At 63.9% G+C, this 55,202-nt stretch carries 57 protein-coding genes (2 of these 57 running past the window's edge); 28 read left to right on the top strand and 29 right to left on the bottom strand.

Annotation, left to right across the window (positions count from 1 at the left end; translation table 11 throughout):
* Positions 1 to 1,176, top strand: partial view of a M48 family metallopeptidase gene (locus F3089_RS05925; RefSeq protein WP_151439904.1) — the 3' portion only. The gene continues 753 nt to the left of window position 1, outside the view; the window shows 1,176 of its 1,929 coding nt (coding positions 754-1,929); its start codon lies off the left edge, out of view; its stop codon occupies positions 1,174 to 1,176.
* Here the strand turns inward: F3089_RS05925 and F3089_RS05930 are convergent, their stop codons facing one another.
* A complete protein-coding gene (locus F3089_RS05930) occupies positions 1,177 to 2,421 on the bottom strand; it encodes an NAD(P)/FAD-dependent oxidoreductase (protein ID WP_151439905.1) in 1,245 nt (414 codons plus the stop codon).
* Between the two features lie 217 nt (positions 2,422 to 2,638).
* Between F3089_RS05930 and ubiU the strand changes: the two genes are divergently transcribed.
* The 3 genes from ubiU to ubiT are packed head-to-tail and all read left to right on the top strand — an operon-like array spanning position 2,639 to position 4,982.
* Positions 2,639 to 3,634 carry a ubiquinone anaerobic biosynthesis protein UbiU gene (ubiU, locus tag F3089_RS05935; protein WP_151439906.1) on the top strand — a complete coding sequence of 332 codons (996 nt, stop codon included), beginning with the start codon at positions 2,639 to 2,641 and terminating at the stop codon, positions 3,632 to 3,634.
* A gap of 2 nt (positions 3,635 to 3,636) precedes the next feature.
* Positions 3,637 to 4,530, top strand: a complete 894-nt coding sequence (locus F3089_RS05940) for a U32 family peptidase (RefSeq protein ID WP_151440043.1) — start codon at positions 3,637 to 3,639, stop codon at positions 4,528 to 4,530.
* A complete protein-coding gene (ubiT, locus tag F3089_RS05945; RefSeq protein ID WP_225741689.1) occupies positions 4,527 to 4,982 on the top strand; it encodes a ubiquinone anaerobic biosynthesis accessory factor UbiT in 456 nt (151 codons plus the stop codon). Before F3089_RS05940 ends, ubiT begins: the two co-directional genes overlap by 4 nt.
* On the opposite strand, the gene F3089_RS05950 is transcribed toward ubiT, so the two are convergent.
* The 3 genes from F3089_RS05950 to F3089_RS05960 are packed head-to-tail and all read right to left on the bottom strand — an operon-like array spanning position 4,954 to position 7,393.
* Positions 4,954 to 5,706 carry a co-chaperone DjlA gene (locus tag F3089_RS05950; protein WP_151439907.1) on the bottom strand — a complete coding sequence of 251 codons (753 nt, stop codon included), beginning with the start codon at positions 5,704 to 5,706 and terminating at the stop codon, positions 4,954 to 4,956. The two genes, ubiT and F3089_RS05950, sit on opposite strands and share 29 nt — an antisense overlap.
* Positions 5,703 to 6,389 carry an N-acetylmuramate alpha-1-phosphate uridylyltransferase MurU gene (murU, locus tag F3089_RS05955; RefSeq protein WP_151439908.1) on the bottom strand — a complete coding sequence of 229 codons (687 nt, stop codon included), beginning with the start codon at positions 6,387 to 6,389 and terminating at the stop codon, positions 5,703 to 5,705. The genes F3089_RS05950 and murU overlap by 4 nt, the downstream gene beginning before the upstream one ends.
* Positions 6,386 to 7,393 carry an aminoglycoside phosphotransferase family protein gene (locus F3089_RS05960; RefSeq protein ID WP_151439909.1) on the bottom strand — a complete coding sequence of 336 codons (1,008 nt, stop codon included), beginning with the start codon at positions 7,391 to 7,393 and terminating at the stop codon, positions 6,386 to 6,388. Before F3089_RS05960 ends, murU begins: the two co-directional genes overlap by 4 nt.
* Before the next feature lie 166 nt (positions 7,394 to 7,559).
* Between F3089_RS05960 and F3089_RS05965 the strand changes: the two genes are divergently transcribed.
* From F3089_RS05965 to F3089_RS06005, 9 genes are all read left to right on the top strand, one after another.
* Positions 7,560 to 9,959 (top strand): LPS-assembly protein LptD, encoded by a 2,400-nt coding sequence (locus tag F3089_RS05965; RefSeq protein WP_225741690.1) that lies wholly within the window; start codon positions 7,560 to 7,562, stop codon positions 9,957 to 9,959.
* Between the two features lie 22 nt (positions 9,960 to 9,981).
* A complete protein-coding gene (locus F3089_RS05970; RefSeq protein WP_151439910.1) occupies positions 9,982 to 11,307 on the top strand; it encodes a peptidylprolyl isomerase in 1,326 nt (441 codons plus the stop codon).
* A complete protein-coding gene (pdxA, locus tag F3089_RS05975) occupies positions 11,304 to 12,311 on the top strand; it encodes a 4-hydroxythreonine-4-phosphate dehydrogenase PdxA (protein WP_151439911.1) in 1,008 nt (335 codons plus the stop codon). Before F3089_RS05970 ends, pdxA begins: the two co-directional genes overlap by 4 nt.
* Positions 12,308 to 13,120 (top strand): 16S rRNA (adenine(1518)-N(6)/adenine(1519)-N(6))-dimethyltransferase RsmA, encoded by an 813-nt coding sequence (rsmA, locus tag F3089_RS05980; protein ID WP_151439912.1) that lies wholly within the window; start codon positions 12,308 to 12,310, stop codon positions 13,118 to 13,120. Before pdxA ends, rsmA begins: the two co-directional genes overlap by 4 nt.
* Positions 13,117 to 13,923 carry a symmetrical bis(5'-nucleosyl)-tetraphosphatase gene (locus F3089_RS05985; RefSeq protein WP_151439913.1) on the top strand — a complete coding sequence of 269 codons (807 nt, stop codon included), beginning with the start codon at positions 13,117 to 13,119 and terminating at the stop codon, positions 13,921 to 13,923. Before rsmA ends, F3089_RS05985 begins: the two co-directional genes overlap by 4 nt.
* A complete protein-coding gene (locus tag F3089_RS05990; RefSeq protein WP_225741691.1) occupies positions 13,907 to 14,311 on the top strand; it encodes a DUF423 domain-containing protein in 405 nt (134 codons plus the stop codon). The genes F3089_RS05985 and F3089_RS05990 overlap by 17 nt, the downstream gene beginning before the upstream one ends.
* 31 nt (positions 14,312 to 14,342) lie before the next feature.
* Positions 14,343 to 14,543 (top strand): sulfur carrier protein ThiS, encoded by a 201-nt coding sequence (gene thiS / locus F3089_RS05995; RefSeq protein ID WP_151439914.1) that lies wholly within the window; start codon positions 14,343 to 14,345, stop codon positions 14,541 to 14,543.
* Between the two features lie 64 nt (positions 14,544 to 14,607).
* Positions 14,608 to 15,405 carry a thiazole synthase gene (locus tag F3089_RS06000; RefSeq protein ID WP_151440047.1) on the top strand — a complete coding sequence of 266 codons (798 nt, stop codon included), beginning with the start codon at positions 14,608 to 14,610 and terminating at the stop codon, positions 15,403 to 15,405.
* Entirely contained in the window at positions 15,405 to 16,724 is a 1,320-nt protein-coding gene (locus tag F3089_RS06005; protein ID WP_151439915.1) for an NADH:flavin oxidoreductase/NADH oxidase family protein, read from the top strand. Before F3089_RS06000 ends, F3089_RS06005 begins: the two co-directional genes overlap by 1 nt.
* Before the next feature lies 1 nt (position 16,725).
* Here the strand turns inward: F3089_RS06005 and F3089_RS06010 are convergent, their stop codons facing one another.
* Positions 16,726 to 18,015, bottom strand: a complete 1,290-nt coding sequence (locus F3089_RS06010; protein ID WP_151439916.1) for a sensor domain-containing diguanylate cyclase — start codon at positions 18,013 to 18,015, stop codon at positions 16,726 to 16,728.
* Positions 18,016 to 18,290: 275 nt separating this feature from the next.
* Between F3089_RS06010 and F3089_RS06015 the strand changes: the two genes are divergently transcribed.
* Genes F3089_RS06015 through F3089_RS06030 form a run of 4 tightly spaced genes read left to right on the top strand, consistent with a single transcriptional unit; the run spans position 18,291 to position 22,663 of the window.
* On the top strand, positions 18,291 to 19,091 hold the full coding sequence (locus F3089_RS06015; RefSeq protein WP_151439917.1) for a hypothetical protein: 801 nt from the start codon (positions 18,291 to 18,293) through the stop codon (positions 19,089 to 19,091).
* A gap of 1 nt (position 19,092) precedes the next feature.
* Positions 19,093 to 20,127: a substrate-binding domain-containing protein gene (locus tag F3089_RS06020; RefSeq protein ID WP_151439918.1), complete on the top strand. Its 1,035-nt coding sequence runs from the start codon at positions 19,093 to 19,095 to the stop codon at positions 20,125 to 20,127.
* Positions 20,124 to 21,641, top strand: a complete 1,518-nt coding sequence (locus tag F3089_RS06025; protein WP_151439919.1) for an ABC transporter permease — start codon at positions 20,124 to 20,126, stop codon at positions 21,639 to 21,641. Before F3089_RS06020 ends, F3089_RS06025 begins: the two co-directional genes overlap by 4 nt.
* Positions 21,642 to 21,643: 2 nt before the next feature.
* Positions 21,644 to 22,663: an ABC transporter ATP-binding protein gene (locus F3089_RS06030; protein WP_151439920.1), complete on the top strand. Its 1,020-nt coding sequence runs from the start codon at positions 21,644 to 21,646 to the stop codon at positions 22,661 to 22,663.
* Between the two features lie 6 nt (positions 22,664 to 22,669).
* On the opposite strand, the gene F3089_RS06035 is transcribed toward F3089_RS06030, so the two are convergent.
* Positions 22,670 to 23,479, bottom strand: a complete 810-nt coding sequence (locus tag F3089_RS06035; protein WP_151439921.1) for an inositol monophosphatase family protein — start codon at positions 23,477 to 23,479, stop codon at positions 22,670 to 22,672.
* Between the two features lie 94 nt (positions 23,480 to 23,573).
* On the opposite strand from F3089_RS06035, the gene F3089_RS06040 reads away from it, so the two are divergent.
* Positions 23,574 to 24,074: a DnaJ domain-containing protein gene (locus tag F3089_RS06040; protein WP_192497283.1), complete on the top strand. Its 501-nt coding sequence runs from the start codon at positions 23,574 to 23,576 to the stop codon at positions 24,072 to 24,074.
* A gap of 19 nt (positions 24,075 to 24,093) precedes the next feature.
* Here the strand turns inward: F3089_RS06040 and F3089_RS06045 are convergent, their stop codons facing one another.
* Positions 24,094 to 24,837: a secretin N-terminal domain-containing protein gene (locus F3089_RS06045; RefSeq protein WP_151439923.1), complete on the bottom strand. Its 744-nt coding sequence runs from the start codon at positions 24,835 to 24,837 to the stop codon at positions 24,094 to 24,096.
* 103 nt (positions 24,838 to 24,940) lie between these two features.
* On the opposite strand from F3089_RS06045, the gene F3089_RS06050 reads away from it, so the two are divergent.
* Genes F3089_RS06050 through F3089_RS06060 form a run of 3 tightly spaced genes read left to right on the top strand, consistent with a single transcriptional unit; the run spans position 24,941 to position 27,797 of the window.
* Positions 24,941 to 26,065, top strand: a complete 1,125-nt coding sequence (locus F3089_RS06050) for an NAD(P) transhydrogenase subunit alpha (RefSeq protein WP_151439924.1) — start codon at positions 24,941 to 24,943, stop codon at positions 26,063 to 26,065.
* Between the two features lie 2 nt (positions 26,066 to 26,067).
* Complete coding sequence (locus F3089_RS06055; protein WP_077531660.1) at positions 26,068 to 26,373, top strand: NAD(P) transhydrogenase subunit alpha part 2; 306 nt, start codon at positions 26,068 to 26,070, stop codon at positions 26,371 to 26,373.
* 11 nt (positions 26,374 to 26,384) lie between these two features.
* Positions 26,385 to 27,797 carry an NAD(P)(+) transhydrogenase (Re/Si-specific) subunit beta gene (locus tag F3089_RS06060; protein ID WP_151439925.1) on the top strand — a complete coding sequence of 471 codons (1,413 nt, stop codon included), beginning with the start codon at positions 26,385 to 26,387 and terminating at the stop codon, positions 27,795 to 27,797.
* Between the two features lie 37 nt (positions 27,798 to 27,834).
* Here F3089_RS06060 and F3089_RS06065 read toward each other — a convergent pair whose 3' ends face one another.
* The 4 genes from F3089_RS06065 to F3089_RS06080 are packed head-to-tail and all read right to left on the bottom strand — an operon-like array spanning position 27,835 to position 32,293.
* Positions 27,835 to 28,485 carry a DsbA family oxidoreductase gene (locus F3089_RS06065; protein WP_151439926.1) on the bottom strand — a complete coding sequence of 217 codons (651 nt, stop codon included), beginning with the start codon at positions 28,483 to 28,485 and terminating at the stop codon, positions 27,835 to 27,837.
* A complete protein-coding gene (locus F3089_RS06070) occupies positions 28,482 to 29,834 on the bottom strand; it encodes a DsbA family protein (protein WP_151439927.1) in 1,353 nt (450 codons plus the stop codon). The genes F3089_RS06065 and F3089_RS06070 overlap by 4 nt, the downstream gene beginning before the upstream one ends.
* Positions 29,835 to 30,971: an NAD(P)/FAD-dependent oxidoreductase gene (locus tag F3089_RS06075; protein ID WP_151439928.1), complete on the bottom strand. Its 1,137-nt coding sequence runs from the start codon at positions 30,969 to 30,971 to the stop codon at positions 29,835 to 29,837.
* The gene (locus F3089_RS06080; protein ID WP_151439929.1) at positions 30,971 to 32,293 is read right to left on the bottom strand and encodes an SAM-dependent methyltransferase; all 1,323 of its coding nucleotides are present in this window, start codon (positions 32,291 to 32,293) and stop codon (positions 30,971 to 30,973) included. The genes F3089_RS06075 and F3089_RS06080 overlap by 1 nt, the downstream gene beginning before the upstream one ends.
* Before the next feature lie 172 nt (positions 32,294 to 32,465).
* Here F3089_RS06080 and F3089_RS06085 point away from each other — a divergent pair, with 172 nt between their 5' ends.
* The 5 genes from F3089_RS06085 (at position 32,466) to arsH (ending at position 35,505) form a co-directional block, all read left to right on the top strand.
* A complete protein-coding gene (locus F3089_RS06085; RefSeq protein WP_225741692.1) occupies positions 32,466 to 32,903 on the top strand; it encodes a PGPGW domain-containing protein in 438 nt (145 codons plus the stop codon).
* 76 nt (positions 32,904 to 32,979) lie between these two features.
* Entirely contained in the window at positions 32,980 to 33,318 is a 339-nt protein-coding gene (locus tag F3089_RS06090) for a metalloregulator ArsR/SmtB family transcription factor (protein ID WP_151439930.1), read from the top strand.
* Positions 33,319 to 33,327: 9 nt separating this feature from the next.
* Positions 33,328 to 33,753, top strand: a complete 426-nt coding sequence (locus tag F3089_RS06095) for an arsenate reductase ArsC (RefSeq protein WP_151439931.1) — start codon at positions 33,328 to 33,330, stop codon at positions 33,751 to 33,753.
* A gap of 35 nt (positions 33,754 to 33,788) precedes the next feature.
* Positions 33,789 to 34,823 carry an ACR3 family arsenite efflux transporter gene (gene arsB, locus F3089_RS06100; RefSeq protein WP_151440049.1) on the top strand — a complete coding sequence of 345 codons (1,035 nt, stop codon included), beginning with the start codon at positions 33,789 to 33,791 and terminating at the stop codon, positions 34,821 to 34,823.
* Between the two features lie 10 nt (positions 34,824 to 34,833).
* Positions 34,834 to 35,505 (top strand): arsenical resistance protein ArsH, encoded by a 672-nt coding sequence (gene arsH / locus F3089_RS06105; protein WP_151439932.1) that lies wholly within the window; start codon positions 34,834 to 34,836, stop codon positions 35,503 to 35,505.
* Here arsH and F3089_RS06110 read toward each other — a convergent pair whose 3' ends face one another.
* From F3089_RS06110 to F3089_RS06165, 12 genes are all read right to left on the bottom strand, one after another.
* Complete coding sequence (locus F3089_RS06110; protein WP_151440050.1) at positions 35,506 to 36,234, bottom strand: sulfite exporter TauE/SafE family protein; 729 nt, start codon at positions 36,232 to 36,234, stop codon at positions 35,506 to 35,508.
* Between the two features lie 27 nt (positions 36,235 to 36,261).
* Positions 36,262 to 36,822, bottom strand: coding sequence for a Yip1 family protein (locus tag F3089_RS06115; protein WP_095615740.1), 561 nt, complete (start codon positions 36,820 to 36,822; stop codon positions 36,262 to 36,264).
* Positions 36,823 to 36,932: 110 nt separating this feature from the next.
* Entirely contained in the window at positions 36,933 to 38,216 is a 1,284-nt protein-coding gene (purD, locus tag F3089_RS06120) for a phosphoribosylamine--glycine ligase (protein WP_151439933.1), read from the bottom strand.
* A gap of 7 nt (positions 38,217 to 38,223) precedes the next feature.
* Positions 38,224 to 39,810, bottom strand: coding sequence for a bifunctional phosphoribosylaminoimidazolecarboxamide formyltransferase/IMP cyclohydrolase (gene purH / locus F3089_RS06125; protein WP_151439934.1), 1,587 nt, complete (start codon positions 39,808 to 39,810; stop codon positions 38,224 to 38,226).
* Positions 39,811 to 39,825: 15 nt separating this feature from the next.
* Positions 39,826 to 40,119, bottom strand: coding sequence for a DNA-binding transcriptional regulator Fis (fis, locus tag F3089_RS06130; RefSeq protein ID WP_233128840.1), 294 nt, complete (start codon positions 40,117 to 40,119; stop codon positions 39,826 to 39,828).
* Positions 40,120 to 40,130: 11 nt separating this feature from the next.
* On the bottom strand, positions 40,131 to 41,120 hold the full coding sequence (dusB, locus tag F3089_RS06135; RefSeq protein ID WP_095616560.1) for a tRNA dihydrouridine synthase DusB: 990 nt from the start codon (positions 41,118 to 41,120) through the stop codon (positions 40,131 to 40,133).
* Positions 41,121 to 41,254: 134 nt separating this feature from the next.
* On the bottom strand, positions 41,255 to 42,367 hold the full coding sequence (locus F3089_RS06140) for a DUF3426 domain-containing protein (RefSeq protein WP_151439935.1): 1,113 nt from the start codon (positions 42,365 to 42,367) through the stop codon (positions 41,255 to 41,257).
* Between the two features lie 15 nt (positions 42,368 to 42,382).
* Positions 42,383 to 43,279 (bottom strand): 50S ribosomal protein L11 methyltransferase, encoded by an 897-nt coding sequence (prmA, locus tag F3089_RS06145; protein WP_151439936.1) that lies wholly within the window; start codon positions 43,277 to 43,279, stop codon positions 42,383 to 42,385.
* Positions 43,280 to 43,282: 3 nt separating this feature from the next.
* Entirely contained in the window at positions 43,283 to 44,626 is a 1,344-nt protein-coding gene (gene accC, locus F3089_RS06150) for an acetyl-CoA carboxylase biotin carboxylase subunit (protein WP_151439937.1), read from the bottom strand.
* A 17-nt stretch (positions 44,627 to 44,643) separates the two neighbouring features.
* Positions 44,644 to 45,114 (bottom strand): acetyl-CoA carboxylase biotin carboxyl carrier protein, encoded by a 471-nt coding sequence (gene accB, locus F3089_RS06155; RefSeq protein ID WP_151439938.1) that lies wholly within the window; start codon positions 45,112 to 45,114, stop codon positions 44,644 to 44,646.
* Between the two features lie 13 nt (positions 45,115 to 45,127).
* Positions 45,128 to 45,565, bottom strand: a complete 438-nt coding sequence (gene aroQ, locus F3089_RS06160) for a type II 3-dehydroquinate dehydratase (protein ID WP_151439939.1) — start codon at positions 45,563 to 45,565, stop codon at positions 45,128 to 45,130.
* 118 nt (positions 45,566 to 45,683) lie between these two features.
* Positions 45,684 to 47,300 (bottom strand): GGDEF domain-containing response regulator, encoded by a 1,617-nt coding sequence (locus F3089_RS06165; protein WP_151439940.1) that lies wholly within the window; start codon positions 47,298 to 47,300, stop codon positions 45,684 to 45,686.
* A 108-nt stretch (positions 47,301 to 47,408) separates the two neighbouring features.
* Between F3089_RS06165 and F3089_RS06170 the strand changes: the two genes are divergently transcribed.
* Positions 47,409 to 49,415, top strand: a complete 2,007-nt coding sequence (locus F3089_RS06170) for a bifunctional diguanylate cyclase/phosphodiesterase (RefSeq protein WP_151439941.1) — start codon at positions 47,409 to 47,411, stop codon at positions 49,413 to 49,415.
* Here F3089_RS06170 and ppa read toward each other — a convergent pair.
* On the bottom strand, positions 49,399 to 49,923 hold the full coding sequence (gene ppa, locus F3089_RS06175) for an inorganic diphosphatase (RefSeq protein WP_095615730.1): 525 nt from the start codon (positions 49,921 to 49,923) through the stop codon (positions 49,399 to 49,401). The genes F3089_RS06170 and ppa overlap by 17 nt on opposite strands.
* Before the next feature lie 171 nt (positions 49,924 to 50,094).
* Here ppa and F3089_RS06180 point away from each other — a divergent pair, with 171 nt between their 5' ends.
* Positions 50,095 to 51,243, top strand: coding sequence for an acyl-CoA dehydrogenase family protein (locus F3089_RS06180; protein ID WP_151439942.1), 1,149 nt, complete (start codon positions 50,095 to 50,097; stop codon positions 51,241 to 51,243).
* Here the strand turns inward: F3089_RS06180 and rpiA are convergent, their stop codons facing one another.
* The 5 genes in view from rpiA to F3089_RS06205 are tightly spaced (at most 60 nt apart) and all read right to left on the bottom strand, a layout consistent with a single transcriptional unit that may run on beyond the window.
* Entirely contained in the window at positions 51,244 to 51,915 is a 672-nt protein-coding gene (gene rpiA, locus F3089_RS06185; RefSeq protein WP_151439943.1) for a ribose-5-phosphate isomerase RpiA, read from the bottom strand.
* A 60-nt stretch (positions 51,916 to 51,975) separates the two neighbouring features.
* On the bottom strand, positions 51,976 to 52,473 hold the full coding sequence (locus F3089_RS06190) for a nitrous oxide reductase accessory protein NosL (RefSeq protein WP_151439944.1): 498 nt from the start codon (positions 52,471 to 52,473) through the stop codon (positions 51,976 to 51,978).
* Positions 52,474 to 52,488: 15 nt separating this feature from the next.
* Positions 52,489 to 53,319, bottom strand: a complete 831-nt coding sequence (locus tag F3089_RS06195; RefSeq protein ID WP_151439945.1) for an ABC transporter permease — start codon at positions 53,317 to 53,319, stop codon at positions 52,489 to 52,491.
* Positions 53,312 to 54,244 (bottom strand): ABC transporter ATP-binding protein, encoded by a 933-nt coding sequence (locus tag F3089_RS06200; RefSeq protein WP_151439946.1) that lies wholly within the window; start codon positions 54,242 to 54,244, stop codon positions 53,312 to 53,314. Before F3089_RS06200 ends, F3089_RS06195 begins: the two co-directional genes overlap by 8 nt.
* Positions 54,241 to 55,202 carry the 3' portion of a nitrous oxide reductase family maturation protein NosD gene (locus F3089_RS06205; RefSeq protein ID WP_225741693.1) on the bottom strand. Its footprint extends 328 nt past the window's final position, so 962 of the gene's 1,290 nt are visible here — the last part of the coding sequence; its start codon lies off the right edge, out of view; its stop codon occupies positions 54,241 to 54,243. The genes F3089_RS06200 and F3089_RS06205 overlap by 4 nt, the downstream gene beginning before the upstream one ends.

The raw sequence follows: 55,202 nt of genomic DNA on the forward strand, positions 1-55,202 counted from the left end.
CGCCAGCGCGAATACCTGGCGGATGCCGCCGCCGTGCAGTTCACCCGCAATCCTGAGGGCATCGGAGGGGCGCTGTACCGGATCGGCGTGGCTGCTTCCGGATCGCGGCTCAGAGCCACCAGTCATGCGGAAGACCTGAACCACCTGTGCTTCGGGGAAAGCGTCTCTCTGGCGCGCCTTCTGGCTTCCCATCCTCCGATTGAGGACCGGCTTAACGCCATCGATGAGACCCTGCTGGTGCGCATGAAATCCCGGGATCGCAAGGCTGCCCGGGAACAGGGTGAGGCGCCGCCCACGGCAGCCAACGAGGCAGCAGCGGCCATGGGGTTCTCGGGTGCGGGCGGTCTCGAGATCGGCAGTGGTGCCGCCCCGGTGGGGGCGCTCAGTGAGTCCGGGACCTGCCATGTCCGCTCACTGCTTGCCGCGCTGCCCGGCGGCCTGAACCAGCAGCTGCATGGGGCCGAGGGGGCAGTCCACCTGTGTCTGGCGCTGGCGCTGGAAGAGGCGGACCACGGCGCCCTGGATCAGTGGCTCCCGGAGCTGGAGCCGGTGGGTGCCGTAGCGATTGACCCACTCCTGGTGCGCCAGATGATCCAGACGCTGCGTGATCTGGGCCCGGCCTACAGGGTGCCGCTGGTCGAGCTGTCACTGCCGGCATTGCGGGAGCTGGAGACACCGGCGAAAGGCCAGTTACTGCGGGACATGGAACAGCTGATCCGCGAGGACCGTGGCGCCCGCCTGCACGACATCGCCATCCTGGGCTTCCTCAAACATCATCTCGGCAAAAGAGCGGGTCGCAACCGGAAGGTGGTCCACCGTCGCTACGGGGCGGTAATGCCGGACATCCGCCGGCTGTTGTGGCTGATGGCATCGGCGGGTACACGCGCCGATCCGGAGCCCCTGTACCGGGAGGCCATGGCGGGATTCGAAACGGAGGCCAGGCGGCCTTCCGGCGAGGGCACCAGCGCCCGCAAGCTGCTTCAGTCACTGGGGCGGCTGGACGGGCTGCCGGCGATGCTCAAGCCCGCCATCATTGATGCCTGTGTTCACTGCATCCAGGAAGACGGGCGTGTCAGCCCGCGTGAGTATGAGCTGCTGCGCATCATCGCCGATCAGCTGGACTGCCCCATGCCGCCGCTGCCACCCTCCGGCGAGAGCGGCCCGGAGCAGGGCTGATCAGCCTGCTTTCAGTGGCTTGTGGGCAATGTCGGGCTCCTTGCCCTTAAGCATCTGGTTCCAGTAGAACGGCGGAAGCAGGTGCTTCTTGACCACCCAGTAGAACCGGGATTCCTTGAAGGGGCTCAGGGGCAGCGTAGGGGTCACGACACCGTCGTACATGAACTCGGCCAGCATCACCTTGCCGTAGGCGGTGACCAGTGGGCACGAGGTGTAGCCGTCGTACTGGGCGTCCAGTGCCTGCCCGTCCAGGCGCGCCAGCAGATTGCGCACTGTGACCGGAGCCTGCTTGCGCACGGCTGCGGCGGTCTTGGAGGTGGGCAGGGAGCTGGCATCGCCCAGTGAGAAGACGTTGGGGTAGCGGGTGTGCTGTGTGGTGCCCTTGTCCACGTCCACCCAGCCGTCGGCATTGGCCAGCGGGCTCTGTTTCACGAAGTCGGGTGAGGTCTGATGCGGTGTCACGTGTAGCAGGTCGTAGGGCTGTTCCACCTCGGTGGTTTCCCCGTTGGCGTCCTTGGTGGCGAAGCGGGCCACCTTGCGCTCGGCATCAATGGCGACCAGGTCATGGCCCTGGTTGACGCCGATGCCGTAGCGGTCCATCACCTTCTGCAGGTGCGGCACGAAGTCCGGCACGCTGAACAGGGCGCCGGCGCCACTGTAGAACTGCAGGTTGCTTTCGGGGGCCAGGTCGTTCCGGCGCAGGTGATCCGCGGCCAGGTAGGCGATCTTCTGTGGCGCGCCGGCGCATTTCAGCGGGGGCGGCGGCTGGGTGAAGATAGCGTTGCCGCCCCGGAACTGGCGCAGGCATTCCCAGGTGTAGGGTGCCGTCTCCGGACTGTAGTTGCTGCACACGCCGTTGCTTCCCAGGGCTTCACGCAACCCTTCCACGCGATCCCAGTCCAGCTTGATGCCGGGGGCGACGACCAGGTGCTCATACTGCACCTGGCGGCCGTCCTCAAGTGTGAGCTGGTTGCTGTCCGGCTCGAACGTGGCCACGCCGGCGTGGATCCAGGTGGCCGTTTCCGGCAGTGTTTCCTTCTGGGCCCGCCGGGTGCTGTCCATGTCATAGGTGCCGCCGCCGACCAGCGTGAATGCCGGCTGGTAGTAGTGGACTTCCGAGGGTTCCACCACGGCCACATCCAGTTCAGGGCGCTGGCGGAGCAGGGAAGCGGCGACAGTGGTACCGGCAGTACCACCGCCGACGATCACCACCTGATGGCTGAGGGACTGGGAGGGAGTGTTCATGGGGCCTCTCATTCTGGTTCTGGTCAATGATGCTTTGTGATTGCTGCTTATAATAACGCCTTTTCTGAGATCATAAATTGATAAAAACAAAAACCGTAAGTTTGTTTTGGAATATACAAATCAGACAAGAGCATGGTGAGACCAGTTGACGGATTCGGTGGCGGTCATGTCCGGGTAGCGGGATCATACCCGTCGCCGTCAGCCACCGGAGGCTCCCATGGAACTCGTCTGCCCGGCGGGCAGCCTGCCCGCTCTCAAGGCGGCTGTTGATGCGGGAGCGGATGCCGTCTACATCGGCTTCCGCGACCACACCAACGCCCGCCAGTTCGCCGGCCTCAACTTCACCGAAAAGCGCATGCGCGAGGGGATGGAGTACGCCCGCCAACGTGGCACACGCGTTTTCTGTGCCCTCAACACTTACCCGCAGCCCGCGGGCTGGAAGCACTGGACGTCAACGCTGGACCGGGCGGCGGACCTGGGGTTTGATGCCCTGATCCTGGCGGATATGGGGCTGCTGGACCATGCGGCCCGTCACCATCCCGGGATTCCGCGCCATCTTTCCGTACAGGGCTCGGCCACCAGCCATGAAGCACTGCGGTTCTATCACCGGGAGTTCGGTATCAGCCGCGCCGTGCTCCCCAGGGTCCTGTCCATGGATCAGGTGCGGCAGGTGGCCGGGCATTCCCCGGTGGAACTGGAAGTGTTCGCTTTCGGCAGTCTCTGCATCATGGCCGAGGGGCGCTGTTATCTGTCTTCCTATCTGACCGACGAGTCCCCGAATACCTGTGGTGCCTGTTCACCCGCAAAGGCCGTGCGCTGGGAGGAGAAGGGCGATGATCTGGAGGCCCGGCTCAACGGGGTACTGATCGACCGTTTCGCCGGTGATGAGCAGGCGGGCTACCCGACCCTGTGCAAGGGGCGCTTTGAAGTGGAGGGGGCCGTCTACCACGCCATTGAGGAACCCACCAGTCTCAACACCATGGATCTGCTTCCGGAGCTGCACCGCCTTGGTGTTTCCGCCGTCAAGATCGAAGGGCGGCAGCGCAGCCCCGCCTACAGCGGTCAGGTGGCCGAAACCTGGCGGGCGGCGATCGACCGCGTGAAAGCGGATCCCGAGACCTTTGAACCCGCCCCGGAATGGCAGCGCACGCTGGGCGACCTGTCCGAGGGTGGGCAGACCACACTGGGCGCATGGACCCGGAGCTGGAAATGACGATGAAACTCTCACTGGGGCCGATTCTCTGGTACTGGCCCCGCCAGGATGTGCTCAACTTCTACGCCGAAGCGGCCGAATGGCCGGTGGAGACCATCTATCTCGGCGAGGTGGTGTGTTCCCGCCGCCGGGACATGAAGGTGGCGGACTGGATGGATCTGGCCCGCGATCTGCGCGACTGCGGCAAGGAGGTGGTGCTTTCGAGCCAGACGTTGATCGAATCCGAAGCGGACCTGCGCACCCTGCGCCGCATCCGGGACAACGGCGAATTCCTGGTCGAGGCCAACGATCAGAGTGCGCTGAACATGGTGATCGAGGCCGGCCTGCCGTTCGTCACTGGCCCCTCCATGAACGTCTACAATCCCGCAACACTGCGGGTTCTGCTGCGCCGGGGCCTGCAGCGCTGGTGCCTGCCAGTGGAACTGAGCCGCGATACGCTCGCCGACATGCAGACCACGCTGTATGAGCAGTCCCTGCATGCGCCGGTGGAAGTCTTCGCCTGGGGCTTTCTGCCACTGGCCTGGTCCTCACGCTGCTTCACCGCACGCTACTACGGCAAGCCCAAGGACCGCTGCGAGTTCGTCTGTCAGCAGCATCCGGACGGGTTGGCTCTCAGGTCCCGGGAGCATCAGGATGTTTTCCGGCTCAATGGCACCAGCACCCTGTCCGGCGCCCGCTATGACCTGATGCGGGAGCTGCCGGACATGCAGGGGCTGGGCGTGGACGCCGTGCGCTTGAGCCCGGAGCACGAAGGTATGGCGGAGGTCGTGGCACGTTTCGACCGGGCGCGTCAGGGAGACATGCCAGAGCGTCATCCGCTTCACCTGGCGGAGGCGCCCCCCTGTGACGGCTACTGGTATGGCCGGCCGGGCATGGACTGGAGTCAGACCCCATGAAGCAGACACTGGACCGAATGGCGCGCAGCCTGATTCCGCTGGTGGATGCCCGGCTGCCCTGGGGGCTCAAGCAGGGGCTGGTGGAAGTACCCCTGAATCACCTTTTTGCCGAAGCCCTGGTAGAGGGTGATTTCGAGGAGCTGGAAGGGCGTGTGCTGCGGCTCGAACTGGAAGACGCCACCACCGGGGTGACCCTGGGGTTCTGGGGTGGACGCCTGCGAATGGCGGACGCAGCGCCCGAGGCGACCATACGGGGCACCACGGAAGCCTTCCGGCGCCTGGCGGAGCGTCGGGAGGACCCGGACCGCCTGTTTTTCCAGCGTCAGCTGGTGATCGAGGGGGATACGGAGCTGGGGCTGGCGGTCAAGAACCTGCTGGATGCGCTGGAATGGCGCATTCCCCTTCTCAGCGGCCCTGCCGTGCTCAGCGCGCCTCCGGATGACGCCGGTTGATCAGATCCCAGGCCTTGTGGATCTCCTCCAATCGGGCCCGGGCCAGCTCCGGGTCCATGTCCGTGTGCTGGACGCGGTCCGGATGATAGAGGCTGCGCTGTTTGCGGTAAGCCTGGCGCAGGGTCTCCAGTGAATCCGAGGGTTTGCCACCAACCACCTGGCAGGCGCGGGCGAGACCGGTCAGGGGCGTTTCGCTGGTGCCTTCGCCCGGGGAAGTGATCCAGACCTTGCCCCGGTAGCTCTGAAGGATGCGGTTGCTGGCGGTGGCCGGCAGGCCGGTGGCGATGATGGCGGTGTGGCAGCGGGCAATGCGGGCGGCCGAATCCGGGCCGTCCTGGTAGCACAGGTGCGCCAGCGCCATGCTCAGGCGCAGCGCTGAATCCGGCCAGCGGCGCGTGAGCAGCCGGAACCACAGGGGCACCACCGGCTGGGTATCCTGCTTGCCGTTAGTGAAGCGCCGGATCAGCCGGCGGCGCTGACGGGGCCCTGCATTGAAATTGCGCATCAGGGACTCGCCGTAGCGGATGTCCAGCTCGGTCACCCGGCCGTCCGCCTTGGCCACATAGCCCATCAGCCGGAACAGTGTGCCGCGTGCCCATCGGGGCAGACCGGTGCGTTCCAGGAGCCGGGCGCCGTGATGGCCGCAGGACGCCAGCTCACGGAGCAGGTCGGAAAGGTTCTCCGGCAGTGCGTCCGTACTGTTGTGGCTGTGTTTCGCGCTCATGGGGCAGCACCACTCCCTGCCAGTGTGCGCGCCGTCTCGAGGCGCTCTGGGGTGCCAACATCCACCCAGTGACCGTCATGGCGGAGGCCGCTCACCCGCCCCTGCTGGCAGGCGGTGCGCAGAATGGGGCCAAGCCGGTCCTCTTCATCCGGTGCACTGTCGATCAGGCGTCGGTTCAGCCGGCTGATTCCGGCAAAGGTGAGCGATTCACCCTGGTCCCTGGTTATCCGGCCATTGGCCAGTGCGAAATCCCCGCCACTGTGGTGGGCCGGGTTCGGCACCAGGACCAGGTGGGCATCCAGATCTTCCCCCAGTGGCGTGGTGGCAAGCGCGGCCATGTCGAAATCCGTCCAGACATCCCCGTTGATGACCAGGAATTCATTGCCTGTTTCCGTGAGCATCGGCAGCGCCCGGCGTAATCCGCCCAGAGTCTCCAGCGGCTCCCCCTCCCGGGAGTATTCAATGCGGGCCCCCAGATGGGCGCCATCGCCGAGCTCGGCTTCAATCCGCTCGCCCAGCCAGGCGGTGTTGATGACGATATCGGGAACACCGGCCCGCACCAGGGCCTCGATGTGCCACTGGATCATCGGCCGACCGCCCACCGGCAACAGCGGCTTGGGGGTCTCCAGGGTCAGTGGCCGCAGGCGTTCGCCGCGCCCGGCTGCCAGGATCATGGCCTTCATGTGGCCCCCGCCATGGGTTCCACGGCCGGTGCCACGCGTTCCGCGAGCCAGTCCCCGAAGTGTTCGAGCGCCGGCTGACGCCGTGCGGCCGAGATGATGTAAGCCAGGGTGCGCGGGATGTCCGCCAGGTAGCGCGGCTTGCCATCGCGCTGGTCGAGCCGCGCGAAGATGCCGCTGGCCTTGAGGTGGCGCTGGATGCCCATGAGCTCGAACCACTGGCGGAAGGTGGCCTCGTCCGCCTGATGCAGGCCGGCCTCCCGCGCCTCCAGGCGGTAGGCCTCCAGCCACTGGTAGACCTTTTCGAGCGGCCAGGCGACGTAGCAGTCCCGCAGCAGTGAGGCAGCGTCATAGGTGATGGGGCCGGTGACCGCGTCCTGGAAGTCGATGATGCCGGGGCTGTTATTGTCCGTCACCAGCAGGTTCCGGGAGTGGTAGTCACGGTGGACCGTAACCCGGGGCTGGGCGAGGGCGGACTCGGTCAGGGTGGCGAAGGTGGTCGCCAGCATGGCCTGCTCCTGGCTGGAGAGCTTTAGGCCGAGCTTCTGTTCCAGAAGCCAGTCCGGGAAAAGCTGCATCTCCTGCTGCAGGCGCTCGCGGTCATAGGACGGCAGGGGATGGTCCGGCGGTGAGGACAGGCCCTGAAGGCGGACCAGCGCACTGAGGGCTTCGCCGTAAAGCCGGTCCGCGCTTGCCTCGCTGGTGAGTTCATCCAGGTAGAGCCGGTCGCCCAGATCCTCCAGCAGCAGGAACCCCTGCGCCTGATCCTCGGCCAGCAGTGCCGGCACATGCAGGCCGTGTTCGTGCCAGTGATGTGTCAGCGCCACAAAGGCCCCGCAGGATTCCTTCTCCGGCGGGGCATCCATCACGATCCGGGAGCCCTCCGGGGTCTGCACACGGAAATAGCGCCGGAAACTGGCATCGCCGGCCACCGGTTCCGGTGTCCGCGGCGCCGTTCCGAGGCACTGGTCCAGCCAGGCCAGCATGGCGTCGTAGCGTTGATCCATGGTTGCTCCCGTTAATGGGCGCCGCGCCAGGCAGCACCTTTCAGATGTGTTGTATTCTGCATTAACCCTCTGCCAGCTGGCCAGAGAGCGTTAACATGCTGCAGTGGCCCATGTAGACTGTGCCCCTGTTTCAGCCGCATGCCGGTGGACGCTCCGGAGAGGGTGAGTGGCAATACAGAAGTGGACAAACAACCGCGCCGGGCGACTCCGGATGCTGGCTGCCAGCATCACGCTCGCCTGTGTGTCCGCGCAGGCCCAGGAACCCCGCTCGGCCGCCGCCATCGATTGGGTGGAGTGGGAGCAGCTGCCCCCGGAACTGCAGGAAAAGGTGCCGGCCTACTGTGGCGGCGCCTATCGCCCTCCGGCACTTGAATCCAGCAGTGCCGATGACGCCCCTGTGGGAGAAGGTGACGGCAGGCCTGTCCATATCACCAGTCGAGAGGCCCGGTACCGTATGGACGAGACCCTGGACCTGAGCGGTGACGTGCGGGTACGCCAGGGCGAGCTCCGGGCACGCAGTGACCGTGCCCAGTACAACCAGAGCAGCGGCATGCTCAACCTCAGTGGCGGCGTGGTCAGCCGCGCCAACGGGGTGCTGCTGACCGGCAATGAAGCCGAGGCCAGCGATGAGGGCGGCAGCCTGACCCTCAATACTGCCCGCTTCCTGCTCCATGATGCCCATATGCGCGGCAGTGCCGGTCGTATCAAGCGCACCGGGGAAGAGGCCATGCGCATTGATCAGGCCGTCATGACCACCTGCCAGCCCGGCCGCAATGACTGGTCGCTGGCGGCGAGCGGGGTTGACCTGGATCAGGCAAGTGGCTTCGGCACCGCCCGCAATGTCCGGCTGCGGGTGAAGGATGTGCCGGTGATGTACGTGCCCTGGATACGGTTCCCGATCGATGATCGCCGTCATACCGGTTTCCTGTACCCAACGTTCGGCAGTTCCAATGCCGGCAGCGGGCTGTTCCTTGCCACGCCTTTCTACATGAATCTGGCGCCCCACTACGATGCGACCTATACCCCGCAGTATATCCATGGTCGGGGGTACTTCTCGGAGCTTGAGACCCGCTATCTGAGTCGCTTCGGGCAGACGGATGTACAGCTGGGCTTTATCGACAGTGACTCTGAATTCGAGTCGGAGAATCCTGGTATGGACGGCAAGCGCTGGGGCCTGGATGTCACCAGTGATGCCGACTTCGGTGGCGGCTGGCGGGGGGATCTGGATTACGCGGCGGTCTCAGACGACGACTATTCCAGTGACCTCAACCGGACCCTGGACATCCAGCAGAACACCCATCTGCGCCGGGATGGACGGCTCCGCTACAGTCAGCCCGGCGTGAGTTTTTCCGCGGCACTGCGTGGCTTCCAGACCATCGACCCCGCGATCCCGGAAGCCAGCCGCCCTTACAACCAGCTGCCAAGGCTGCAGCTGGATCTCAATGCCAGCAGTGGTAACTGGTATGTCGCCCAGGATACGGAGTACAACTACTTCTGGCGTGAAAATGGCGATCTTCAGGGTGACCAGGCGGCCATTGGCCACCGCCTGCGGACGCGCCCGGAAGTGGGGTGGGAGCTGCGGGGGCTGCCGGGATTCATCGGCACGTCGGTGATGCTGGACCATACCCAGTACGAGCTGGACGACATTGAACGGGATGAGCGCTTCAGTCGCAGCGTACCCTTTGCGGACGTGGATGCCGGGCTCTACTTCGACCGCTTCTTTGATGTGGGCGACAGCTTCTACAACCAGACGCTGGAGCCGCGGCTGTATTACGTGTACTCACCGGAGCGCGAGCAGGACGGTATCCCTGTCTTTGATACCCGGCTCAACTCCTTCAACTTCAACCAGCTCTTCGCCCGTGACCGTTTTGTGGGAGGGGACCGTGTGGGGGATAACAACCGCCTCACGACGGCGCTGACCTCGCGCGTGTATGATATGGACGCCGGAATCGAGCGGGCCCGCGTGAGCCTTGGCCAGATCCACCGTTTTGACGATGAAGAGGTGGCGCTCAATGGAGCTGGCACCACGGAGGAAAGGCGTTCCCCGTACGCCGGTGAGCTCGTGCTGCGGCCGCTGGAGACCATGGACCTTCGGGTCACGGGACAGTGGGACGCGGATGAACGTGAGACCGTTCGTGGGCGGAGCCAGTTCCGCTTCCATACCAGCGACTACCGCTATCTGTTCAACGCCGGCCACACCTATGATGCGGACACCGACCTGGAGCAGTCGGATGTGAGCACGGTGCTGGCGCTGGGCGAACAGACGAGCCTGATTGGCCGCTGGCTCTACGATATGGAGAATAGGGAGACAGCGGGCACACTGCTGGGACTTGAGTACAGCAGCTGCTGCTGGAACCTGCAGCTCGTGGCCCAGCGTTACCGTACCCGGGATGAGGGACTGGATACCCGGTTCCTGTTCCAGATCCAGCTGCTCGGGCTGGGTGGCAGTGGCGATGCCCAGGATACCGCCCGTGATGCCATTCCCGGCTTTGATCAGCGCACTGCCATCAGAGAGCGCCCAACGCCCGAACAGCTGCGGCGCCCGGCGCAGGAACGATGGCCCTGAACCCATTCAGACTGAGGTAAGCATGATTCCGAAACGACAGCGCCCTTCAAGCCTGCTGGCCCTGGTATTCCTGGCCTGCCTGCCCATGCTGGCGGCCGGAGCCGAACGCCAGCCGCTGGACCGCGTTGTGGCCGTGGTGGACGAGGGCGTGGTTCTGCAGTCCGAGCTCCAGGCACGGATCCAGCAGATCCGCTCACGGCTGAGCGCCCAGGGCACACGGCTGCCACCGGAATCCGTGCTGCGCCAGCGGGTTCTGGACCAGCTCATCCTGGAGGAGATCCAGATCCAGCGGGCTCGCCAGATGGGCATTCGCATTGGTGACTCAGAGCTCAACAGCGCCATGCGCAATGTGGCCCGGAACAACGGCTTCAACAGTCTCAACGCCTTCGAGCAGGCGCTGTCCAGCGAGGGGCTGAGTTTCCAGCAGGCGCGCGAGCAGATCCGCCGGGAGATGCTGGTCAGCCGCGTTCAGCAACAGCGCGTGGGCCGGCGCGTGCGTGTTACCGAAAGGGAGGTGGACAACTTCCTGAGTTCCGCGGAAGCGCGTGAACGTTCCGGGATTGAACACCTGCTCGGTCACATCCTGATTGAGGTGAACAACTTCAATAACGACGAAGCGGTCCAGGCGGCCCGGAGCAAGGCGGAGTCGATCCAGGAGCAGCTTGAGGACGGTGCCGACTTCCGCGAGCTGGCGGTTGCCGAATCTGACGGTCGTAACGCGCTGGAAGGCGGTGAGCTGGGGTGGCGTTCCGGTCAGGAGCTGCCGTCGCTGGTGGCCGGCGAGATCCCGCGCCTGGATGTGGGCGAGCCTTCGCCGGTGCTGCAGAGCAGCAGTGGCTTCCACGTGGTCACACCATTGGACCGCCGGGGGCAGGATACCAATGAAGTGGAACAGCGCAGGGTGAGCCATATTCTGGTCAATACCCAGGAGCGCTCTGACGCCGAGGCGGAGTCACTGATCCGCGAGATCGAGTCGCAACTGGAGAATGGAGCTGATTTCGCTGCGCTCGCCAAGGAGTATTCGGATGACCCCGGTACCGTCTCTGAGGGTGGTGAACTGGGTTGGGTCGGGCCCGGCGAAATGGTGCCGGCGTTCGAGGACACCATGATGGAGACCGGTGTTGGCGAGACCAGTAACCCGTTCCGCTCACGGTTCGGATGGCATATCCTCAAGGTTGAGGATAGGCGCGTGGCGGAGCAGAGCGATGAAATCCGGCGCAATGAAGCCCGCCAGGCGCTGCAGCAACGCCAGTACGAGCTGGAACTCCAGAACTGGCTGAGCCAGATCCGCGAGGAGGCCTACGTGGACGTCAAGACCGTGGTCAGTGGCATGGAGGGCACGCTTTGACCCGTCCGGTACGGCTGGCGGTAACAGCCGGTGAGCCTGCCGGCATCGGGCCGGATCTGTGTCTTACTCTGGCTGACCGTGAGCGGGAAACGGAACTGGTAGTGATCGCGGACGCTGACCTGATGCGTGAGCGGGCCAGGGTGCTTGAACTGGACGTGCGGATTGAGCCCTGGGAACCGGATCAGCCCATTCCGACCGGAGCCGGTGTGCTTCCGGTCTGGTCGGTGGCCTCTGTCGCGACGACCCGGGCCGGGAAGCTCGACCCGGAGAACGCGGGCTATGTGTTGCGGACCCTGGAAGCGGCTGTTGAGGCCTGCCAGCTCAGCATCGTGGATGGCATGGTCACCGCGCCGGTGCACAAGGGGGTGATCAATGAGGCCGGCATCCGCTTCAGTGGTCACACCGAGTTCCTTCAGGAGAAAACCGGCGCCAGTGGTGTCGTGATGATGCTGGCCACCGAAGGGCTGCGCGTGGCGCTGGCCACTACCCACCTGCCATTGCGTGACGTGCCGGATGCTATTACCAGCAGCCGCCTCAGCCGGGTGCTCCACATCCTTAATGACGACCTGCGAAAGCACTTCGGCATTGCCCAGCCGCGCATACTGGTCGCGGGTCTCAACCCGCACGCCGGGGAAGGCGGGCATCTCGGCCGCGAAGAGATGGATGTGATCGAACCGCTTCTGGAACGGCTGAACAGCGAGGGTATGAACCTGATTGGTCCGTTGCCGGCGGATACCCTGTTCACGCCCTACAACCTGGAAGAGGCGGATGCCGTCCTGGCCATGTACCACGACCAGGGGCTGCCGGTGCTCAAGCACAAGGGGTTTGGCCGGGCGGTGAACATCAGCCTGGGCCTGCCGATCATCCGCACCTCCGTGGATCACGGTACGGCCCTGGACCTTGCGGCTACTGGCCAGGCCGACGCGGGCAGCCTGCATGAGGCCATCCAGACGGCGGCCCACATGGTACGCCAACGCGAGCGGACACGGCAGGAGCGCGCATGAGCCGGCCGTTGGGACACCAGGCGCGCAAGCGCTTTGGCCAGAACTTTCTGCACGACGCGGGGGTGATCGACCGCATCGTGGGCGCCATCAACCCGACGCCCGAGGATAACCTCGTCGAGATTGGTCCGGGCATGGGCGCACTCAGCGAGCCGCTGCTGGAGGCCTGCCCGTCCCTTCAGATGATCGAACTGGACCGGGACCTGATCCCCGGCCTGCGGGCCCAGTTCTTCCGCTATCCGGAGCTGGTCATCCACGAAGGCGACGCCCTGCGGTTTGACTACCGTGCCATCGCCGGCAAGGGGCCGATCCGGGCAGTGGGCAACCTCCCCTACAACATCGCCACGCCGCTGATCTTCCATCTGTTCGAATTCAGCGACGTGATCCGCGACATGCACTTCATGCTCCAGAAGGAGGTCGTGGAGCGCATGGCCGCGGCGCCGGGGGAAAGCCAGTGGGGAAGGCTGGCGATCATGACCCAGTACCGCTGCCGGGTGCAGCCGTTGTTCACGGTCGGTTCGGGTGCCTTCAGCCCAGCGCCCAAAGTGGAGTCCGCCATTGTGCGGCTGGTGCCCCACGGGACTATCGACAACCCGGCCCATGACCCGGAGCTGCTGGCGAAAGTCGTACGGACGGCCTTCAATGCCCGCCGCAAGACGCTGCGCAAGGCGCTGGCACCGTTGTTCGGGGATGGAGACTGGCCACGGCTGGGCATCGACCCTACGCTCCGGCCCCAGAACCTGACGCTGGCGGATTACGTGATGCTGGCCAATGATCTGTACGCACAGGCATCCAACGGGAGTACGGAATGAGTGAGTACGCCATCGGCGACATTCACGGCTGCCATGACAGCCTGAGGGCCCTGATGGACCGCATCGGCTTCAGCCCGGACCGGGACCGGCTCTGGTTTGTGGGTGACATCATCAACCGGGGGCCCAAGTCCCTGGAATCCCTGCGGCTGGTGAGGGACCTTGGTGACAATGCCCTGGTGACCCTGGGCAACCATGACATGCACTTCCTGGCGGTGGCGCTGGGCGGGCATGAGCCCCGGCCCAAGGATACGCTTCAGGCGATCCTGGAGGCTCCGGACCGCAATGAGCTGATCGATTGGATGCTGCAGCAGAACTTTGCCATCCCGGATGAGGCGCGCGGCCTGCTGATGGTGCACGCCGGTATTCCGCACCTGTGGACGGCGGAGCAGGCGGTGGGGTACAGCCGTGAACTGGAAGCAGTGCTCCAGAGTGACCAGGCGCCGCGCTACTTCCGTGAAATGTACGGCAACCGGCCCGAACGCTGGGATGCCGCCCTTGAAGGGATGGACCGCTCGCGGGTGATCACCAACTACTTCACACGCATGCGGTTTCTCGCTGAGGACGGCACCCTGGATCTGGCGACGAAAGAGGGGGTTGGCGCGGCGCCCGATGGTTTTGCGCCCTGGTTCCAGTACCCGCGGCCGGATTCGGTGGAACTGATTTTCGGGCACTGGGCCGCCCTGGAGGGTCGAACCAATACGCAGGGTATCCATGGGCTGGATACAGGCTGCGTCTATAACGGCCAGCTCACCGCAATGAATCTGGATACAAAGGAGATGACGCGTGTTGAACCCTGCGACTGAAGCCGGCTTCCCGGCAGGGACCTGGCTGAGCGTGGCCGCGATCCTGGGCGGACTGGCCGTGGCGGCGGGCGCCTTCGGGGCGCATGCGCTGGAAGGCAGGCTGTCGGAGCATTACATGAACGTCTTCCAGACGGCGGTGCAGTACCAGATGTTCCACGCCCTGGCCCTGCTGGGCGTGGCGCTTATCGGTCTCGTCCGGCCGGATGCCTCCTGGCTGGTACCGGCGGCCTGGGCCTTTCTGGTGGGCATCCTGCTGTTCAGTGGCAGCCTGTACACACTGGTTCTCAGTGGTGTGAAAGTGCTGGGGGCCATTACGCCGATCGGCGGTGTCGCGTTCCTGGTGGGATGGGTCTGTCTGGTGGTGACTGGATTGCGGCTGGGGGCTTGAAGCTGATGGGCTCAACCATCAGTTTAAGAGTATGAACATTATCCTGAACGGCGAAAACACCGAAGTCGGCGAAACCGCCAGTATCCAGGCCCTGATCGAGCGCCTGGAGCTGACCGGCCGTCGTATTGCCGTGGAGGTCAACGAGGAGATCGTGCCCCGCAGTGAGCATGAGTCACACCAGCTTGCGCCCGGAGACCAGGTCGAGATCGTGCACGCCATAGGCGGCGGCTGACCCCGTAGGAGCGGCCATGGCCGCGATCCTGCCCCCTGATCCCATGATCCAGACGAGAGACACCATGACCAACGAATCCCCGCAGGACACCCCCCTCACCATAGACGGCACCACCTACAGCTCCCGCCTGCTGGTGGGTACCGGTAAATACGGCAGCTGGGAGCAGGCGCGGGATGCCATTGAGGCCAGTGGGTCGCAGATGGTGACCATGGCGGTCCGCCGCACCAACCTGGGCCAGAACCCGGATGAGCCGAGTCTTCTCGATATTGTCTCGCCGGAGAAGTATACGCTGCTGCCGAACACGGCGGGTTGTTACTCGGCGAGGGACGCGGTGCGCACCTGTAAGCTGGCGCGCGAGCTTCTGGATGGGCACAGCTTGGTGAAGCTGGAGGTTCTGGGTGATGAGAAGACCCTGTACCCGGACGTCACCGAGACCCTGAAAGCGGCGGAACAGCTGATTGATGATGGCTTCCGGGTCATGGTCTATACCAACGACGATCCCCTGATTGCCCTCAAGCTCGAGCGCATGGGGTGCATAGCTGTGATGCCATTGGGTGCCCCCATCGGATCCGGGCTGGGCATCCAGAACCGCTACAACATCCGCACCATCGTGGAGAACGCCAGTGTGCCCATCCTGGTGGATGCCGGCGTGGGCACGGCCTCGGATGCCAGTCTGGCGATGGAGCTGGGCTGCGACGGCGTGCTGATGAACACCGCCATCGCGGAAGCAAAAGACCCGGTGCGGATGGCGGGCGCCATGCGCAAGGCGATTGAGGCAGGGCGCGATGCCTACATGGCCGGGCGCATGCCGAAGCGGGCCTACGCCAGCGCCTCATCGCCGCTGGACGGGACCTTTTTCTGATGACGGCTTCCCCGGGGCTGGATACACCGCTGCCGCTGCCCTGCGGCTCTGTACTGCCCAATCGTCTTGCCAAAGCCGCCATGACCGAAGGCGTGGCGGATCAACACCTGCATGCCACGGAACGCCATCAACGGCTCTACGGGCGCTGGTCGGACGGTGGTGCAGGCCTGCTGATCACCGGTAACGTAATGATCGACCGGCGGGTTCTGGAGCGCCCGGGCAATGTGGCGATTGACCCGGTGCCGGCCGAGGGCGAGCCGGCCGGGATGGAGGCGCTGCGCGCCTGGGCGCGGGAGGGCACACGCAACGGCAACCACCTCTGGATGCAGATCTCGCACGCAGGGCGCCAGTCACCGCGTTACGTGACCAGTGAGCCGGTTGGCCCTTCTGAGGTGCAGCTGGAGTTGATGGGCAACTACGCGCGGCCGCGGGCACTGACCGATCCGGAGATCCTCGATTTCATCGAACGCTTCGGGAGCGTGGCGCGGACCGCAAAGGCGGCGGGCTTTACCGGCGTCCAGATCCATGGGGCGCACGGGTATCTGCTCTCCTCGTTCCTTTCCCCGGTGACCAACCAGCGCGCGGACCGTTGGGGCGGCTCGCTTGAAAGCCGGGCACGGTTCCTTCTGGAAGCAGTTCGCTCGGCCCGCGAGGCGGTGGGGCCGGACTTTCCGGTGGCCGTGAAGCTGAACTCGGACGACTTCCGCAAAGGCGGGTTCAACCACGAGGAGTGCCTGCGGGTGGTGCAGTGGCTCAATGATGAAGGCATCGACCTTCTGGAGATCTCCGGCGGCACTTACGAGCAGCCGCGCCTTCTGGGCCACAGTGGCGATGCCGACACGGCGAGCGAGCCGGGCGCGGTCCGGGCCAGTACCCGTGCGCGGGAGGCCTACTTCCTGGAGTATGCTGAGGCGATCCGTAAGGTCTGTCGGTGTCCGCTGATGGTCACTGGCGGCTTCCGTACCCGCAGCCTGATGGAAGAAGCCCTGGCCAGTGGCGAGCTGGACGTGATCGGGCTCGGGCGGCCCCTTTGCACGGACCCGGATACCCCGAAAGAGCTGATCGGGAAGCGGATTGACCAGGCCGTGAACCACGAGGCCCGCCTGCGCCTGGCCAACACCGGCTGGTTCTCCCCGGCAAGCCCGCTGATGCCCCTGAAGATGATCAACGTCCTCGGCGCCCAGGCCTGGTACTACCAGCAGATCTTCCATCTGGCGGACGGCGAACCGGTGGACCTGAACCTGAGCGTGCTCGGGGCCTTTGCGCGTTACTTCGGGGACGAGCTGAGTACGGCGTTTTGGCTCAGGCGTAGCGGATGACCTATACGACCTGGTCCCGGCCGTTATCCTTGGCCTCGTAAAGATGCCTGTCGGCTTCCTGGATCATCGCCTCAACGCTCGGGGATGCCTTGCTATAGGTGCTGACACCAATACTCAGAGTCAGGTGAATAGGGCCGGCCTGGGTGTGGATTGGCTCGTGGGCGATCAGGCTGCGCAGCCGCTCCGCCATCTGGCGTCCGGAGTCATTGCCTGTCTCGGGTAACAGCACCGAGAATTCCTCGCCGCCGATCCGGGCGGCCGTGTCCGATTTGCGCAGCATGCCCTGGCAGCGTTCGGCAAACGCTTGGATGACTTCATCCCCGGTGCTGTGGCCGTACTGGTCATTGATCCGCTTGAAATGGTCCATGTCGATCATCAGCAGGCTCAGCGGCCGCCCGTGGCGTATGGCCCGTTCCACTTCCTTCTCCGCCTGCTCGAGGAAGTGCCGGCGGTTGGGGAGGGTGCTCAGTTCATCATGGGTGGCGAGGTACCGCAGCTGTTCCTCAAGCCGGCACCGCTCGTTGATTTCGGCCTCCAGGTCGAGGCGGATCTGCTTACTCTGGGTGATATCCGTCTGGATCGAGTTAAAGCCATACAGCTTGCCGTCTGAATCGAATTCAGGCTGGCAGGAGATGCGCAGCCAGTAGTGGGCGCCGCCTTTTGTGTAATTCAGAACCTCGCAGGAAAAGCCCTGCTGGCGGGCCACGCAGTCGCGCATGTAGGCAATGGTTTGTGGATCCGTTTCCGGGCCCTGTAGGAGGTCACCGGGCTCGTGGCCCCGCGCCTCCTCCAGGCTGTAACCGCTGAGGGTTTCAAAGGCGCTGTTGGCCCAGTTGATGCGGCCGTTACTGTCCGTCATCAGTATGAGTTCCTGGGTGTTTTCCAGTACCCAGGCCAGCCGCTGGTTGTGCATCCGCTGTTGCTGGTTCTCCGTGATGTCACGGAATATCCCGAACAGATACCTTGTATTGGAAGCCGGGCTGCTCTTGAGTTCACCCAGCGTCTCCACCCAGCGGACGTCTCCATCCACGCGGACGATGCGCGCATCGAAAGACAGCGGCTTGCCCGTCTCGATGGTTTCGTTGATCAATGCCTCAACACGATCACGATCGTTCGGGTGGTAGAAACTGAGAGCATTGTCCACGGTAGGGGGAATCGCGTTGGGCGACATCCCGTGCAGGAGGAACACTTCTTCAGACCAGAAGAGCGTGTTGTCATTGAGCCTTATATACCAGTGCCCGGATTGGGCCACCTTATGGCTCAGTCTCAGAATATCTTCGTTCTGCAGCAACGTATCTCTGATCGTTTCAGGTTGGTGTCTGCGCGAGATCCCTTCACATTCATTGTTCAGTCTAGCAGTTTCATCTTCAGAGGCAGCCCGTTGAGCTATTCGCGGTTGTCGTGGGCCACCCGAGCAATAGTGTGGATAGGGTTTGTCATGCTTGCTTTTGCTGGGTGAGTCTTGTCTGAGCTTACCACATGCCCGGGTGGCAGGCCGCGATGCCTTTACTGTTGAGGTGAGAATCGTTATTGTTTGCGAAATTGGTTGGGATAGAGGGAAACGTGATGCGTAAGCGTTTTACGGCAGTTACCGGAGCACTGGCACTGGCCGTGTCTGTTGGCTTCGCCTCCACCAGTGCCTTGGCCAGTGGTGAGATTGGTGAGCATGTCCAGAACCTCAAGAGCAATCTAGGCACCTATGAACAGGATGTTGGTCGGTTCACCGACCGCCTTGACACCATGGCGGCAGCCTATGCCGAGAACGGCCCGGACGCCGTGGAAACGGATCAGCTCATTGAGCTCTGGGAAGAGGTAAAGCTGCACGCGGCGGTGGAGGTGACCTATGTGCCGGTCTATGCCTCCATCTGGCAGGGCATCTATGGCTTCAAGGAAGCTGTGGACAATGACAGCGGCATTGAGCGTGTCCGCGCGGAGAAGGCAGCTCTGGAAGCCGCGCTGTGGCAGGGTCTGGGCGCCGTGAAGATGGCTTCAAAGCATCAGGCATCCGGTGGTTCCAATAAGGGTCAGGAGGCTGATTCCGCGGGAGGTGACCCGGTTGACCGGATCATCACCAACCTGGAGAAGGTCACCGTGGAGCACGCTGAAGGTGAGACCGAAGAGGCCACTGAGCTGGTGCATGACACCTACATGGAGATCTTCGAGGGTATTGAGGGGGCACTGATCGAGCAGGACGCGGAACTGGTTGAGTCGCTGGAGAAGGACTTCAACGTGACGCTGCCCCAGCAGTTGGAGAAAGGCGCGCCTGTCTCTGAGGTGACCGCTCAGGTTGATGCCATGAAAGAGAAGCTCAGCCGGGCACAGGAGCTGCTTCAGAAAGCCGAAGAGAGTCAGGGCGATGTGTTCTGATGTGACCCGAAGGGATGTGGTGCGCGCTCTGGGCGCGCTCGGTATTATGGGCGCTCTTCCTCTGCCCGGCCTGGCAGCCGGCAGGGGCGGGGCGCCCTTTTCCGTTGAGTCGCTGCCAGCGCTTGAGGGGGAGCTGACGCTCTATCTGGGGCGTGGCGAAGGCGGCCTCTATGAGGATGTCATCAATGCCATCCGGGATCGCAACCCGGGGCTCTCTCTGCAGGTGCGCCGCGGCCCCACGGTGGCGCTGGCAAACACCATTGTGGCAGAGGCGGAAGCCGGGGTGCGGCAGGCGGATCTGTTCTGGGCTGTGGATTCCGGATCCCTGGGGCTGGTCAGTGATGCCGGCCTTGCCCAGCCCGTTCCCGAGGCACTTGGTGCCGGGCTCAGAGAGGGGTTCCGCTACGATAACTGGGTGCCTGTCTCCGGTCGGATCAGAACACTGCCCTTCAACAGTGATCGTCTGAGCCTGGAGCAGATTCCCGAAGACATCATGGCTCTGCCGGAAACGGACCTCAGCGTTGGCTGGGCACCCGCCTATGGCTCGTTCCAGTCCTTCATCACCGCCATGCGGCTGCTCGAGGGCGAAAAAGCCACGCGCGAGTGGCTCCTGGGCATGAAAGCCCGGGCCCGCCAGTACGCGGGTGAGTTCGGTGTCGTTATGGGTGTTTCCCGGGGGGAAGTGGATCTGGGGCTGGCCAACCACTACTACACGCTTCGACTGCTGTCCGGCCAGCCGGACGCCCCGGTCGCCCTGGCCATGACCCGTGATGACGCCGGTTCACTGCTGAATGCCTCCGGCGCCATGGCACTGTCGGAACGCCCCGTGGCCATGGACTTCATCCGCTATCTGCTGACCACCGAGGTCCAGTCCTATCTGGCGCGTGAGGCGTATGAGATTCCGATGGTCAGTGGTGTGGAACTGCCCGAGGGGCTGCCGTCGGAGGATCGCATCCAGCCGCCCGAGCTTGAGCTGACCCGCCTTGCGGACATGCGTCCGACGCTGGACCTGATGCGTGATGCCGGAGTGTTATGAGGCCTTGGCCGGTCTCCTATGTGCTGGCCGCACCCGTTGCCATACTGGCGGTGCTGCCGTTGCTGGTCCTGCTGGACCTGGGTGTCGGGGCGGACACCCTGTGGGACCCCCACTGGCTGGACGTTCTGGGGCAGTCACTGGCGCTGGCCGGGCTGACGGTTGTCGGGTCGCTCTTTCTTGGTGTGCCTCTGGCGGTCATGACCGCCTATGTCAGGCTTCCCCTGCGTGGTCTATGGTTGCCTCTTCTGGCGGCACCACTGGCGATGCCGAGCTACATCGGTGCCTTCACGTTCTATGCGGCCTTCGGGCCCGGGGGCGAGATTGAGCAGCTGACAGGCGTTCCGACACCGGAACTCCGCGGTCTTACCGGAGCGGCCGTCGTGATGTCGCTCTACACCTTCCCCTTTGTACTGCTGACCACCCGGGCGTCCCTGCGGGGGCTGGATGCCAGCGTCCTGGATGCGGCGCGTACGCTGGGGCTGTCGCTGCCGCAGGCCCTGTGGCGGGCGGTTCTGCCCCGGGTGCGCCGGGGCATCGCGGCGGGCGCGCTGCTGGCGGCGCTCTACACGCTCTCGGATTTCGGTACGCCGGCCATCATGGGCGTGGACACGTTCACCCGTGTGATCTTTGTTGAATACAATGCCTTTGGTCTCAGCCAGGCCGCGATGCTCTCATTGCACCTGCTGGTGATTGTGGGTCTGATCCTGTTTCTGGAAAGCCGCTTCGGAACAGAGCAGGAACGACCCGGCCGCACGCTGGTTGTGACCCCCGGTACCCTCTCCGGAGCTGGTATGATGGGACTGGCGGTGCTGGTCTTTGCTCTGGCTGTGGGGCTGCCTCTGGCACTTTTCGGTATCTGGATCGCGCGTGATGGTCTGGCCGGCTTTGACCCCATGACGGCGGTCAACTCGGCCTGGGCAGCCTCCCTGGCGGCACTCGGCGCGGTTCTGCTGGCGCTGCCGGTCGCGTATGCGGCGCTTGCAGGGCCTGCGGGCCGCGTCATGGACAGGCTGACCTACTTCGGTTTCGGGGTGCCTGGCATCGTCATGGGTACGGCTCTGGTCCATCTCGGGCTCAGGGTGCCGGTGCTTTACCAGACCCTGTTCCTCCTGGTGCTGGCCTACATGTTGCGGTTCCTGCCGTTGGCGGTGGGCGCGGTGCGCTCCACGGCGGAGCGGGTGGACGACAACATGACCCACGCCGCCCGCCTTCTGGGGGCCTCCCGCTGGGAAGCGTTCCGCCGCGTGAGCCTGCCGCTGACGCTGCGGGGTGTGGTTGCCGGAGGGGCGCTGGTATTTCTGGAGGCGATGCGCGAGTTGCCCGCAACACTGATGCTGCGCCCGACTGGGTTCGACACCCTGGCCACGGAGCTCTGGCGCGTCTATGAGGCTGGGTACTTCGGCCGTGCCGGCGTTCCGGGCCTGCTTCTGGTGGTGATCTCAGGGGTGGCGCTGGTGTTGATGGTCAGTGGTGAGCGGGGCCTGAAAGCGGGCCTTGCAGAGAATAAGGGGTAATCATGCTGGATGTTCGCAACCTGAGCCTTGCCTACGGCCAGACACCCGTACTGGCGGATCTGTCTTTCAGTCTGGGCGCGGACGAGATCCTGATGCTCGTGGGGCCGACCGGCTGTGGCAAGACCACGGTGCTGCGTACACTCGCTGGGCTGGTGCGCCCGGATGCCGGGGAGATCGTGCTCGGGGATCAGCGGATTACACCAAAGCGGGACGTGCCGCCGGAGAAACGGCGGGTCGGGATGGTATTCCAGGACTTCGCGCTGTTTCCCCACCTCAGCGTCATCGACAATGTCGCCTTCCGTCTCAGCGATCGCGGGCCCGCCCATGAGTGGCTGGAGCGGCTTGGGCTCACAGCGCTGGCCGATGCCATGCCGGAGCGCCTTTCCGGCGGGCAGAAACAGCGTGTCGCCCTGGCCCGGGCACTGGCCCACAAGCCCCAGCTGATGCTTCTGGATGAGCCGCTGTCCAATCTGGACGCCGCCCTCAAGGACACTCTTCGGTGGGATATCCGTACGGCCCTCAAGGAGGCCGGAGTGCCGGCGCTCTGGGTGACCCATGATCAGGAGGAGGCACTTTCGGTTGGGGACCGCCTGGGGGTTCTCAATAACGGCCGCCTGGAACAGCTCGATACCCCGGAGCAGTGCTTCAGCCAGCCAACAAGCCGGTTCGCCGCCCAGTTCCTGGGAGAGGCGGCTTTCGTGCGTGGGCACCGGGACGGGCCTGTGGTGGCGACGCCGCTTGGCAGCGCCACCGCCATCACCCAGGGCGCCAGTGGTGAGAAAGTAGACCTGATGGTACGCCCTGATGATCTGACGGTGGTGCCCTCACGGGACGGTAACGGCGTGGTTGAGTGGCGCCGGTATGAGGGCGAGACACGGCTTTACGCCATCCGCGTCTGCGATGGCGAGGCCCTGCGGGTGCGGACCAACCATGAGCTGGATCTGGCTGTGGGCGCGCCGGTGCATCTGCGGATCAGTTCTGAGCACCCTCTCGCCGCGTTCACGCCGGAACCAGCGGCCTGATGCCGTTCAGTCTGGCTCCGGAAGCAGGGGCTTGAGGCTGGCGTGGATGCCGGGTGCGGTGATGATGATATCCCGCCCCCACAGATCCTCTGGATAGCCCTCCGGTACTTCCGAGAAGTGACCACAGGTGGCGCCGGCTTCCAGCGCGATCAGCCGGGCTGCGGCGAAGTCCCAGGGGCTGACGCTCTCGTAGTAACCATCCAGCCGGCCACAGGCCACCCAGCAGATGTCCACGGCTGCGGAGCCGATGCGCCGGATGTCACGGCACTCGGTGAGCACCCTTTCCAGGCGCCGGATCAGGGTCGGAATCTCATCCTTACCGTAGGGGAAACCGGTGGCGATCAGGCTCTGGCGCAGGTTGGTGGCGCCGGAGACCTCAATCGGCATGCGGTTGAGCAACGCCCCCTGACCATGGGTTGCCATGAAGGTTTCCTGCTGGAAGGGGCAGTGGACCACGCCGGTCCGGACCCGCCCCTTTTCGGCGTAGGCGATGGACACCGCCACCTGGCCATGGCCGTAGGCGTAGTTCACCGTTCCGTCGATGGGGTCAACGATCCACAGCGGTGTATCAAGGTTCTCCGCCTGTGTCAGGTCGGGCATGGCTTCCTCGGAGAGGATGCGGTGACCGGGGTAGGCGTTACGAATGCGCTGAGCGATGAACTCGTCCGCCTTGATGTCCGCCTGGGTCACCAGTTCGGTGGCATCCTTATAATTGTGCTCCATGCTGCCCTGACGGCGCTCCTGGATGATGAGCTCACCGGCCTGGATGGCTGTTTTCTCGGCGAATTCGGTAATGGCGGTCAGGTCGTCATGCATTGAGGTGCGGCCCCTCTGGTAGGATATGGCGGATCGGGTCGGTCTGCCGCGTAGTGTACTCCGGCCCCCGGTATGGCCACAAAACGGAAACCCTATGCATCTGATTCTAGGCCTTGTTCTTACCGTCCTGCTCTTCCTGCTGCTGCGCCAGTGGGCGCGCCTGGATCCGGCGGAAAAGCGCAAGGGGCTGTTCTGGGGCGTAGCCGTGGCGGTGGGCGCGCTCTGTACACTGCTGGTGGTCACCGGGCGGCTGCATGTGATCGGAGGGCTGCTGGCGGCGCTCGTGCCCTTTGCGCATCGCGGCTGGCGCGCCTTCCAGCTCTGGCTTCTGTGGCGCCGTATCCGTAGTGCCGGGGGCGGCGCGGATAGCGGGCAGGAGTATGACAGTGGCCAGCAGGCGCCGCCCAGCTCGGGCCGTATGGATCCGGAGCAGGCACGGGATGTTCTCAATCTGCCCGTGGATGCCGGCCGGGATGAGATCGTGAAGGCGCACCGGCGGCTGATCCAGAAGGTGCATCCGGACCACGGTGGCAGTGATGAGCTGGCTGCAAGGGTGAATGAGGCCAAGGAGGTGCTGCTGAAGACTCTGCGGTAAAGCGGGTTTCCGGCGGTACTCAGCGGGCCGGAAGTACGTTCACCTTTACTTCCCAGAGTCGGCTGCCTTTTGACTGTGTACTGTAGACCCGGCTGCCCTTCTGATCCCGGATACTCCGGCGCTCCTCACCCAGCTCCACCCATTCGCCGGGGTTTACCCGGCGGATGGTCACCACACCGGCCGTTTTGTAATCCGGCTGGCCCGGTACGGGCTCGTTGCGGATGGCGGTGATGTGCAGCTCCACCTGGTTCTCGCTGAGCACCGTGGGGCGGACAAGGAAGCCGCTGGTCATGTCCACTTCCTCAAGAATCACCATCGGGTTCCTGCCACCACGCGCCGCCACGGGCAGCCGCGCGATACGACCGGACGAGATCTGTGCGATCTGCTGGTCCTGGACCACCAGTGAGCGCGTCGAGTCCTTCCGGGTACTGTAGAGGCGGCTGCTGCCACGGTTGTCGTCCTCACCCGATGCCATCTTCCGGTGGCGCAGGGAGAGGCGTACCTGGCGTACGGGCTGGTCGATCTGCTTGAGCAGGGTCTTGATCTCGGCGAGCTTTTCGGGCTCAGCGCGCACCATCAGGGTCTGTCCGTCCGGCGAGAGTTTTATGTCATCCCCGTAGAGGTTGCGGAGCTGGGGGACTACCGTCTGAGCCCGCCGGTTCTCCAGTTCAAACACATGGCTTTCCGGAGCGGCGAATGCGGCCGGTATGGCCAGCAGCAGTGACAGACAGGCCAGAATAAGGTTGCGGTTGACTGGTTTCATGATATTCCATGGAATGCCATCTATGCTCAGGGTATCGCACCGGCAACAGGTGCGCGACCGTTTCACGCTCAGGATAGCATCCTGCTAACGAGGGAGTGCCGTTATGACGGTGACCATCACTGCGCCCCGGGAGACACGGGCCAACGAGAAGCGGGTGGCCGTGGTACCCGCGGTGGCGCCCAAGCTGGAAAAGCTGGGGACTGAGATCCGTATCCAGAAGGGGGCTGGTGAAGCGGCCCGGATTCCGGACGAGGCCTATGAGGATGCCGGCATCCATGTAGGGAAGCTGGAGCTGGGCAAGGCGGATATCGTGCTCAGCGTTCAGGCCCCCAGCCCGTCCGAGATCCGGAAGATGAAAAAGGGCAGTATCCTTCTGTCCTTTGTCTACGCGCACCGGGATCCCAAGGTCGTGGAAGCACTGGTGGAGCAGGAGGTTACCTGTTTTGCCATGGATCGGGTGCCGCGCATCACGCGCGCTCAGGCCATGGACGCGCTCTCCACCCAGGCCGCCCTGGCGGGCTATTACGGCGGGCTTCTGGCGGCAACCAACCTGCATCGTATCCTGCCCATGATGACCACGGCGGTGGGGTCCATCCGTCCGGCCAAGGTGTTGGTCATCGGTGCCGGTGTCGCAGGGTTGCAGGCCATTGCTACCGCGCGGCGCCTGGGAGCCATGGTGGAAGGCTATGACGTGCGCAGCGAGGCCGCGGAGCAGGTGGAATCGCTGGGCGGGAAGTTCGTGGACACCGGCGTCTCCGCGACTGGCGAGGGCGGTTATGCCCGGGAACTGACCGATGAGGAGAAAGCCCGGGCGGCGGAAGTGGTGACACGCCATGTCCAGAACGCGGATGCGGTGATCACCACCGCGAATATACCGGGGCAGGAAAGCCCGAAGGTGCTCAGTGAGGAACAGATCCGGGGTATGAAACCAGGCGCCGTGATCGTGGATCTGGCGGCCGACGGTGGCGGTAACACGCCGCTGACGCAGCCGGGCGAGACGGTGGAGGAGGGCAGCGTGACCATTGTGGCCCCACTGAATGTGCCCAGTCTGCTGGCCGAGCACGCGTCTGAACTCTACGCCAAGAACCTGCTCAACTTCCTGGGGCTGATCGTCGCTGATGGCGAGATCCAGCTCAACTGGGAAGACGAGGTCATTGCCCGCTCGTGCCTGACGCACGCGGGCGAAATCCGGGACGAAGTGGCGGCTGAAGCCGTCAGGGGGGACTGATCATGGATGCCACCACGGCCATTACCGGTTTTGTTGCGCTCTACATCTTCATGCTGGCGGCCTTTACCGGCTACGAGATCATCGGCCGTGTGCCGGCGATCCTGCATACGCCGCTGATGTCCGGCTCCAACTTCGTGCACGGCATCGTGGTGGTGGGCGCCATCTGGGCACTGCTCAATGCCGCCACACCACTGGAGCAGACGATCGGTTTCATCGGTGTGCTTCTGGGCGCGGGTAATGCGGCCGGCGGTTATGTGGTGACCGACCGCATGCTCGACATGTTCAAATCCAGTGACCGGCAGGACTGAGGGGCACAATCATGGTGAGTTTCCTGATCGCAGCGGCTTTCTTTGTCGCAACCCTGCTGTTCATCTACGGGCTCAAGCGCATGGCGAGCCCCGTGACCGCACCCTCCGGTATCCGTGTTGCGGGCTGGGGCATGGTGATCGCGGTCGCGGCCGCCTTCCTGTATGCCTTCGACGTACGCCCGGCGGCTTCGGAGCACCTTGGTACCAATTTCCTGCTGGCCCTGGTCGCATTGGGGATCGGTGTGGCCTGGGCCTGGCGCAGTGGCAAGCGCGTCGAGATGACGGGGATGCCGCAGATGGTGGCGCTCTACAACGGCATGGGCGGTGGTGCCGCGGCGGCCATCGCGGCCGTGGAGCTGTATTCCGGTAATGCCCAGCACTACGGTTTCGTGGTGACGGTTCTGGCGCTGGTTGGCGGTCTGATCGGCGCGGTGGCCCTCTCGGGTTCGGTCGTCGCCTGGGCCAAGCTGGATGGCCGGCTCGACAGGACCCTGCGTTTCAGCACCCAGCAATTGGTTAATGGTGGGCTGCTGGCGCTGGCCGCGCTGTTTGCGCTCTATGTCCTGATCGTCGGTGCCGGTGGCGTGCCCACCACCGGCATCACGCTCTTTTTCATTGCCGCCCTGGTGCTGGGGGTGCTGCTGACCACGCCCATCGGCGGCGCGGACATGCCGGTGGTCATTTCGCTCTACAATGCCTTCACCGGCCTGGCCGTGGCGTTTGAGGGCTTCGTGCTCCAGAACCCGGCGATGATCATTGCCGGTACCGTGGTGGGGTCCGCCGGCACGCTGCTGACGTTCCTGATGGCGAAGGCCATGAACCGCTCGGTGAGCAACGTCATCTTCTCGAACTTCGGTGAGGAAGACGATGGCTCCGGCGGTATCGAGGGTTCCATGAAATCGGTGGATGCATCGGATGCCGCCATCTCCATGTACTACGGCTCGAAGGTGATCATCGTGCCCGGCTATGGCCTGGCGGTGGCGCAGGCCCAGCACAAGCTTTACGAGTTCGTGAAACTGCTGCAGAAGCAGGGTGTCGAGGTGGCCTTCGCCATCCACCCGGTGGCCGGACGCATGCCGGGGCACATGAACGTGCTGCTGGCAGAGGCCGGCATTCCCTATGACATCATCCATGACCTGGAGGACATCAACGAGGAGTTCGCGCTGTCGGATGCGGCCCTGGTGATCGGCGCCAATGACGTGGTGAACCCCGCGGCGCGCACCAACGAGTCCAGCCCCATCTATGGCATGCCCATCCTGAACGTGGACTATGCCCAGCAAGCCTTCGTGGTCAAGCGCGGTCAGGGCAGGGGGTACAGCGGCGTCGAGAACGAGCTCTTCTTCGCGGACAACACCCACATGGTCTATGGCGATGCCCAGAAGGTCATGGTGGAGATGATTGAGGCGGTGAAGTCTCTGGGGTAGCGCCGGAAGCGATGCCCGCCACGGGCATCGCACCCTGTCACGCGGCAGTGCCGGCCTGGATGTCCCGGAAAGCCTGCACCAGGTAGTCCGGCTCCTGGGCACCGGAGATCAGGTACTGCTGGTTGATGACGTAGGCCGGGACGGCGGAGATGCCGGCTTTCTGGTAATAGGCCTCTTCCTTCCGGACTGCTTCCGCGAAGTCGCCCTCATCCAGGACCCGGCGCGCCTCGCCCGTATCCAGGCCGATGGCGGCCACGCATTCCAGCAGTACCCCATCGTCTGAAATATCGGCCGCGCGCCCGAAATAGGCCTCAAAGAAGGCCTTTTTCATCTCGGTCTGGCGGTTCTGTTCGCTGGCCCACATGACCAGCCGGTGTGCGTTGAAGGTATTCCGGGTGTAGCGCTCCTGCATGCGCTCGAAATTCAGGCCGAGTTCATGGGCAATGGCCGTCATGTCGTTCTGGGCCTTCTCCATTTCTTCGGGGCTGCGGCCGTACTTGCGGCTCAGGGCCTGCAGGATGGGTTCGCCGTCGGTGTCCTTGTCCGGGTTGAGTTCAAACGGATGCCAGCTCACCGTGAAATTGCATTCGCCGGCAAGCTGGTCCATCGCCTGCTCCAGACGGGCATAGCCAATGGCGCACCAGGGGCAGGCAATGTCGGAGACGATGTCGATATGCAGGGTTGTCATGGGGAAACGGCCTGGTTCTGGGATGACTGCTGCCCTGATTCTGGGGATCGCTCGGGATGGGTACAATCCCCGCCACGCATGGTTTCCTGGATCAGCCACAGCCGGTCCTGGCCCCAGGCCGTAACGTTGCCGAAGCGGAACCCGGGCACGCCCCAGAGACCGATCCGGTAGAGTTCCTGGCGGTTGGCTTCCACTTCGTCACGCCAGTCTTCGCTGTCCAGCCACTGGCGGGCTTCGGTCCAGTCCAGGCCGGCATCCTCAACAATGCGCCGGAGGCCCCTGTCGGTCTCGGAGCGGATACCCCGGGCGTTCACCGCGCGCGCAAAAGTCATCATCCAGGTAACCTCCAGCCCCTGTTCCCGGGCATAGGGGAAAAGCGCATAGCAGCGTTCAACCCCGGCACCCAGCGGATCGGCGACGAAGCCATACGGGATACCGAGTTTTTCGGCTTCCCGTTTGGTGTCCCTGAAGATGTACCACTTCTTGGCCGGTGGCACCGCCTGGCCGCGCATGAGCATGGGCAGAACGGGCCGGATCTGCAGGGGGCAACCGAAATAGTCCGCCAGCTGTTTGGCCCGTTCAAGCCCCAGGTAGGAATAGGGGCTGCGCATGGAGAAGAAGATCTCAAGGGGTGTGGTCACTGGCGTGGCCGGTTTCGGCTTTCGGCAGAGGTCCGCCCAGGTGCGCACGAAACGGGCGCTCTCATTGGCATGGCGGGCATACCCCTTGGCAATCAGGCGCCGTTCCAGGTGGTCGAGCCGGTCCAGCCCCCAGAACCACTCACCCTCGTAGTGCAGCATGGCGCCCAGGTAATGGCCTGCTTGCTGAAGGTGCTGCTCATTGCGGGCGATGGCAGCACGGGCCTGTTCGGATTCCTCCGGCGTGGGCGTCGGCAGTGGTGGGTCGCCGTGCCATAGCCCGCGCAGGGCCGCGAGCGCTTCATCCAGGAAGTCCGGGTCCTTTTCGGCTCGGGTCATACGGCAGGCTGCTGCGTGAACGGCCTCTTCCGTCAACGCGGGAGCGGTCTCCGGGAAGTCCAGCCGGTACAGGCGGGCGAGGTCGCGGGCATCGGCCACGGCCCAGGACTGCCAGAGGTCGCGCTCGGGGAACATGTCATCCTGCAGCGCCTCGACTGTGAAAACGCGGTAGTTCAGACCGAAGCGCTCCGCCAGAGAGGGCAGGACCTGCAGCAGCACGTAGCCGTGTGGATCCCTCGGGTTGAGATACACATCGACCTGGCGTTCCTGTCCCTTACGTCGAGCCTGCCTTGCCTGCAGGCCGCGCCGGAGGTTGTGTACGAGCGGACTGCTGACAAAACGGGCCGCATAGGGCATCAATGCGGATTTCATTCAGGAGGCGGTCTCCAGCGCCGGGACATGTTCGTGCAGGAACCAGCGTTCGGTCACCACCCGGCGCGTGAACCAGTGCGTTTTCATGAGCGCCGGGGCGATGCGCAGTTTGGCCCAGTCCGGAAGGTCCAGGCCGCCGCCCTCGTGCTCCACCTCGCGGGTGCCGAAACGCTCGCGCAGGCGGTCGGCGTAGGGCTGGAGGCTGGCAGCCCGGTAATCCGGTGCTTGCTGAATGACGTCCGCCGCCAGGAAGGCGGACTCCACGGCCGGCCGGATGCCTTCGCCGCTCTGGGTGTAAGCGAGGCCGGCGGAATCGCCGATCAGGAGGATACCGTCATCGATCAGTGGTCTCTCCGCGTGGTCGTAGAGCAGGTAGGCATGGCCCTTGAACTTCCCGGGCAGGTCCTCCGGGATACGTTCCTCGGCCTGCATCCTGGCAACGAAGTCATTGAGGTGCTGCTTGAGGTCATCCGGGTCCTCACGCCCCAGGCCTATGTTGAGGAAGTTGTCCTTGCGGAAGACCCAGGCGTAGCCCATCAGGTCCCGACAGAACCAGAGTTCCGGGGTATCCTCGCGGACCCGGCAGTGCCGGGCCTGCTCCGGCGTCATCTCGAACTCTACTTCCTTGGCGGTCACCGAGGTTTCGTGGCTGCCGGGGCCTTCCCCGATTGTGGCCGCCACCGGGCAGAAGTGACCACCGGCGCCAATGACCAGCGGCGCCTGGTACTCGCCGTTCAGGCACCATTCGCCGTCGTCGGTGCGTTCCAGGGACTTGAATTTGACGCCCTCGGCCCGATCGCTGCCGCTGCGCTCGAGCAGGTAGTGGTCGAACTCACAGCGGCGGATGCCGTAGCTGACGGGCTCGCTGCCATGGTCATTCTCCACCGCCTTCTGCCCCATCATGCCGATGCGGAAGCGATGGATGGGCTGCATGATGTTCTCCCGCCGGTAGTCATCTGGGTTGATGGCCAGGAGCTCCAGCACGGCGGGCGTGACCCAGCCCGCGCAGGTCTTATCCCGGGGGAAGGTCTGCTTGTCGACCACCAGGGTATGGTAGCCCCGCTGTGTCAGGGTCTGTGCCATGGTGGAGCCGGCCGGCCCACCACCAACGATCAGTGCATCATAGCGCTGTACCATCAGTAACTGTCCTCCGGCGGCACGTTGGAGCTGGTGTAGAGGTGTTTACGGTTACGTGGCACATTGTTGTTCTCGGGGTGCGCCAGCACCATCTGGAACAGCTGGAGTGCGTTCGCCCGGAACGAGGCGATCGAGCCGGCCAGGTAGAGGCGCCAGGCCCGGACGAAGTTCTCACCGTACATCTCGCGCACGGTGTCGATGTTGGCCTCAAAGCGGGCGAGCCAGTCCTCCAGGGTTTCGGCGTAGTGCAGCCGCAGGTTCTCCACATCCAGCACCGAGAAGGGACCGGCCTCGCCGATACTGGTGAATTCGGTGATGCTGGGTGGATAGGCGCCGGGGAAGATCCGCTTCTCGATCCAGGCGTTGGTGCGCATCGGGTAGTTGCGCCCGATGGAATGAACCAGCGCCAGGCCCTCGGTCTTCATGTGCCGGCGGATGACCGCGGCCAGGTCCGGATAGTAGTCGGTTCCCACATGCTCGAGCATGCCCACGGAAACGAATCGGTCGTACAGGCCGGAGATGTTGCGGTAATCGTCCAGCACGTACTCCACCTGGTTTTCCAGGCCTTCCTCCTTCGCTTTTTCGCGCGCGAAGGTCACCTGTTCCTCGGAAATGTTGAACGCGCGCACCTTCACGCCGTAGTGCTTCGCCATGTAGCGGGCGAGTCCGCCCCAGCCACAGCCGGCTTCCACCACGGTCTCGCCGGGCTTGAGCTGCAGCTTGCGGCAGACCAGCTCAAGCTTGGCGAGCTGGGCCTGTTCCAGGGTGATGTCCGGTTCCTCGTAGTAGGCGCAGGTGTACTGCATCTGGGCCCGGTCCAGCCATAGCTGGTAGAAATCGTTGCCCATGTCGTAATGGTGGTGGATGTTGTCCCGGGCCGCCTTGAGGCTGGTCGAGCGCGGCGCCTGGTCGCGCCAGAGCATGCGCAGGAACAGCGGCAGCTTCTCGTAGGCCTGGTCCAGTGAGCGGTAGAGATCCGTGAGAAGATCCGGCATGTGGCCGTCCATCTCCAGCCGCCCTTCGCTGTAGAGGTCGCCGAAGGCCAGGTTCGGGTTGGTCATCAGTTCATACAGCGCGGAACGGTCCGCCACCCGCAGGCGGTAACATGGGCTCTGCCCGGAAGGCGTGATCTCCTGGGTTCCCCATAGATCCAGGGTCAGGGGCGGATTGCCGGCCACCGACAGGAATTTCTCCGCCATCCAGCGCTCGGCGCCGGTGGCTGTGCTGTTCGGCTCAATGAGTGACTGGGTCAGGCCCAGCGGTGAAAAGCGGTCACTTCGGAATGACCGTGCCGTTTCCCTTTGAGGGGTTTTCTGTTCCATAGGTGCCCTCCAGCATCCGGTTGTTATCTCCCCATACGGTATCGAGTATAGGAAGTGATCAGTTCATGCGGCAACTGCAGGATGTGATGGGGGCCACGTTGGCGTTCTCCAAGGGCCTTCGCAGTGGCCGCGGAACGCGCTAGCCTTGGCGCTGGTTTTCCGGGAGCAACCGATGGAAGCACTGTTTGCAATGCTGGTCCGCTGGTTTGAGCGCCATGAAACCTTCCTGTGGGCCCTTGGGGGCGTTTCCCTCCTGATGTTTGTGGCCACGCTGGTGGCGGTGCCGTTCGTCATCGCCCGGATTCCGTCGGACTATTTCACCCGGCCGCGGCGCCGGCGCTATCTCCTCCAGGGCCGCTATCCGCTGCTGGGGCTGCTGGCACTCATCCTCAAGAACCTTCTGGGCCTGATCCTTCTGCTTGCGGGGATCGCGATGCTGGTGCTGCCGGGGCAGGGCCTTCTGACCATCCTCATCTCGCTGACGCTTCTCAATTTCCCGGGCAAATACCGCCTGGAGCGCTGGGTGGTTGAGCGCCCGGCGGTGTTCCGGTCCATCAACTGGATCCGGCGGCGCTGGGGAGTGCCCGAGCTCGAGTTTCCGTCGCTGTAGATCCCGGGCGTGCGGATCTTTTCATTGCGCCTTATTCCGTGTAGAGTTGCGATTGTACATATATGGATATGCAGATATGGTTACGCCGGAGCAGTTCTTTCGAGCGCTTTCAGACACCACCCGGTTGAACAGCCTGTTGCTCCTTGAGCAGGAAGGGCGGCTCTGTGTCTGCGAGCTGGTTGCGGCCCTTGAGCTTTCACAGCCGCGTATCTCGCGCCACCTCTCCCAGCTCCGGGATCAGGGCATTGTGCAGGATGAGCGCCGTGGGCAGTGGGTGCATTACCGTCTGGCCACGGACCTTCCGGACTGGGCTCGCCAGGTCCTGCGCGCGGCGCTGGAGGCGCGGGATCTGGGTGAGCTCAGTGCCCGCCTTTCATGCATGACCCAACGTCCTTCCCTGGATGCGGCCCAATGAGGTTTGGTGATGAATGTGTTGTTCGTGTGTACCGGTAACTCCTGCCGCTCCCAGATGGCCGAGGGGGTCCTGCGGCATCTGGCCGGGGATCGCGTGAGCGTGGATTCCGCCGGTCTGGAAGCCCATGGCCAGAACCCGAGGGCCATCAAGGTGATGGATGAGGCTGGCGTGGATATCCGTGATCAGGCGTCCACCCTCCTGACGGATGCGCACCTGGAATGGGCGGATCTGGTGGTGACGGTCTGCGGTGATGCCGATGAGTCCTGCCCGATACTGCCCCCAGGGACGATCAAGCGCCATTGGGGACTGCCGGACCCGGCAAAAGCCCTGGGGTCGGAGGACAGGATCATGCAGCAGTTCCGTAACGTTCGGGATGATATAAGGGCGCGGGTTGAATGCCTGATTCGCGATGACGTTGATGGAGGCCAGGCGTGAGTACCACTGAGGATACCCCGAACATCAAGGAGGGCATGGGTCTGTTCGAGCGTTACCTGTCGGTCTGGGTGGCGCTTGCGATTGTGATTGGTATTGCACTGGGGCAGTTCGCGCCCGTGGTGCCTGATGTGCTGTCGCGTTTTGAATACGCGCAGGTGTCGATTCCGGTAGCGGTCCTGATCTGGGCCATGATCTTCCCGATGATGGTGCAGGTGGATTTCGCCTCCATCGCGGGCGTGCGTCGCCAGCCCAGGGGGTTGGTGATTACCACGGCGGTGAACTGGCTGATCAAGCCCTTCACCATGTTCGCCATTGCCTGGTTCTTCCTGCTGGTGGTGTTCGCGCCCTTCATTGCCGAGGATATGGCACGCCAGTACCTGGCCGGGGCCATCCTGTTGGGGGCCGCCCCCTGCACGGCCATGGTGTTCGTCTGGAGTTACCTGACCCGTGGCGATGCGGCCTATACGCTGGTTCAGGTATCGCTTAACGACATCATTATGCTGTTCGCCTTCGCCCCCATCGTGATGGTGCTTCTGGGGCTGTCCAACATCATGGTGCCCTGGGACACCATTGCGCTTTCGGTCTTCCTCTACATCGTGATTCCGCTGACGGCCGGCTATGCCACGCGTCGTTATGTCATTGCCAGGAAGGGGAGTGATTACTTCGAGAACGTCTTCATGAAGCGTCTGGGCCCCGTGACACCCGTTGGCCTGATCCTGACGCTGGTGCTGTTGTTTGCCTTCCAGGGCGAGGTGATCCTCCAGAACCCGGTGCACATTGCGCTGATCGCAGTGCCGCTCATTCTTCAGACCTTCCTGATCTTCGTGATTGCCTACGGCTGGGCCAGGGCCTGGAAAGTCCCGCATAGCGTGGCGGCGCCGGGGGCCATGATCGGGGCCAGCAACTTCTTTGAGCTGGCCGTGGCCGCGGCCATTTCGCTCTTCGGGCTGCAGTCCGGTGCGGCACTGGCCACGGTGGTCGGCGTGCTGGTCGAGGTGCCACTGATGCTGGGGCTGGTCTGGATTGCGAACCATACCCGTCATTATTTTCCGGGAACCAGCCAGGGCTGAGGTGTATCGAATGGTGGATCTACCCAACGTGAACCGGACCTTTCTGGATCATCCGGATCTTGAGAAACTCAACAGCCCCGGAAGCGCTCATCCGCCACGGGTCCTGCTGCTCTACGGCTCGCTCCGGGAGCGTTCCTACAGCCGCTTCCTGGCCGAGGAGGCGCAGCGCCTTCTGCATGAGTTCGGCGCCGAGACCCGAATGTTCAATCCCTCGGGTCTGCCGCTGCCGGACGATGCGGAGGCGGATCACCCCAAGGTGCAGGAACTTCGGGAGCTTTCCCAGTGGTCCGAGGCGCACGTCTGGGTCAGCCCGGAGCGTCATGGCAACATGACCGGGATCATGAAGACCCAGATCGACTGGCTGCCGCTTTCGGTCGGCGGCGTGCGGCCCACCCAGGGACGGACCCTGGCGGTGATGCAGGTCTCCGGCGGTTCCCAGTCGTTCAACGCGGTGAACAACCTGCGTATCCTCGGGCGCTGGATGCGCATGATCACCATCCCCAACCAGTCCTCCGTGCCCAAGGCCTACCAGGAATTCGATGAGGCGGGCCGGATGCTGCCGTCACCGCTCTACGACCGGGTAGTGGACGTGATGGAGGAGCTGGTGAAGTTCACCCTGCTGCTGCGTGATCGCTCGGAGTATCTGGTCAGCCGTTATTCGGAGCGTAAGGCGGAAGACTGATCAGTTGAGGAAGAACACCGCTGTCATGATCGCGCCCGTGACGATGACTACGGCGCGTATGGTCGCCTCCGGCAGCTTCCGGGCTACCCTTGCGACCACATAGCCGCCCGCCACCGCCGAGATCATCATGACCAGGGCCTTGATCCAGATAATGGCCCCGCCGATGGCATAGAGTGCCACGGCGATAGCGGTAAGTACGGCGGAGATGAGGTTCTTGAGGCCCTGCATCCGGTTGAGACCGGTGTGGCCGAGCAGCCCGAAAGTGGCCAGAAGCACGATTCCGAGGCCGCCATTGAAGTAGCCGCCGTAGATACAGACCGCCAGAAGTGCTGTGATCTGGACGCCAGGGCGGGACTCGCCTCCGCTGGTATTCAGGTTACGCAGCAGGCGTGGCCCGAGGGCGAACAGCAGGGTGGCGGCCAGCAGCAGCCAGGGGACGATATCGCTGAAGACCGCATCCGGTGTGATCAGTAGAAGGCCGGCTCCGAGGCTGCCACCGATCAGGCTGGTGCCCAGGACTGCTGCCATGGAGAGTTGCTCCGGTGCCTTCAGATCCTCGCGGAACCCCCAGGTGCTGGCCATGTAGCCGGGGAGCAGCGCCATGGTCCCGGAGGCGTTGGCGGCTACCGGCGGTACGCCGGCCCAGACCAACGCCGGGAAGGTGAAGAAGCTGCCGCCCCCGGCTACGGCATTGAGGCCGCCCCCCAGAAAGGCTGCCGCCACCAGCATTGTCCAGGTGAGCAGGGGCTCCACGCTTTACAGACCCCAGATGATTGCCAGCAGCAGACCCCAGGCCAGCACGCTTGCCGCCATAACCGTGTAGGTGATCGACATGGCCTCCACGTCCGCTCCAATCCGGCAGAGGTGGCTTATCCCCCGGAAAACGATGGCGCAGCTCCATATCAGTCCGATCAGGGCGATGCTTGTTATGACCGTCAGGCTCGGAACGAAGAGCGCAAACGCGGAAAGCCACATGGGAACGGGCGCAACGGCGGCCACCAGGTAGGCACTGTGGGCACTGATGTGGGCGCTGCGGGTATTGCCCACTTCATGGATCAGCCAGCCCATGACGGCGAACGTCAGCAGTTCCGCGAGGAAAAGGATGATGGTGATGTAGCCCCATTCGCGCCCGGCGAAGGCGTCGCCGAAGGCTTCCGGATAACCTGTGCCCGCCTGATAGAGCATGATCGGTGGAATCAGCGCCAGAGGCAGGACGGGGAACAGGATAAGCGCCAGAACAGAGGGCGGATGATCGCGCAGCCTGGCCCATGCGCCGCTGGATGGAAGGATCAGCCGGAACAGCATTAACGGCGACATGATGGGTCTCCTTTTCCTCTCATGTCTTGCATAGTTGGCCTGGAAACCAGGGGTGTCAAGGAGTCTCGCTGTCAGACAGCCGATACGCCCCTGGTCTGCGGAGTGCCGAATCAGTCCCGGTTGAGCGCGCGGAAGCCGATATCCCGCCGGCAGTAGGCGTCGTCCCACCGGATGCGATCAACGCCCGCATAGGCCGCCTTCTGGGCCTGCTCGACCGTTCCGCCCAGCGCGGTTACGCACAGGACCCGGCCGCCGGCGGTGGTCACACGACCATCAGCCTCCTGCTGGGTGCCGGCGTGGAAAACCTTGAGGCCGTCGCCGTCCAGGTCATCCAGGCCGGTGATGGCATCGCCCTTACGGTATTTGGCGGGGTAGCCGCCGGCGGCCATCACCACGCCCAGGGCGGGGCGCTCATCCCAGTCGCACTGCTGCCGGCCCAGTCCACCCTGGGTGGCGGCGAGGCAGAGTTGGACGAGGTCCGAGCGCAGCCGCATCAGCAGCGGCTGGGTTTCCGGGTCGCCCAGCCGGCAGTTGAACTCGATGACCTTGGGGGAGCCGTTGGGGGTGATCATGAGCCCGGCGTACAGGAAGCCTGTGTAGGGGTGGCCCTCGTCCGCCATGCCGGCAACCGTGGGCTCGATGACTTCCCGCATGATGCGTTCGTGGACCTCCTCCGTAACCACGGGGGCAGGGGAATAGGCGCCCATGCCACCGGTGTTGGCGCCGGTGTCGCCATCGCCCACCCGTTTGTGGTCCTGGCTGCTGGCCAGTGGCAGGATGTTGGAGCCATCCACCATGGCGATGAAGCTGGCTTCCTCGCCGGCCAGGCATTCCTCGATGACCACGCGGTGGCCGGCATCGCCGAAGGTGTTGCCGGCGAGCATGTCGCGCACGGCATCTTCCCCCTCGGCCAGGGTCTCCGCCACGATCACGCCCTTGCCGGCGGCCAGGCCGTCCGCCTTGACCACAATGGGCGCACCTTTCTCACGCAGGTACTCCAGTGCCGCCTCCATGTCCCCAAAGGTCCGGTAGTCGGCAGTGGGGATGCTGTGGCGCGCCAGGAAGTCCTTGGCGAAGCTCTTGGACCCTTCCAGCTGGGCGGCGGCTTCACTGGGACCGAAAACGGCTATGCCGGCTGCACGCAGCCGGTCACTGATACCCGCAACCAGTGGCGCCTCGGGACCGACGATGACCAGGTCAATGGTCCTGTTCGTGGCAAAATCAACGAGGCCATCAATGTCGTCGTCTGCCAGCGCCACGTTCTCAACACCCGGCTCACGGGCGGTCCCGGCATTGCCGGGCGCGGCGTACACCTGCTGGACCTGCGGTGACTGGGCCGCCTTCCAGGCCAGTGCGTGTTCGCGGCCACCGCCGCCGATGATCAGGATCTGCATAAGCACCTCAATGCCGGAAGTGACGCATGCCGGTGAAGACCATGGCGATGCCGTGCTCGTTGGCGGCGTCGATCACTTCCTGATCGCGCATGGAGCCGCCGGGCTGGATCACCGCCTGGATGCCCGCTTCGGCCGCCTGGTCGATGCCGTCCCGGAACGGGAAGAAGGCATCCGAGGCCATGACCGAGCCCTTGACTTCAAGCCCTTCGTCGGCGGCCTTGATGCCGGCAATGCGCGCACTGTAGACACGGCTCATCTGGCCGGCGCCGATGCCGATGGTGCGGCCATGGCGGGCGTAGACGATGGCGTTGGACTTGACGTACTTGGCCACTTCCCAGGCGAACAGCAGATCTTCCAGTTCGTCCTGTGAGGGCGAACGGTCGGTCACCATCTGCAGGGTGTTCTCATCGACCATGCCCAGATCCCGGTCCTGAACCAACAGGCCACCGGTGACCCGCTTGTAGTCCCAGGCCGCAATCCGTTCGTCATTGAAGGGGCCACAGGCCAGCACGCGCACGTTCTTTTTGGCTGCCAGCACCTCCGCTGCCTCCGGCGTGATTTCCGGTGCGATGATCACTTCCACGAACTGGCGTTCGATGATCGCAGCCGCCGCTTCCGGATCCAGGGGGCGGTTGAAGGCGATGATGCCGCCGAAGGATGAGGTCGGGTCGGTGGCGAAGGCCAGTTCGTAGGCCTGCTTCAGGTCCGAGCCGATGGCCACCCCACAGGGGTTGGCGTGCTTGACGATCACGCAGGCCGGATCCGCGAAGGGCTTGACGCATTCCAGGGCGGCGTCGGTGTCCGCCACGTTGTTGTAGGACAGGGCCTTGCCCTGGAGCTGGTGCGCGGTTGAGACGGACGCCTCGGTAGCGCCACGTTCACGGTAGAACGCGGCACTCTGGTGCGGGTTCTCGCCGTAACGCATGTCCTGCACCTTTTCGAACTGGTTGTTGAAGGTGCGCGGGAAGGGATCCGGCTCCGCCTGGCTGTCCAGCCGGCCGCCCAGGTAGTTGGCGATGGCGCCGTCGTAGGCGGCCGTGTGCTCAAAGGCCCGGGTGGCCAGGTCAAAGCGCGTGGCGCTGCGTAGACCGCCGTCGTTGGCATCCATTTCATTCAGGATGGGGTCGTAATCGTCGGCATTCACGACAACAGCAACATCCTGGTGGTTCTTGGCAGCAGCGCGGAGCATGCCTGGCCCGCCGATGTCGATGTTCTCGATGGCGGTGGGCAGGTCGCAGTCCGGGTCGGCAACGGTCTGTTCGAAGGGGTAGAGGTTCACGACCACCATGTCGATGGGGTCGATTCCCTGTTCCGCCATAACGCTGTCGTCCGTGCCACGGCGGCCAAGGATGCCGCCATGGATGAGCGGGTGCAGCGTCTTGACCCGGCCACCCATGATTTCCGGGAAGCCGGTGTGGTCGGAGACTTCCTTCGCCTCGATACCACTGCTGGTCAGAAGCCGGAAAGTGCCGCCGGTGGAGAGGATCTCCACGCCGCGCTCGCGCAGGGCCTGGGCGAATTCAACAATACCGGTCTTATCCGAGACGCTGATCAGCGCCCGGCGCATGGGGGTCGCATTGGGCTGTTCCGTCATGATGGCTCCGATTCCTTACAGCAGGCCGTACTGCTTGAGCTTCTTGCGCAGGGTGCCCCGGTTGAGACCGAGCATGGCGGAGGCACGCGTCTGGTTGTCACCGGTGTACTCCATGACCTTCTCCAGCAGCGGCGCTTCCACCTCGGACAGCACCAGCTGGTAGACGTCGCTGACCGGCGCGCCGTCGAGCTGGGAGAAGTAGTTCTCCAGAGCCTGTTCCACGCTGTCGCGCAGTGTGACGGTCTGACCGTTGCCGGCCGCCGTTGTGAGGGGCTCGTCGGTTTGCCGGGCCCGGTTGTCCTCGGCCATGAATTCAGTGCTCATGCGACACGTACCTCTTCTGTCTGGATGCCTTGAAAGTAATGATCGAGCAGCTGAAGCTGCGCGCCGGCGTCCTCAATGCGGTTGAAGTGCCGGCGGAATGTCTTGTCCGGATCACGGGCCTGCAGGTACCAGCCCACGTGCTTGCGTGCCACCCGCAGCCCGATGTACTCGCCATAGAAGGCGTGCAGCGCCTCCACGTGCCCCATCAGGATGTTGCGGATTTCCTCCGCTCCGGGGTCCGGGAGCTCCTCCCCCGTGGCCAGATAGTGGTTGATCTGGCGGAAGAGCCAGGGCCTGCCCTGGGCGGCCCGACCGATGAACAGGCCATCGGTGCCGGTTTCCCGCAGAACCTGTGCGGCTTTGCGGGGGGTGTCCACATCGCCGTTGGCGAAGACGGGGATATCCACCGCCTGCTTGACCTGAGCGATGGTCCCGTATTCCGCCTCGCCCTTATAGGCGTCGGCCCGGGTTCGCCCGTGTACCGCCAGTGCGGCAATGCCGGCGTCTTCGGCCATGCGTGCGATGGTCACCGCGTTCTTGTTATCCCGGTCCCAGCCGGTGCGCATCTTGAGCGTGACCGGCACATCCACGGCCGCCGCGACGGATTCCAGAATCTCGCGCACCAGGGCTTCATCGCGCATCAGCGCGGATCCCGCGGCCTTGTTGCAGACCTTCTTGGCGGGGCAACCCATGTTGATGTCGATGATCCGGGCGCCATTGGCGACGTTGAAACGGGCGGCCTCGGCCAGCATCGGGGCATCGCCGCCCGCGATCTGGACTGCGATGGGCTCAGATTCCCCGTCGTGGTCCATCCGCTGGCGGGATTTGCGCGAACTCCACAGGCTGGCGTCCGCTGTAACCATTTCCGAGATGGCGAGACCAGCACCCATTCTGCGGCACAGGAGCCGGAAGGGTCTGTCCGTGACACCCGCCATGGGGGCCAGAACCAGGTTGTTGGGCAGCGTATGGGGGCCAATGGCGACCACAGCGTTCTCCCGGTGATTGGATCCGTGCGGGTTGGTCAAATCTCGACCAGCTCAGGGGGAGACAATGATACTCCGGGCTCTCATCCCATTAAAGGGGATGGCTGGCTGAAAAACCGAGTATTTTTGGGTCGGGACTATTGACGCGCGGGGAGGAAGTCGATCCGGTAATTGATGGCGTCCTTGCCCGGGTCCTGAAGTCCCAGACGGATACGCCGCCCCTCCCCGGAGGGAATGCGGCCACGTTCTGCTTCGTCGTCCGCCAGGTAGGCCTGTGGCTGGAAAACGCGCTGGGCCACCACATCGTTGTTGAGGTTGGAGAAGCTCAGGGCGATGGCGGGCCACGGCTGGTCAAAGCCGGCTTCGTTGACAATAGTGACCTCCAGCAGAAGGGCATTGGCCATGTCCGGATGGCTGCGGACCACCAGGCGGCGCGGTTCCAGCGCGTCGGTGGCGACCAGGGGGGGCAGCTCACACCCAGCCCATTCGCAGGCCTGCTCGTACCAGGGGCGGATCGGCTCGTAGAGCGCCAGCCGTTCGAAACGGTACCAGCCCAGCTGGTAGACGAGAAGGGCGGCCATACCGGCAATGCCCAGCAGCCATGCCAGTCTGCGCAGCCAGCGCCAGCGGTCGGGCCGACTGGTGACAATGGGGTCGGTGCTCAGTGATTGCCAGTCCGGCCCGCTAGGGGCTGTATTCCGGGGTTCCGGTCGAGGACCAGGTTCCAGCTCGGGCTCCGGGTCAGGCGTCTTTTCCCGGGGCGGTGGTTCCGGGGCAGGGGAGTCGGGCTTGTCGGGGGCTTCGGTCGGTTCACTCTCGACCTCCTGCAGGAGTGACTCCGCCCAGCTTTCATCATCCTCCAGCTGTTCCCGGGAATCCAGGTCGTCGAGCTCGCTGCGGAAGCCCGAACGGTCGCCGGCATCCAGCGCCAGGAAGTCCTCGCTGAAAGCTTCTTCCTCGAGCTCGTCGTGGCCGGCGTAGCGGCTATCCTGGGCGTCCTCCTCCGGGTTGTCGTCGAAGACCAGGTCGTCCGCCTCGGTTTCCGTTCCGGAAGACGGCTCCTGTGGGGCTGTGGACTGGGGTTTGGTGGTGGGGTCTTCTTCCGGCTCGGCGTGTTCAACGGCATTGAACACGTACAGGCAGTGGCCACAGCGTACCCGTCCCCTGGCCGCCTCTATCTGGCGCGGGGTTACCCGGAACCGCGTCTGGCAGTAGGGGCAGCGGGTGAGGGTTTCCGATTCTGTGGCCATGCAGTCGGCTCCACTTCAGTCCGTGTGGCGCGTGCCGGTCAGGCAGATCCAGCCTTCCTGTTCCGTCGGTGACTGCATGTGGAACCAGTGGGCATAGCGATCACTGATCGAGTCGGCCTGGCTGGACAGGATGCCGGAAAGCACAATCCGTCCGCCCGGCCGTACCTGACCGGCCAGTGTTGGTGCCAGAGACAGTAATGGCTGGGCCAGTATGTTGGCAAGCATCAGGTCACAGCGGGTATCCGGCTGGTCCTCCGGGGCATACAGCGCCAGGGCGTCATCGGGAATGCCGTTGCGCCGGGCGTTGTCACGACTGGCATCCAGAGCCTGAGGGTCGTTGTCGGTGCCGACAACGTGCCGGGCGCCCAGTTTGAGCGCCGCCAGCCCGAGGATGCCGGAGCCGCAGCCGTAATCCACGACTTCCAGATCCCTGACTGGGTTGGCGTCCAGCCATTCCAGGCAGAGCCGGGTGGTGGGGTGTGTGCCGGAGCCGAATGCCAGCCCAGGGTCCAGGGTGATGTTCACCGCATCCGGTTCCGGCGGATCCTGCCAGCTCGGGCAGATCCAGAGGCGGTTGCCGAAGCGTTCGGGCCGGAAGTCATCCATCCAGGCCCGTTCCCATTCCCGGTCCTCAAGCAGTTCCGTTTCCATGGATTCCAAGTGGGTCTGGGTGGCTGAGTGGTAGGCTTCCGCCACCTGGGCCTGGACGCCGGCGAGATCAGCGTCGCCCTGGAACAGCCCGGTAACCGTGGTGCTGTCCCACAACGGCGTACTGCCCCGCTCCGGTTCATAGAGCGGGGTATCCTCGCTGTCTTCCATGCTCACGGCCTCGGCACCGGCCTCGAGCAGCATCTGTTCCAGCAGCTCGGCATGCTCACTGTCCGACTGGATGTGGAGCTGGACCCAGGCCATGGCTCAGTCCCTTCGGATCAGCTGTTCCAGGTAGTGGATCGTGATGTCTCCGCTGCGGAAGCCTTCATCACGAACCAGCCGCTGGTGCAGTGATCCGTTGGTCTTGATGCCGATGACGACCAGCTCATCCAGCGCGTTGTGCATGCGGGTGAGGCAGATGTCGCGGCTCTCGCCGAATGTGATGAGCTTGCCCACCAGGGAGTCGTAGTACGGCGGGATGCTGTAGCCGGAATACAGGTGCGAATCCACGCGCACGCCAAGCCCGCCCGGTGGGTGGAACCGTTCCACATGGCCCGGGCTGGGCGAGAAGGTTTTGGGATCCTCGGCGTTGATGCGGCATTCCAGCGCATGGCCGCGGATCTCGATGTCCTCCTGGCGGTAGCGCAGCTTCTCGCCGGCGGCCGCACGGATCTGTTCGGCTACGATATCGACACCGGTGACCATCTCCGAAACCGGGTGCTCCACCTGGACACGGGTGTTCATCTCGATGAAGAAGTACTCGCCGTCCTGGTACAGGAACTCGAAGGTGCCGGCGCCCACATAGCCGATCTCGCGGCAGGCGTCGAGGCAGGCCTGGAGCGTGCGCTCCCGGGCTTCAGGATCGATGTGCGGCGCGGGTGCTTCCTCGATGATCTTCTGGTGGCGGCGCTGCAGGGAACAGTCGCGGTCGCCCAGGTGGATGACGTTGCCGTGCTGGTCCGCAAGCACCTGCACTTCCACATGCCGGGGGCGTTCCAGGTACTTCTCCAGATAGACCGTTTCGTCGCCGAAGGCGCCGCGGGCCTCACGCTGGGTCACATGCACGCCCTTGAGCAGGGCGTGTTCGGTGTGCACCACCTGCATGCCGCGTCCGCCACCGCCGGAGGCGGCCTTGATCAGGACCGGATAGCCGATTTCACGGGCGACCTGGCGGGTGCGCTCCTCGTCGTCGGTCAGCGGGCCATTGGAGCCCGGAACCGTGGGGACGCCGGCCTTGACCATGGAGCGGATGGCGGAAACCTTGTTGCCCATGAGCCGGATGGTCTCGGCGGAGGGCCCGATGAAGCGGAAGCCACTCTTCTCGACCTGTTCGGCAAAGTCGGCGTTTTCGGCCAGGAAGCCATAGCCGGGGTGGATGGCGTCGGCGTCCGTTACCTCAGCGGCACTGATGATGGCCGGGATGTTGAGATAGCTGTCGGCGGCGCTGTTGGGTCCGATGCACACGGACTCATCCGCCAGGCGGACGTGCATCAGGTCGCGGTCCACGCGTGAATGCACGGCTACGGTGCGGATGCCCAGTTCCTTGCAGGCCCGCAATATGCGCAGGGCGATCTCGCCCCGGTTCGCAATCAGTACTTTATTGATCATGATGCGGCGCTTCGCTGTCAGGTGATGACGAACATGGGCTGGTCGTATTCAACGGGCTCGCCGTCTTCGACCAGGATCTGGGAGACGGTTCCGCTGATGTCGGCCTCGATCTGATTCATCATCTTCATGGCCTCGACAATACAGAGGGCGTCACCGGAGTGTACCTTCTGGCCCACTTCCACGAAGGAGGCGGCTGTGGGCGAGGGCGCCCGGTAGAAGGTACCCACCATGGGCGAGCGTACCAGGTGACCCTGGGGTTCGTCCGGTTCGGTCTTCTCCTCCGCCTGTCCGCTGCCAGCGCTCTGCTGGGGCTGGGGCGCCGGTGCCGCCTGCTGGGGCGCGGGGGCCGGGGCGGGCGCGGCCATGGTCACGGTGTCGGCGCGGCGACGGCTGATCCGGACCGAATCCTCGCCTTCCTGGATCTCAAGTTCCTCGACGTCGGATTCTTCCAGAAGCTCGATCAGTTTCTTGACTTTGCGAATGTCCATATGGGGCTCTCATTCACCTCAGTTTGCGGCATGCGGCGGTAAGGGCCAGTTCATAGCCCTCTGCCCCGAATCCGCTGATCACGCCCTCGGCAATATCCGAGAAAAAGGAGTGATGGCGGAAGGGCTCGCGTGCATGCACGTTGGAAAGATGCACCTCAATGAACGGTATCGCGGCGGCCAGCAGGGCATCCCGCAGGGCCACACTGGTATGCGTGAAAGCGGCGGGATTGAAAAGGATGAAGTCGATGCCTTCATCGGCCGCGTCATGGATCCGTTCAATGAGCTCGTATTCGGCGTTGCTCTGGAGTGTGAGCAGGTGATGGCCGGCCTCGCTGGTCTGTTCGTGCAGACGCTGGTTGATATCCGCCAGTGTGGCCGCCCCATAGGTGCCCGGCTCGCGCGTGCCGAGCCGGTTCAGGTTGGGGCCGTGGAGGACGAGGATCGTGGCCATAATTGTTTCTTTTCGGCTTATTTTGCGTCGGTTTTTGTGTTTTCGCGCTAAGATCCGGGCACGTTCAGGAAAGTGTGAACGCATGTTAGCCGTAGATCAATAGCGGTGATACGAAATATCAATCTCCTGCAACGACCTGGTTGCGGCCCTCGCTTTTGGCGCCATAGAGCAGGGTGTCGGCACGCTCGCACAGCTCCTGGGGCGATTCGCCCCGCCACTGGGCCACCCCGCAGGAGAAGGTCACATGGAAATCGGTGCCCGCGGCCGGCTGGCGCAGCTGGCTGAACTTCTCGCGGATCTCGTTCATGACGCCCAGCGCATCCTCCTCGCGGGTGTCCGGCAGCACGATGGCGAACTCCTCGCCGCCATAGCGGCCGATGTGGTCGGTTTTGCGCAGGCGCTGCTTGAGGAACAGGGACAGGCTCTTGAGGATCCGGTCGCCGATGGGATGGCCGTAGGTGTCGTTGATCCGCTTGAAATGATCGAGATCCAGCATGACGAAGGTCAGAGGCTGGCCGCTCTGGTGGGCCCGGCTGATCTCGGATTCGAGCAGGCTCAGTGTGTGGGTGTGATTGTACAGGCCGGTAAGGCTGTCACGGATCATCAGTGCCAGCAGCGAGCGTGCCCGCCGGCCGCGGTTGTGCAGGGTGGCCACCAGGTGCTTGGCATCAATGGGTTTGGTCAGGAAGTCGTCGCCACCCATGCTCATGGCATGCAGCTGCTTGGAGACATCCTCTTCGGCGGAGAGGTAGATGATGGGCACGCTGTGAAGATGGTCCTGCTGGCGGATGACCTTGGCCAGTTCGGTGCCGGTACACCCCGGCATGTACATGTCCAGGATGATGATTTCCGGTGAGAATTCGTCCAGCGCGTCAATGACCTCCATGGGGTCGGTCAGCACGCGCGAGCGCATGCCGGCTTTCTGGAGCACGTTCTCGATGTACTTGGCCTGGGCTTTCGAATCGTCCACCACCAGAACCCGGTAGGGGTCGGGTGGATGGGCGTAGGAGTAGTGCTCGATCTTCTCGATCAGCTGGCCCGGATCCAGGGCCTGGTAGAAGAATTCCTCACCGCCGGAGCGTACCGCCCGCAGCCGGGTTTCGATGGAACCGTCCTCGCGGCTCATGTAGAGCACAGGAATGGGGGTTTCATGGCGTTGCTGGATACGCTCCATGGTGGCGATTCCGGCAGTGGCCTCTCCGCCACCGAAATCCACATCGATTACGATGGTTTCGGGTTTATTGCGCGCGCATTCCGCGTCCAGCTCGTCCGGGGTTGCGAAGGCCGCGGCCCGGAACCCGAAAAACTCCATCTGGCGGATGATGCGCTGTGCGTAGTCGCTGTCATTGAAAGCGAGATAGATGGGCGTGCGCAGCCAGGTTCTGGGCGTTTCGTCTTCCTGCTGGTCCGAGCGGCGCAGGGTGCAGCGCGAGAGCTGATCCATGCCCCGTTGCAGATTTTCCCGGATCTCGGTGTTGATGGGGCGACCTTCGGGCCAGATCTCGAGCGCGGTCCGGATGCTGTCGCCAGCCGCCTCGTGATCCGTCATCTCGAATCGGCGGGCGTACTTGACCAGCTTTTCCGTGGTGACCATCAGGTCTTCACGCAGACCGGGTGGTGGTTCGCCGGCTTCCAGGAACTTCTGCCAGGTTTCGAGGACCACCCGTGCCTGGGTTGTCACGCGGCGGGCGAAGTGCTGGCGCAGCTTCTCCTGCTGGGAGCTGGTGTCTGTCATGACTGAGGACTTGTTATTGGTGTGCGTCGTCACATTCCGTGCATTCACTATAGTCGTTTATTCTGGATCTGTGTCAATCTGGCGCTTTTATGCCCTTGTCGAGGGAGCATGATGCGTCGAGCGGATGACACCGGGTACAGCCTGCGCGTGCTTCTTGTGATCTTCATCGGGGGACTGCTGACGCTGGTGCTGATGGCGGGGACGTGGTTCAGCGCCAGTCGCTTCGGTGCCTATCTGGAGAATGAACTTCACATCCAGACCCAGGACGCGGCGACGGCGCTGGGCGTGGCGGTGTCGGCCCTGGAGCGCGAGGGCCAGGTGCGGCGGCTGGTGGATGCGGTGTTCGACAGCGGCGCCTACACGCGGATCGAGCTGGTGCGGGCGGACGGCAGTCTGCGCCACAGCCGCGAAGTGGAGACAGGGCCACCGCCGGTTCCGGGGTGGTTCCAGTGGTGGGCCGACCTGCCGTCGCCCCGGGGGGAAGCGACTGTGATGGACGGCTGGGAGCCGGCGGGCAGTGTGCGTGTGCATGCCGACCCCGTGCCTGCGCTGGTGCGCCTTTGGCAGAGCTTTCTCGTGGGTCTTGCCTGGAGCGGTGCGCTCCTGGTGGTGAGTCTGTGGCTGGCCTGGCGCGGGGCCGGGCGGCTGCTGGCGCCATTGCGCCAGATGGAGATCCAGGCGCAGGCGCTTGAGGCGAATGACTTCGCGGCCCGCACCGATCCTCCCCGCGCTCGGGAGCTGAGCCGTGTTGCCCGGGCGTTGAACCGTATGGCCCAGAGCCTGGGGGAGACGTTCGAGCGCCAGATTGGTCTGATCAACGAACTGGAGCATCGTAACCGCCGGGACCCGGTAACCGGACTGCGTATCCGCGAGGCCTTCGATCAGGCGCTGGCAGCGGAGCTCCATTCCCGCGAATCCGCTGCCGGCGGCGTGGTGGCCGTTTTCCGTCCGCGCGGGTTCCAGTTGTTCAATGAGGGCCGTGGTCGGGCCCGGGGTAACGCGGTCCTTACGGAATGCGGTGCCGCGTTGCTGGACTTTGAGTCCCATCATGAGGGTGTGGTGACCGCCCGGGGTCAGGGCGCCGATCTTCTGGTCTGCATCACCGGCGTCGAGCCGGTGGAGGCGGATGCCTGGCTGCAGGAGCTGGTGGAACAGCTTTCAACGCGCTACAGCACCTTCAGTGTCCCCGAGCAGGGCATCTTCCAGGCCGGCGTTACCCGGGTCGAACCAGGGCTGGGTGTGGGCGCACTGCTGGCCCGTGCTGACCAGGGCCTGGCGACGGCGGCGGCCAGCAGTGACCCCCTGCTCTGCTGGGGGCATGCCCTGGCTGCCGCGATCAACGGAGCGGGCGGCTGGCTGGAGGCTATTGACGCAGCACTGGCCTCGGAGGAAGTAGCTCTGGCGTCGCAGGCGCTGCATGACATGGACGGCAGTGTCCTGATGACCCAGGTACTGGGTCGGCTGAAGCTGGCGGAGCGCTGGAAGGTGGCGGCGCATTTCCTGCCCCATCTGGAGCGCTCGGGCCGGACGCCGGCGTTTGATCGCCTGGTCATTGAGCGGGTGCTCTCCGGTGATGGGCCGGGGCTGGACGGCAGCGTGGCCGTATCGCTTGGGTTGGCGTCGCTGGTCGATGACACCTTCATGCACTGGCTGGCCATGCGGCTTGAAGCGGCCGGGGACCAGACCCGCAATCTCTGGCTGGTGGTGCCCGAGCGTGCCCTGCGTGTTCAACCGACCGCTGTGTCACTGCTGGCCGAGACAGCCTCCCGGGCCGGGGCGGGGCTTATGGTGGACCATTTCGGCTCCGGTGGCGTGAGTTTCGGGTATCTGGGGCGCTACGCCATACAGGCTGTACGTATCAGCCGGGAATACATCCGGGATCTGCATCAGCGCCGGGCGGCACGCTTCTTCCTGTCCAGCATCGCGCCGGTTCTGCGTGCTCAGGGGATACGTGTCTTCGTCAGTGGCGTGGAGGTTGAGGACGAGTGGGCCGTGGTGCGTGAGCTGCCGGTGGATGGCGTGATGGGCTTCTATTTTTCCCGGCCGGAGGAGCCGGAAGAGGGAGATTTACCGGGCGGAGAACCGCCCGGTAACGGCGTCAGCCGGCGGCCTTGACCGCTTCCTCAACCGCCTTGCGGGCGGCTTCGGCGTTGTCCCAGTTACGTACCTTGACCCACTTGCCGGCTTCAAGATCCTTGTAGTTCTCGAAGAAGTGCTTGATCTGTTCCTTCAGCAGCTCCGGCACGTCTTCAACGTCCTGGACATCCTTGTAGGCCGTGGTCAGCTTGTCGTGGGGCACGCAGACCAGCTTGGCGTCCTCGCCTTCCTCGTCTTCCATGTTCAGAACACCCACCGGGCGGCTGCGGATGATGGAGCCGGGCATGACCGGATAGGGCGTGATGACCAGAGCGTCCAGCGGGTCGTCATCATCGGCCAGTGTGTTGGGGATGAAGCCGTAGTTGGCCGGGTAGAACATGGGGGTGGCCATGAAGCGATCCACGAGGACAGCGTCCATGTCCTTGTCGATTTCATACTTGATCGGCTGGGCGTTGGCCGGGATCTCGATGGCAACGAAGATGTCTTCCGGCGGGTTCTTGCCGGGCGGGATCTTGTCAAAGTTCATGACGGTGTCCTTTCTCTGTGGATGAATGAAGGCTGCATGAAACAGGCAGGAATTATACGCGCGGATCGGCCTGGATAAAAATCAGCACATGACCAAGCGCTTGCTTGGTGTGAATGCTTGCGGCACACTCAGACTGTCCACTCTGGCCCTGACCGCTGAAGGAAGGCATTCATGAAAACCTCAACACACTGCTTCAATGAAACCCATGAACAGGCCCGCCAGACGGCGCAGCGCTTTGTGGAGCGTGAAGTGCTGCCGCATATTGATGAATGGGAAGAGGCGGGTGAATTCCCGCGTGAGCTTTATCGCAAGGCCGCTGATGCCGGCCTGCTGGGTGTTGGTTACCCAGAGGCGCTGGGTGGCACCGGGGAAGGGGATCTGTTTCTCAAGGTCGCGGTGAGTGAGGCGCTGATGCGCAGCACCTCCGGAGGCCTGGTGGCGGGCCTGGGTTCCCATGACATTGCCCTGCCACCCATTGTGAAGTGGGGGCCTAAGGCCATGCGCGAACGGGTAGTGCCCGAAGTGCTGCGGGGTGACGCGGTGGCAGCGCTGGCGATCACCGAGCCCGGTGGCGGGTCCGATGTGGCGAATCTCCGGACCCGCGCGGAAAAGGAAGGCGATCATTACCGGGTCAACGGCAGCAAGACCTTTATTACCAGCGGGCAGAGGGCCGATTACTACACCGTGGCCGTGCGTACGGGCGAAGCCGGCCATAATGGCATCAGCATGCTGCTGGTGGAGCGTGATACGCCCGGGTTCTCGCGCGGGCGCATGCTTAAGAAGACCGGCTGGTGGGCCAGCGATACCGCTGAGTTGTTCTTCGAGGACGTTAAGGTGCCCGCGGAAAACCTGATCGGTCAGGAGAACGGCGGGTTCATGGTGATCATGACCAATTTCCTCCAGGAGCGGCTGATGCTGTGCATCATGGGGGCGATGACCGCGCGCCTGGCGCTGGAGAAGGCCATGGACTACAGCCGGGAGCGTGAGGCGTTTGGGCGCACCATCAGCGGCTTCCAGGTGACCCGCCACAAGCTTGTTGATATGGCGACCCGGGTGGAGCTGGCTACCCAGTACACCTACCACTGCGCGGCGCTCATGGACGCCGGCAAGGCGCCGGTGAAGGAAGTGGCCATGGCCAAGAATTTCACCGCGGAGGTGGCAGAGGAAGTCACCCGGGAAGCGGTTCAGCTTCACGGCGGCATGGGCTACATGCGCGAAGCCGGCGTGGAGCGTCTGGCCCGGGATGCCCGTATCCTGGCCATCGGAGGCGGTACCACAGAGATCATGAAGGAGCTGATCGCCAGGCAGCTTGGGCTGTGATCAGCGCCCCTTCTCAGTGACACCGGAGCTTGTGGCCACGAACAACCGGTCCGCCGGGCGCTTCGCGAACAGGCCGTTGGTGACCACGCCGGTGATCTGGTTGATGGCTTCCTCGGCCTTGATGGGGCGGCTCAGGTCCAGGTGATGCACATCCAGGATGATGTTGCCGTTGTCAGTGGTGAAACCCGCGCGGTATTCCGGGTCGCCGCCCAGTCTGACCAGTTCGCGCCCCACGTAGCTGCGGGCCATGGGGATGACCTCCACCGGCAGGGGGAAGTCGCCCAGCATGTCCACCTGTTTGGTCTCGTCGATGATGCAGAGGAAGGTCTCGGAAGCGGCCGCCAGGATCTTTTCCCGGGTCAGCGCCCCGCCGCCGCCCTTGATGAGCTCCAGGCGATGGTTGGCTTCATCCGCCCCATCGATGTAGAAGCGGGGTGGTTCCACTGCATTCAGATCATAGACGGGAATCCCGTGCTGCCTGAGGCGCTCGGCCGTGGCTTCGGAGCTGGCGACGGCGCCGTCGAACTGGTCCTTTTCCGCGGCCAGGGCGTCGATGAAGAAGTTGACGGTACTGCCGGTGCCGATCCCCAGAATGCTGCGTGGGGTCAGTTCCGGAAGCACGTGCTTGAGCGCGGCCCGGGCCGCTTCCTGTTTGTGGCTGTCCTGGCTCATAGCGGGCTGTCTCTCCGATGTTCGGTCTTGGAAGCCCAGTATACGGATTACGGTGGGCGGTTAGGAACTGGCTTTCAGTGCGTCCCAGTCAAGCTCCCGGAATCCAAGTACGTGTCCGCCATGCGCTTCAACAAAATGTTCCGCATCCTTCTTCCGTGAAAAAGGAGCTGGGGAATGGCCCATGGCGCCTTCCCGGTCATGGCCGACGACATAGACCGCCTTCGCTGCCTCAATCCAGGCATCGTCCGAGGGCGACTGCCACCGGGTATGGCTGAGGTCATGGACGTAAAGCGCACTGATCCGGGGCTTGGAGTCCGGTTGCCAGGCCCAGGAAAGCAGGTCATTGGTGGAGCAGAAGCCAAGGGTATTGCCATCGTCAACGCACGCCTGGCCCTTGGGGCCCGGGAAGCTGCTGATGGTCATACCACAGAGCGCACAGCTTCGGGCGTCGGACAGGACAATGGGCTGGCAGTCTGTGGTAGCGCTCTGGCCACAGCCTGCCAGCGACAGGATGGGCAGGGCGCCGAGGAATGCGATGATGTCGCGTCGGGTGGTCATGCTGGCTCCTTGGTCTCAGGTGCGCCGGCGCCGGAAAACGGCTACGGCAAGGGCAAGCGGGGCAATGACCCAGAGCCCGAGAAGGGCGATCAGGCCCGCAACCGAGTGGTTCTCACTGGTGGCAATGGCGAGCATGCCACTGGCTTCCGCAACCTGCTCAAAACCGGTCAGGTTGATGAGTCGGAAGATATCCGTGGGGTTGACCATCAGCAGCACCTGGAAGAGGCTTTCGTTCACCTGTCCTTCGGTACCTACCAGAATCCCCAGAAGCGTCAGGTCATAGACGAGCACGAACAGGAACCACACCACCAGGGCCATTCCCGCCGCACGCGCCTTTTCCCGGGCAGCGGCGCTGATCAGGTAGGACAGTGCCAGAAAACTCCACCCCAGCAGGATGGCGCTGCCGATGAAAAGGCTGAAGGGGCCGGCGAGGGCGCCCAGGGTAGCTTCGGGATCGAAGACCACAATCACCAGCCCGGCAATGCCGAAACCCAGGAGCGTGGACAGCCCCATGATGGCCGCGTGCCCCATGAACTTGCCGGCGAGCAGTCCGGTCCGGCTCAGGGGGTAGGTCATCAGCAACAGCAGGGTGCCGTTCTCGTCTTCGCCCACGATGCTGTCGTAGGCCAGCATCAGGGCGATCAGGGGGATCAGGAAAACCGCCAGGCTGGCAAGGCTGGCAATGGTGGTCGAGACACGGGTGAAGCCAACCTCGCCGGAAACGGCTGCCCCGAACCAGGCCAAGGCAATGGCTAGAAGTGCGAACACCAGGGTTATGGCAAGGACCCAGCGGTTACGCAGTCCGTCCCGGAATTCCTTGCCGGCAACGACCAGGGATTCATGCATACCGGGTTTCCCCCTCGTTGAGCTCGGTGTCGAAATGGGCGTACAGGCTTTCCAGTGTCGGTGGTTCCACTGTCACATCCTCAAGCCCGGGTAGGCTGAGCAGCTCATTGAGCACCCTGAGTTTGTCCCCGGTTGGAACCGTCAGGACCAGGCTGTTGTCGGCGTCGGGGGTGGCTTCCTGAATGGCCGGGTGCAGTCCGGTTTCCGGGAAGCGGGCATCCGCCTGGCGTCGTACACGGATGGTCAGCGGCAGCTCCGCCTGGCCGCGCAGGGCCTCGATGGTGCCTTCCGCCAGCAGGCTGCCACGTCCCAGAATGGCAACCCGGTCCACGTGCTGCTCGATGCCGGGCAGCACGTGGGAGCTGATGATGATGCCGGTTCCCCTGGCGCGCAGTTCGTCCATGGTGCGGTAGACATCCCGCGTTGCCATGGGGTCCAGCCCCACCGTGGGTTCGTCCAGCAGCAGCAGCCGGGGTTCGCCAAGCAGTGCCTGGGCCAGCCCCAGCCTCTGGCGCATGCCCTTGGAATAGGTGCGGACCCGGCGGTTGGCGGCGTGATCCAGGCCCACCTGGCCCAGCAGCCGATTGACTTCCTTCGGAGACACCCGCTTGAGGCGGGCAAAGTAGGCCAGAACCTCACGGCCGCTGAGGTTGTCGTAGAAGCTGACGTTTTCAGGAAGATAGCCGAGCTGAAGTCGCAACCGGCCCGATCCCGGCCCCCTGGGATCCTCCCCGAAGACCCGGACCCGCCCGGAGGTGGGGCTGAGGATGCCCAGGATCAGCTTCATGGCCGTGGATTTGCCGGCGCCGTTGTGCCCGAGCAGGCCGAGCACCTCACCCTCACCGAGGGAGAGATCCAGGCTGGTCAGTGCGTGTACGCCGCCGAAGTGGCAGCTGAGTGTTTCAAGGTCCACGGCGTTGGTCATGACTGTTGATCCTGCGTTTCCGGGGGCCGCATCAGCGGATGGCTGTCTTTCACCCCTTGGGGTTTGAGGATTGGAAAGGCGGACTGGACCCAGCGCATGAGTTCCACCGCCGGGCTGTTCATCAGTACGCGTGCCATGGGGTAGGTCCAGAGGATGCGGTCGACGGCGTCGTTGGGCTCATAGGGGACATCACCGATGCCGTCGTCATCAATGTCCCACCCCATGTAATCACTCCAGTAGTTGCCGCGCCCATCCTTGGACCATTCCTGGGCGCGGTTGGAGACGTATTTGACCTGGGTGCGGTTACTGATCAACGAATTGCCGTGGATCTCATTGTTTTCGGACCCGGCGGTCATGTGGATGCCGATGGCCGTGCGGGCGAAGGTGTTGCCATGGATCCGGTTCTTCTGGGAGTTGTAGATGAACAGGGCCTTGCCCTCGCCACCCTCGATGCTTTCCGTCCCGTCCGGGACTGTTGAGGATTTGATGTCGACGGCGCTGTTGCCCCTGAGTGTGGACTGGGTGATGTAGTTCATCAGAAAACCATAGCCCTTGTCGTTTTCAGACCGGTTGTTGATGATCTCAAGGTTGGTTGACTGCATCAGAGCGTAGCCGGTGCGGTTCCCCCAGCTCCGGTTGCCGCGCACTGTGTTGTTGTTGGAGTACATGTAATGGATGCCGTAGCGCTGGTCGCACAGGCGGTTACCGACCAGCGTATTATCGTCACTGACGTTGATGTAGATGCCATCCCGTGCTTCGCAGGCCGTGTTGTCGCGGATCATGGCGCCGTTGACATTGTGCAGGTGGATGCCGTTGCCCCGGTCCTGGGATCGGATATCGGAATTGCCGGTGATCCGGTTGCGTTCAATCAGTACGTTGGGGGCGGAATCAACCCAGATCCCGAATCCGTTGGCCTGGATACGGTTTGCGTGGATATGCGTATCCCGTGCCGTTTCCG

The sequence above is a fragment of the Halospina sp. K52047b genome (genome assembly GCF_008709855.1).
Taxonomy (GTDB): domain Bacteria; phylum Pseudomonadota; class Gammaproteobacteria; order Pseudomonadales; family Oleiphilaceae; genus Halospina; species Halospina utahensis_B.

Coding starts and splice junctions, on each gene's coding strand:
- F3089_RS05930 (WP_151439905.1), bottom strand. CDS start 2,421: ATGAACACTCCCTCCCAGTCCCTCAGCCATCAGGTGGTGATCGTCGGC.
- ubiU (WP_151439906.1), top strand. CDS start 2,639: ATGGAACTCGTCTGCCCGGCGGGCAGCCTGCCCGCTCTCAAGGCGGCT.
- F3089_RS05940 (WP_151440043.1), top strand. CDS start 3,637: ATGAAACTCTCACTGGGGCCGATTCTCTGGTACTGGCCCCGCCAGGAT.
- ubiT (WP_225741689.1), top strand. CDS start 4,527: ATGAAGCAGACACTGGACCGAATGGCGCGCAGCCTGATTCCGCTGGTG.
- F3089_RS05950 (WP_151439907.1), bottom strand. CDS start 5,706: ATGAGCGCGAAACACAGCCACAACAGTACGGACGCACTGCCGGAGAAC.
- murU (WP_151439908.1), bottom strand. CDS start 6,389: ATGAAGGCCATGATCCTGGCAGCCGGGCGCGGCGAACGCCTGCGGCCA.
- F3089_RS05960 (WP_151439909.1), bottom strand. CDS start 7,393: ATGGATCAACGCTACGACGCCATGCTGGCCTGGCTGGACCAGTGCCTC.
- F3089_RS05970 (WP_151439910.1), top strand. CDS start 9,982: ATGATTCCGAAACGACAGCGCCCTTCAAGCCTGCTGGCCCTGGTATTC.
- rsmA (WP_151439912.1), top strand. CDS start 12,308: ATGAGCCGGCCGTTGGGACACCAGGCGCGCAAGCGCTTTGGCCAGAAC.
- F3089_RS05985 (WP_151439913.1), top strand. CDS start 13,117: ATGAGTGAGTACGCCATCGGCGACATTCACGGCTGCCATGACAGCCTG.
- thiS (WP_151439914.1), top strand. CDS start 14,343: ATGAACATTATCCTGAACGGCGAAAACACCGAAGTCGGCGAAACCGCC.
- F3089_RS06000 (WP_151440047.1), top strand. CDS start 14,608: ATGACCAACGAATCCCCGCAGGACACCCCCCTCACCATAGACGGCACC.
- F3089_RS06005 (WP_151439915.1), top strand. CDS start 15,405: ATGACGGCTTCCCCGGGGCTGGATACACCGCTGCCGCTGCCCTGCGGC.
- F3089_RS06015 (WP_151439917.1), top strand. CDS start 18,291: ATGCGTAAGCGTTTTACGGCAGTTACCGGAGCACTGGCACTGGCCGTG.
- F3089_RS06025 (WP_151439919.1), top strand. CDS start 20,124: ATGAGGCCTTGGCCGGTCTCCTATGTGCTGGCCGCACCCGTTGCCATA.
- F3089_RS06030 (WP_151439920.1), top strand. CDS start 21,644: ATGCTGGATGTTCGCAACCTGAGCCTTGCCTACGGCCAGACACCCGTA.
- F3089_RS06035 (WP_151439921.1), bottom strand. CDS start 23,479: ATGCATGACGACCTGACCGCCATTACCGAATTCGCCGAGAAAACAGCC.
- F3089_RS06040 (WP_192497283.1), top strand. CDS start 23,574: ATGCATCTGATTCTAGGCCTTGTTCTTACCGTCCTGCTCTTCCTGCTG.
- F3089_RS06045 (WP_151439923.1), bottom strand. CDS start 24,837: ATGAAACCAGTCAACCGCAACCTTATTCTGGCCTGTCTGTCACTGCTG.
- F3089_RS06050 (WP_151439924.1), top strand. CDS start 24,941: ATGACGGTGACCATCACTGCGCCCCGGGAGACACGGGCCAACGAGAAG.
- F3089_RS06055 (WP_077531660.1), top strand. CDS start 26,068: ATGGATGCCACCACGGCCATTACCGGTTTTGTTGCGCTCTACATCTTC.
- F3089_RS06060 (WP_151439925.1), top strand. CDS start 26,385: ATGGTGAGTTTCCTGATCGCAGCGGCTTTCTTTGTCGCAACCCTGCTG.
- F3089_RS06065 (WP_151439926.1), bottom strand. CDS start 28,485: ATGACAACCCTGCATATCGACATCGTCTCCGACATTGCCTGCCCCTGG.
- F3089_RS06070 (WP_151439927.1), bottom strand. CDS start 29,834: ATGAAATCCGCATTGATGCCCTATGCGGCCCGTTTTGTCAGCAGTCCG.
- F3089_RS06075 (WP_151439928.1), bottom strand. CDS start 30,971: ATGGTACAGCGCTATGATGCACTGATCGTTGGTGGTGGGCCGGCCGGC.
- F3089_RS06080 (WP_151439929.1), bottom strand. CDS start 32,293: ATGGAACAGAAAACCCCTCAAAGGGAAACGGCACGGTCATTCCGAAGT.
- F3089_RS06085 (WP_225741692.1), top strand. CDS start 32,466: ATGGAAGCACTGTTTGCAATGCTGGTCCGCTGGTTTGAGCGCCATGAA.
- F3089_RS06090 (WP_151439930.1), top strand. CDS start 32,980: ATGGTTACGCCGGAGCAGTTCTTTCGAGCGCTTTCAGACACCACCCGG.
- F3089_RS06095 (WP_151439931.1), top strand. CDS start 33,328: ATGAATGTGTTGTTCGTGTGTACCGGTAACTCCTGCCGCTCCCAGATG.
- arsB (WP_151440049.1), top strand. CDS start 33,789: ATGGGTCTGTTCGAGCGTTACCTGTCGGTCTGGGTGGCGCTTGCGATT.
- arsH (WP_151439932.1), top strand. CDS start 34,834: ATGGTGGATCTACCCAACGTGAACCGGACCTTTCTGGATCATCCGGAT.
- F3089_RS06110 (WP_151440050.1), bottom strand. CDS start 36,234: ATGCTGGTGGCGGCAGCCTTTCTGGGGGGCGGCCTCAATGCCGTAGCC.
- F3089_RS06115 (WP_095615740.1), bottom strand. CDS start 36,822: ATGTCGCCGTTAATGCTGTTCCGGCTGATCCTTCCATCCAGCGGCGCA.
- purD (WP_151439933.1), bottom strand. CDS start 38,216: ATGCAGATCCTGATCATCGGCGGCGGTGGCCGCGAACACGCACTGGCC.
- purH (WP_151439934.1), bottom strand. CDS start 39,810: ATGACGGAACAGCCCAATGCGACCCCCATGCGCCGGGCGCTGATCAGC.
- fis (WP_233128840.1), bottom strand. CDS start 40,119: ATGGCCGAGGACAACCGGGCCCGGCAAACCGACGAGCCCCTCACAACG.
- F3089_RS06140 (WP_151439935.1), bottom strand. CDS start 42,367: ATGGCCACAGAATCGGAAACCCTCACCCGCTGCCCCTACTGCCAGACG.
- prmA (WP_151439936.1), bottom strand. CDS start 43,279: ATGGCCTGGGTCCAGCTCCACATCCAGTCGGACAGTGAGCATGCCGAG.
- accC (WP_151439937.1), bottom strand. CDS start 44,626: ATGATCAATAAAGTACTGATTGCGAACCGGGGCGAGATCGCCCTGCGC.
- accB (WP_151439938.1), bottom strand. CDS start 45,114: ATGGACATTCGCAAAGTCAAGAAACTGATCGAGCTTCTGGAAGAATCC.
- aroQ (WP_151439939.1), bottom strand. CDS start 45,565: ATGGCCACGATCCTCGTCCTCCACGGCCCCAACCTGAACCGGCTCGGC.
- F3089_RS06165 (WP_151439940.1), bottom strand. CDS start 47,300: ATGACAGACACCAGCTCCCAGCAGGAGAAGCTGCGCCAGCACTTCGCC.
- F3089_RS06170 (WP_151439941.1), top strand. CDS start 47,409: ATGATGCGTCGAGCGGATGACACCGGGTACAGCCTGCGCGTGCTTCTT.
- ppa (WP_095615730.1), bottom strand. CDS start 49,923: ATGAACTTTGACAAGATCCCGCCCGGCAAGAACCCGCCGGAAGACATC.
- F3089_RS06180 (WP_151439942.1), top strand. CDS start 50,095: ATGAAAACCTCAACACACTGCTTCAATGAAACCCATGAACAGGCCCGC.
- rpiA (WP_151439943.1), bottom strand. CDS start 51,915: ATGAGCCAGGACAGCCACAAACAGGAAGCGGCCCGGGCCGCGCTCAAG.
- F3089_RS06190 (WP_151439944.1), bottom strand. CDS start 52,473: ATGACCACCCGACGCGACATCATCGCATTCCTCGGCGCCCTGCCCATC.
- F3089_RS06195 (WP_151439945.1), bottom strand. CDS start 53,319: ATGCATGAATCCCTGGTCGTTGCCGGCAAGGAATTCCGGGACGGACTG.
- F3089_RS06200 (WP_151439946.1), bottom strand. CDS start 54,244: ATGACCAACGCCGTGGACCTTGAAACACTCAGCTGCCACTTCGGCGGC.